The 57,671-nt window shown below is 37.0% G+C and carries 43 protein-coding genes and 3 pseudogenes (1 of these 46 running past the window's edge); 27 read left to right on the forward strand and 19 right to left on the reverse strand.

Annotated elements, in window-relative coordinates; genetic code table 11:
* The 6 genes and pseudogenes from IPL24_18220 to IPL24_18245 all read right to left on the reverse strand — a co-directional run bounded on the left by IPL24_18220 (position 1) and on the right by IPL24_18245 (position 4,259).
* Positions 1-591: pseudogene (locus IPL24_18220) on the reverse strand (SAM-dependent DNA methyltransferase).
* 602 nt (positions 592-1,193) lie between these two features.
* On the reverse strand, positions 1,194-1,418 hold the full coding sequence (locus IPL24_18225; GenBank protein ID MBK8365524.1) for a protein kinase: 225 nt from the start codon (positions 1,416-1,418) through the stop codon (positions 1,194-1,196).
* Between the two features lies 1 nt (position 1,419).
* Positions 1,420-1,812, reverse strand: coding sequence for a hypothetical protein (locus tag IPL24_18230; GenBank protein MBK8365525.1), 393 nt, complete (start codon positions 1,810-1,812; stop codon positions 1,420-1,422).
* A 450-nt stretch (positions 1,813-2,262) separates the two neighbouring features.
* Complete coding sequence (locus tag IPL24_18235; protein ID MBK8365526.1) at positions 2,263-2,637, reverse strand: restriction endonuclease subunit S; 375 nt, start codon at positions 2,635-2,637, stop codon at positions 2,263-2,265.
* A 26-nt stretch (positions 2,638-2,663) separates the two neighbouring features.
* Complete coding sequence (locus IPL24_18240; GenBank protein MBK8365527.1) at positions 2,664-2,813, reverse strand: hypothetical protein; 150 nt, start codon at positions 2,811-2,813, stop codon at positions 2,664-2,666.
* 954 nt (positions 2,814-3,767) lie between these two features.
* The gene (locus IPL24_18245) at positions 3,768-4,259 is read right to left on the reverse strand and encodes a hypothetical protein (protein ID MBK8365528.1); all 492 of its coding nucleotides are present in this window, start codon (positions 4,257-4,259) and stop codon (positions 3,768-3,770) included.
* Between the two features lie 845 nt (positions 4,260-5,104).
* Between IPL24_18245 and IPL24_18250 the strand changes: the two genes are divergently transcribed.
* From IPL24_18250 to IPL24_18260, 3 genes are all read left to right on the forward strand, one after another.
* Positions 5,105-6,631 carry a T9SS type A sorting domain-containing protein gene (locus IPL24_18250; GenBank protein MBK8365529.1) on the forward strand — a complete coding sequence of 509 codons (1,527 nt, stop codon included), beginning with the start codon at positions 5,105-5,107 and terminating at the stop codon, positions 6,629-6,631.
* Between the two features lie 89 nt (positions 6,632-6,720).
* A complete protein-coding gene (locus IPL24_18255; protein ID MBK8365530.1) occupies positions 6,721-7,278 on the forward strand; it encodes a hypothetical protein in 558 nt (185 codons plus the stop codon).
* 65 nt (positions 7,279-7,343) lie between these two features.
* Positions 7,344-7,856, forward strand: coding sequence for a hypothetical protein (locus IPL24_18260; protein MBK8365531.1), 513 nt, complete (start codon positions 7,344-7,346; stop codon positions 7,854-7,856).
* A gap of 146 nt (positions 7,857-8,002) precedes the next feature.
* Here the strand turns inward: IPL24_18260 and IPL24_18265 are convergent, their stop codons facing one another.
* Both IPL24_18265 and IPL24_18270 read right to left on the reverse strand, forming a co-directional pair.
* The gene (locus IPL24_18265; protein MBK8365532.1) at positions 8,003-9,262 is read right to left on the reverse strand and encodes an HAD hydrolase-like protein; all 1,260 of its coding nucleotides are present in this window, start codon (positions 9,260-9,262) and stop codon (positions 8,003-8,005) included.
* A 31-nt stretch (positions 9,263-9,293) separates the two neighbouring features.
* A complete protein-coding gene (locus IPL24_18270) occupies positions 9,294-10,682 on the reverse strand; it encodes a trypsin-like peptidase domain-containing protein (protein MBK8365533.1) in 1,389 nt (462 codons plus the stop codon).
* Between the two features lie 900 nt (positions 10,683-11,582).
* On the opposite strand from IPL24_18270, the gene IPL24_18275 reads away from it, so the two are divergent.
* Positions 11,583-12,032, forward strand: a complete 450-nt coding sequence (locus IPL24_18275; protein MBK8365534.1) for a hypothetical protein — start codon at positions 11,583-11,585, stop codon at positions 12,030-12,032.
* 94 nt (positions 12,033-12,126) lie between these two features.
* Here IPL24_18275 and IPL24_18280 read toward each other — a convergent pair whose 3' ends face one another.
* Positions 12,127-13,560 (reverse strand): OmpA family protein, encoded by a 1,434-nt coding sequence (locus IPL24_18280; GenBank protein ID MBK8365535.1) that lies wholly within the window; start codon positions 13,558-13,560, stop codon positions 12,127-12,129.
* A gap of 275 nt (positions 13,561-13,835) precedes the next feature.
* The gene (locus IPL24_18285; GenBank protein MBK8365536.1) at positions 13,836-15,467 is read right to left on the reverse strand and encodes an MFS transporter; all 1,632 of its coding nucleotides are present in this window, start codon (positions 15,465-15,467) and stop codon (positions 13,836-13,838) included.
* A gap of 135 nt (positions 15,468-15,602) precedes the next feature.
* Between IPL24_18285 and IPL24_18290 the strand changes: the two genes are divergently transcribed.
* The 5 genes from IPL24_18290 (at position 15,603) to IPL24_18310 (ending at position 22,048) form a co-directional block, all read left to right on the forward strand.
* Complete coding sequence (locus tag IPL24_18290; GenBank protein ID MBK8365537.1) at positions 15,603-16,376, forward strand: T9SS type A sorting domain-containing protein; 774 nt, start codon at positions 15,603-15,605, stop codon at positions 16,374-16,376.
* Positions 16,377-16,579: 203 nt separating this feature from the next.
* A complete protein-coding gene (locus IPL24_18295) occupies positions 16,580-18,208 on the forward strand; it encodes an NADP-dependent glyceraldehyde-3-phosphate dehydrogenase (protein ID MBK8365538.1) in 1,629 nt (542 codons plus the stop codon).
* A 22-nt stretch (positions 18,209-18,230) separates the two neighbouring features.
* On the forward strand, positions 18,231-19,079 hold the full coding sequence (locus IPL24_18300; GenBank protein MBK8365539.1) for an N-acetylglucosamine kinase: 849 nt from the start codon (positions 18,231-18,233) through the stop codon (positions 19,077-19,079).
* 159 nt (positions 19,080-19,238) lie between these two features.
* Positions 19,239-20,795 carry a DUF3459 domain-containing protein gene (locus tag IPL24_18305; protein ID MBK8365540.1) on the forward strand — a complete coding sequence of 519 codons (1,557 nt, stop codon included), beginning with the start codon at positions 19,239-19,241 and terminating at the stop codon, positions 20,793-20,795.
* A gap of 8 nt (positions 20,796-20,803) precedes the next feature.
* On the forward strand, positions 20,804-22,048 hold the full coding sequence (locus IPL24_18310) for a T9SS type A sorting domain-containing protein (GenBank protein ID MBK8365541.1): 1,245 nt from the start codon (positions 20,804-20,806) through the stop codon (positions 22,046-22,048).
* A gap of 10 nt (positions 22,049-22,058) precedes the next feature.
* On the opposite strand, the gene IPL24_18315 is transcribed toward IPL24_18310, so the two are convergent.
* Both IPL24_18315 and IPL24_18320 read right to left on the reverse strand, forming a co-directional pair.
* Positions 22,059-23,603 carry a VCBS repeat-containing protein gene (locus IPL24_18315; GenBank protein MBK8365542.1) on the reverse strand — a complete coding sequence of 515 codons (1,545 nt, stop codon included), beginning with the start codon at positions 23,601-23,603 and terminating at the stop codon, positions 22,059-22,061.
* A complete protein-coding gene (locus IPL24_18320; protein ID MBK8365543.1) occupies positions 23,557-23,820 on the reverse strand; it encodes a VCBS repeat-containing protein in 264 nt (87 codons plus the stop codon). The genes IPL24_18315 and IPL24_18320 overlap by 47 nt, the downstream gene beginning before the upstream one ends.
* Positions 23,821-24,032: 212 nt before the next feature.
* Here IPL24_18320 and IPL24_18325 point away from each other — a divergent pair, with 212 nt between their 5' ends.
* The 12 genes and pseudogenes from IPL24_18325 (at position 24,033) to IPL24_18380 (ending at position 39,991) form a co-directional block, all read left to right on the forward strand.
* Positions 24,033-25,079 (forward strand): histidine kinase, encoded by a 1,047-nt coding sequence (locus IPL24_18325; GenBank protein MBK8365544.1) that lies wholly within the window; start codon positions 24,033-24,035, stop codon positions 25,077-25,079.
* Positions 25,045-25,749 (forward strand): response regulator transcription factor, encoded by a 705-nt coding sequence (locus IPL24_18330; GenBank protein MBK8365545.1) that lies wholly within the window; start codon positions 25,045-25,047, stop codon positions 25,747-25,749. Before IPL24_18325 ends, IPL24_18330 begins: the two co-directional genes overlap by 35 nt.
* A gap of 202 nt (positions 25,750-25,951) precedes the next feature.
* Positions 25,952-27,052: a hypothetical protein gene (locus tag IPL24_18335; GenBank protein ID MBK8365546.1), complete on the forward strand. Its 1,101-nt coding sequence runs from the start codon at positions 25,952-25,954 to the stop codon at positions 27,050-27,052.
* Positions 27,053-27,073: 21 nt separating this feature from the next.
* Entirely contained in the window at positions 27,074-27,529 is a 456-nt protein-coding gene (locus IPL24_18340) for a hypothetical protein (GenBank protein ID MBK8365547.1), read from the forward strand.
* A gap of 1 nt (position 27,530) precedes the next feature.
* Entirely contained in the window at positions 27,531-27,827 is a 297-nt protein-coding gene (locus IPL24_18345) for a phosphoribosylpyrophosphate synthetase (GenBank protein MBK8365548.1), read from the forward strand.
* Positions 27,828-27,866: 39 nt separating this feature from the next.
* A complete protein-coding gene (locus IPL24_18350) occupies positions 27,867-30,053 on the forward strand; it encodes a T9SS type A sorting domain-containing protein (protein ID MBK8365549.1) in 2,187 nt (728 codons plus the stop codon).
* Positions 30,054-30,075: 22 nt separating this feature from the next.
* A pseudogene (locus IPL24_18355) lies at positions 30,076-32,582 on the forward strand (cation-translocating P-type ATPase).
* A gap of 130 nt (positions 32,583-32,712) precedes the next feature.
* Positions 32,713-33,072: a hypothetical protein gene (locus IPL24_18360; GenBank protein ID MBK8365550.1), complete on the forward strand. Its 360-nt coding sequence runs from the start codon at positions 32,713-32,715 to the stop codon at positions 33,070-33,072.
* Between the two features lie 92 nt (positions 33,073-33,164).
* Positions 33,165-37,393: pseudogene (locus IPL24_18365) on the forward strand (CusA/CzcA family heavy metal efflux RND transporter).
* On the forward strand, positions 37,390-38,532 hold the full coding sequence (locus IPL24_18370) for an efflux RND transporter periplasmic adaptor subunit (GenBank protein MBK8365551.1): 1,143 nt from the start codon (positions 37,390-37,392) through the stop codon (positions 38,530-38,532). The pseudogene IPL24_18365 and the gene IPL24_18370 overlap by 4 nt, the downstream one beginning before the upstream one ends.
* 771 nt (positions 38,533-39,303) lie before the next feature.
* Positions 39,304-39,741 (forward strand): OsmC family protein, encoded by a 438-nt coding sequence (locus IPL24_18375; GenBank protein ID MBK8365552.1) that lies wholly within the window; start codon positions 39,304-39,306, stop codon positions 39,739-39,741.
* Between the two features lie 61 nt (positions 39,742-39,802).
* Positions 39,803-39,991, forward strand: a complete 189-nt coding sequence (locus IPL24_18380; GenBank protein MBK8365553.1) for a hypothetical protein — start codon at positions 39,803-39,805, stop codon at positions 39,989-39,991.
* 328 nt (positions 39,992-40,319) lie between these two features.
* Here IPL24_18380 and IPL24_18385 read toward each other — a convergent pair whose 3' ends face one another.
* From IPL24_18385 to lpxK, 5 genes are all read right to left on the reverse strand, one after another.
* A complete protein-coding gene (locus IPL24_18385) occupies positions 40,320-41,063 on the reverse strand; it encodes a UDP-2,3-diacylglucosamine diphosphatase (GenBank protein MBK8365554.1) in 744 nt (247 codons plus the stop codon).
* On the reverse strand, positions 41,060-44,131 hold the full coding sequence (locus IPL24_18390) for a M1 family metallopeptidase (GenBank protein MBK8365555.1): 3,072 nt from the start codon (positions 44,129-44,131) through the stop codon (positions 41,060-41,062). Before IPL24_18390 ends, IPL24_18385 begins: the two co-directional genes overlap by 4 nt.
* 14 nt (positions 44,132-44,145) lie before the next feature.
* Complete coding sequence (locus IPL24_18395; GenBank protein ID MBK8365556.1) at positions 44,146-45,255, reverse strand: AhpC/TSA family protein; 1,110 nt, start codon at positions 45,253-45,255, stop codon at positions 44,146-44,148.
* Between the two features lie 21 nt (positions 45,256-45,276).
* Positions 45,277-46,674: a choice-of-anchor B family protein gene (locus IPL24_18400; GenBank protein ID MBK8365557.1), complete on the reverse strand. Its 1,398-nt coding sequence runs from the start codon at positions 46,672-46,674 to the stop codon at positions 45,277-45,279.
* A 115-nt stretch (positions 46,675-46,789) separates the two neighbouring features.
* Positions 46,790-47,836 (reverse strand): tetraacyldisaccharide 4'-kinase, encoded by a 1,047-nt coding sequence (gene lpxK, locus IPL24_18405; GenBank protein ID MBK8365558.1) that lies wholly within the window; start codon positions 47,834-47,836, stop codon positions 46,790-46,792.
* Positions 47,837-47,923: 87 nt separating this feature from the next.
* On the opposite strand from lpxK, the gene IPL24_18410 reads away from it, so the two are divergent.
* The 3 genes from IPL24_18410 to IPL24_18420 all read left to right on the forward strand — a co-directional run bounded on the left by IPL24_18410 (position 47,924) and on the right by IPL24_18420 (position 51,637).
* On the forward strand, positions 47,924-49,021 hold the full coding sequence (locus IPL24_18410; GenBank protein ID MBK8365559.1) for a Nif3-like dinuclear metal center hexameric protein: 1,098 nt from the start codon (positions 47,924-47,926) through the stop codon (positions 49,019-49,021).
* Positions 49,022-49,237: 216 nt separating this feature from the next.
* The gene (locus IPL24_18415) at positions 49,238-50,002 is read left to right on the forward strand and encodes a hypothetical protein (protein ID MBK8365560.1); all 765 of its coding nucleotides are present in this window, start codon (positions 49,238-49,240) and stop codon (positions 50,000-50,002) included.
* Between the two features lie 141 nt (positions 50,003-50,143).
* Positions 50,144-51,637, forward strand: coding sequence for a tetratricopeptide repeat protein (locus tag IPL24_18420; GenBank protein ID MBK8365561.1), 1,494 nt, complete (start codon positions 50,144-50,146; stop codon positions 51,635-51,637).
* A 94-nt stretch (positions 51,638-51,731) separates the two neighbouring features.
* Here the strand turns inward: IPL24_18420 and IPL24_18425 are convergent, their stop codons facing one another.
* The gene (locus IPL24_18425; protein MBK8365562.1) at positions 51,732-53,207 is read right to left on the reverse strand and encodes a hypothetical protein; all 1,476 of its coding nucleotides are present in this window, start codon (positions 53,205-53,207) and stop codon (positions 51,732-51,734) included.
* Positions 53,208-53,304: 97 nt separating this feature from the next.
* Entirely contained in the window at positions 53,305-55,098 is a 1,794-nt protein-coding gene (locus IPL24_18430) for a hypothetical protein (protein MBK8365563.1), read from the reverse strand.
* Between the two features lie 110 nt (positions 55,099-55,208).
* Here IPL24_18430 and IPL24_18435 point away from each other — a divergent pair, with 110 nt between their 5' ends.
* From IPL24_18435 to IPL24_18445, 3 genes are all read left to right on the forward strand, one after another.
* On the forward strand, positions 55,209-56,678 hold the full coding sequence (locus tag IPL24_18435; GenBank protein MBK8365564.1) for a proline--tRNA ligase: 1,470 nt from the start codon (positions 55,209-55,211) through the stop codon (positions 56,676-56,678).
* Positions 56,679-56,687: 9 nt separating this feature from the next.
* Complete coding sequence (locus IPL24_18440) at positions 56,688-57,371, forward strand: hypothetical protein (protein ID MBK8365565.1); 684 nt, start codon at positions 56,688-56,690, stop codon at positions 57,369-57,371.
* 234 nt (positions 57,372-57,605) lie between these two features.
* A protein-coding gene (locus IPL24_18445) for a glycosyltransferase family 39 protein (GenBank protein MBK8365566.1) crosses the window boundary here: on the forward strand, positions 57,606-57,671 show its beginning. The gene runs 1,419 nt beyond the window's last position; 66 of the gene's 1,485 nt are visible here — the first part of the coding sequence; its start codon is at positions 57,606-57,608; its stop codon lies beyond the right edge, outside the window.

Below are 57,671 nucleotides of genomic sequence, written 5' to 3' on the forward strand. Positions count from 1 at the left end.
CTGTCCGTACAATGAGAAGTTATTACTACCAACTTCTTTGGCGACCTTAATCAATAAAGGAACCGGAACCACAAGCTGGATCACAGATTCGGTTGCCCGGCTGAGGATCTACCAATTTGCTAACAAGGTTGACACTTCACCCCTGGAGTGTAAAATTCTCCGGCTTTCTTTCCTGCATCACTTGCGAACTGAGAGATCAAGAACTCATATGCGTCTCCAATAATATCATTGCCTTCTAAATGTGATGGCTGTATATTCAATCCTGAAAAATCAACTAATAGATTTTTTAATCGACGGTTACGATCTTTCGTTTGACCAAGATTTGCTTCACTATTGAAATCAATGTTGCGAAATACTCTTTCCAACTTACTCCGGTTTGCATCTTCTAACTTCTCCAAAGCGATATTGATCTGTTCGCCCAGGTTATTTTCGTTTCGTTGTTCAAACAGAAAATCAAAGTACACCTATTGGGTACTTGGAAGCGTTCGTTTCGTAGTGCCCTTTCGATACGGACTTCATCACCAATGTACTTCTCAGTATAAGCGACGCGTTTATCCTTCCATACATCAGTGATATACTTTAGAACAACATCGTTAAAATGTAATCCTTATATTGCGTTGCGTCAATTGTTCCCCGGAACGTGTCGCAGGCTTTCCAGACAATGTTGTTGATTTCTTTTTTGTGATTTTTTTTTCCATGCTGTTAAATTTTATTTAATTCGAGATTTTTGGAGAATGCCATTGTAGCTGCCATCGTGCTCATTGTCTCGCCTCCATGTTTTACCTGCAATCTTCTTTTTCCAAAAAGAGTCCCGTCCTGACCGCTGATAATTCTATATTCTTTTTGCCATTATTGTGATCGACATGTAAGTAGTTATCTACTTGCAAATATGATGGGTAATGATTGATCAGTTTGTGAACTTCCTTTAAAACTCGGAAGCATTTGGAATTCTCTGTTCAATATTCATATGAAGTGCTCCTATTCAACACCCTTTTAAAGGCAGGGTCTAAATATGCCGGCAAAGTATCGGTATTTGCAATTGTGCCTTTGCAAATTATATTGTCAATCATTTTTGAAAATTAAATTCTCTTTCAATCGAGTTTCGAATTCCATTTAACTTGTTTATCTGCTTTGCATTTAACCACTTATAAGGTTCATGTATTGGAAATTACCATTAAGTGGTTGGAACATTATTATCCTACTTGATATATATCAGATCTAAAGGTATAATGTTTAAGCAGAATAGATTCAGGTGGAAGATAAATTCTAGTGGCTTTTGATTCCGAAACGAAGCCATCTGCATTTTCAAGCTTCTTAACTGATCCTAAATCAGCAATGATAGGTCGAGATGTCGCCAAGTCAATGAGAATGTTACCCGGTTTTAAATCACGGTGAACCAAGGAGTGTGTTGAATGCAATTCAACAAGTCCGGTTAAGATGCCAACAATAATTCAAAGCATCGCTTGTTGAGATACCTCCTTTATCAATGTGACTTTGTAGATCTCCACCAGAAATTTTCGGTGTTAAAAAGTAAGCGTACTTATTGTCGACTAAGCCTAAGTGCCATATTTTAAAATATTTGGACTGATCAATTTTTCTCAATATTGCAGCTTCTTCAGATGCATCATAGTGCGGTTGTGCATTATAAAACTTAAGAACAACCTCGTCATCTAATTTCTTACGTCTTCCGAAATAGACTTCTCCATTGCAACCTCTTTGGATATAATCATAAACATCAATGTCAGGATTATTCCTAACAAAGTTGCATATTATATCGGGGCAACCACTTACTATATCGTCTTCTAAAGCCATCTTATTTATTTTAATTCTAATTTAATGTCATATGCAGCCACTAAAGCGTCTTGCTGGTATTTATGGAGAGCCTGTAACTGCACGTTATTTTTTAAATAAGCGGTAACCCTTGTGGCCAAATAAAATCAACTTTTTTCTTATCGTACAAATTGTATAATTCCCTCTAATTTAAATGAAATAGGCGAAGGCGTCATTTTACCTTTGCATTTGCATTCCTTGCAAGTACTACAATCTTATCCGGATTTATTGTATCAATAGCTGCATTGATCTGAACTCAGAATTGCTTAACCTGATCGGAGTTAGTATGATCTTCTAAAAAAAACTTCGTAGACTCATTAGTTTGCACGATACTCCATCTGCTTCTTTTTAAGAATGACAATGCAAGGTCTTAATGATTTGATTTGTATGCTTAATGTCTTCATTGAAATAGAATTATTCTTGTTTTATTTTTTAGAAATAATAGCAGTATATAAATTTTGCTTTTCTGCAATGAGTTTTTTGAGACAATTCAATTTGTTGTTGGTGCAATACAGCTAATGCAGCAATTCGTTTTTGCTGTTGCATAGGAGGTAAGGGAATTTCAAAGGCTCCAAGTTCTGATTTTCGAATGGAATAAATATTAGTCCCGCTACCCAATTGCTGAAAGGCTGCTTTGCTTTGAGGTGCATTTAATAAAGCGACGAGATAGTCCGGGCACAGAATATTTTTATCCGGTTGTAGCACGAAAAAAATGGAAGAAGCAACTGAAGTTCCAATATTTTGATAACGCCAAGAAAATAATCGATTGCCCTTGCCTACAAATAGCACATCACCATCAACAAGCAAATGAGGTTTAACTTTATCATCAATTTTCAGGAATTCGTCTGTTTCTCATTAGTAAGTATACCATGATCTGTAAACTGACGAACCTGCAGATATCCTGCTGTGCCCGTTGGAGACGGTTCGGCATATAATCCAAATCTAATATTGCAAACGGATGCTATAGTTGCTTTTTTTATCATTGTAGAACCTTTCGTTTACAAATATATGATTAAAAACAGAAAATATCCAAATTTATTTTTGTAGAGTTATTCAAAAATTGAACATGAAAATGTTAAATTACTGATTATAAGTATAAATTGGTTTTTTGAACTTCAGATTGAAGCTTTCCAACCATTTCTTGTTCAGCTTCATTTAAGATTTATAAATATCACTTTCATCCATCTGCAGATATTTCAAAGTCATTTTTTCTGAAGAATGGCCCATGTAAGTTTTTAATATTGAGATAGGGGTGGTAATCTCAATATATGATTCGTGGCAAAGGTTTTCCTCGCTGTTTTCGCTTTGATCATTTGCCATAATGGAAATAGGTGTCTTCAATTTTTCCTGCTTCTTCAGGTTCTTTTTACTGATAAGATAATCTTCGCTAAAACCAGCACGGAACGCCAGAACTTTTAATCGCCCGGTTATAATGACCGGATGTGAAGTTTACATTGAATTGATTGTTGTATTTTTTCTCACAGATTAACGACGAATTTGTCCAGACACGGTATTTTAGAAATCTTACTTTTTGTTTTCTGGTTTGTCCCGATAAAATAGTATTTGCCATTTTCATTTACCATCATCTTCAATCTTTTAAAATCGCTCCAGCGCAAACCGCAACTGCAATTCACAATAAAAAAATCTCTAACAATTTCCAACTCCTCTTCAGAAACATATTTTAATTCACCTTTATTAATGAGCTCAACTTCCTTCTTTGACTTTTTGCCAAATAGAAGACTACGTATTTTATCAAGCTTAGTAAAAGTTTAGGAACGGATCTGCCGCACGCCTTCCTTCTACTCAAAATTTCTTTGCAGACAATCCATTTCCGAGTGCAAAGGAATTTTATCTCCTTTTCTTTTTCGATTAATTGCCTGAATTCTTTTAATTTATCAAGATAAGTTCCTTCGTAATCGGTTCCATTTGGCTTTCCTTTATCGATCAACCATGAGAGAAACTTCCCTCAACGTTTTTAATGTAATTTCCGGAATGTTAAGGATGAATCTCTCTCTTTCTTCTTCTTGCGCCTTTTCGTAATCTGCAATTCGGTTTCTAAAGCGTTTGTAATTTTTAAGTGTCCCATCGCTTATGCCGGTGATATAATAGGGTTGACTGGCAATACTTTTAATTTTGTCATCGACATAATGGATTAAACGAGTATGATATCCATTTATCTCAGCGCCATGATAAACCGGAATTGCAATAACAGGTTCTGGATTCTTAATGCGCTTATCAATCTTCGTCCTGCCCTTTGCAATATCATTTATCTCTTTTAATTTACCGCTAATGTGAAGCTGTATTTGCTCTTTAAAACGGTTGAGAAAAGCTTCGTTAATGTTTTTTTGTCTCTCGATTAGCGTTTCAGTATCCTCGTATTCATAAACACTTGCTTTTATATCTTCAAGAAGGTTGAGTACCTTATACAATTTTTAGCGTATTCTTTAAACTGCACTACCTGTATGTTTACTAAATCATATTTGCCAAATGCAGTTTTCTTTTTTTTGTCCCAACATTCAAATGGCACTGACAAACCAGTTGATACGATAACAGGTTTATATTCATAATTGTCTTTTTTTGGATTGAACTGTTTCAAACCCATGTTTATCCAAGCCATCAGCAGAACCTGTTTGCCAGTTCGCTTGGGTTGAATACTGATTTTTAAAAGTGGATTTACTTTGGGAGTGAAGTCACTGCTAAGTGCCTCTAAATAACCATCATCTAAAGAGAAAACTTGTGTATCGATAAATTCTTCAAAGGGATATTCACACCTCTAATGGCTTGTAATTTTAACTTTAGGGTTGAATAACAAAAGAACAAAAATAGCCCCTAGAAAACAGGGGCTTATCTTCTTCTGCTTAAGGGGTCGGGACTCGAACCCGCGACCCCATGCGTGACAGGCATGTATTCTAACCAACTGAACTACCGAACCGTTTGGAGTTAAATGAACTCCGTTTCCTTTTTTACAAGGACTGCAAAAATAGAGAAATCCTTTAATACACGAAATTTTAAAGCTTCGATTTTTGAAATATTTGTGGTTCATTGTTAGGGTATTAGGTCGAATGTTGGTGATGATCAGAAATAGGAGATTTAAGAGCTGAAAATTGGCTTATTGGCTCCATCCCCTTGAATTAGGAGGATTGTGGAATCAGTCAATATTATTAGTTCTTTTAAGGATTCTAACTTGATTATGAAATCGGATATATAGGATTAAATTTTCTGAACTATGAATTTATTAAAGATCGCTTTAAGCTTCCTCCTTTGCATATATAATTTGAGCTTATTTTCTCAACCTTCAGTACAGTGGAGCAGATCGGTTACAAATTCCAGAGGGCAATTTTTACTTGTCGATTCTTCAGAGCAAATTTATACTGCCGGTGTGGAGAATGGTTTTTCAAATTCATTTTATGCTTTCATAAACAAATACGATTCTGCCGGAAATCAATTGTGGACTATCAATCCGCCATTTGGAAATACAGGTCTAGGAAATATGGTGCTTGACGATTCCGCTAATCTTTATCTGTGTAGTACTTCACATATTTATAGCGATCCGTCCACAATGAATTGCGCAGCAGCATGTGCAAAATTTGATTCAAGTGGTAATCTGGTCTGGTTAAATGAATACAGAAGAAATAACTCTGTAACATTTAATTCCGGTTATGATGTTTTACTTACCGGTTCCGGTGATGTCTGGTTAAAAGGTCTTACTGAAGATAGTGCAGACAGTTATAAATTTGATCTTCTCATTAAATATTCTGCATCCGGACAAATTCTCAATATTATAACTGACTCTCTGAATCCGAATGGAAGCGCTTTTAAGATCTGCAAGGATACAATTGATAATATATATTACGGAGGTTCTTATAGAACGGGATTCAATACTGTTGTAAAAATTTTCAAATACGATTTTAACGGCAATCGACTTTGGGAAGTAAATGATTCCGGAAGTTCAAATTATAACGAGGTGATCAACATTCAGTATTTTAATTCGTGCATTTATATTTTAAAACAAAATAAGAATATAAATACCGGTTTTGAGATTCAAAAGTATGATCTCTCAGGACAACTCCTGGATACTTTTGCATATGAAGATTCCCTTTCTGATATTGAGGTAAAAAATTTTCTTATTGCACCTTCAGGAAATATTTATTTTTATGGGAACAGGGAGGCGCTTTCTGATATTTTTGCATTAAAAATTAAAAGTGATTTCAGTCTTGAATATGTTGAGTATTTGGATTTCGGTAACGCAATGATCGATCTTGTCAACTTTGCAATCTTAAATGTTCATGAAGAATTTTACCTTACCGGAAGAAATAGTTGGGATATTCAGAATAATTATTCAGAATCGTTTATTTGCAAACTTGATACAAGTGGGATAGTTCAATGGATTGTCGCTGATCATGAACTAAATTCTACATGGAATGAAGGAAACCGCTTGATACTGGCAGGTGATAAACTGTATACTTTAGCAACTGCCTATTTACCGGGAATCGGTCCTCAAGAAATTATAAAAAAATATGTTGACATTATAATTTCCAATGATAACATTTCTATCAAGCAAGAAAGTATAAAAGTTTATCCAAATCCCTCAGCTAAAGATTTCCATTTTTCTTTACCCGAATTTATGCGAGATAAGCAAGTAGAGATCTCAATCTTTGATATTTTCGGAAGACAATGTTTGAATGGTATTTATTCCGGCAGAGAAATAGTAATTCCATCTGATGAATTTCATCCGGGTCTTTATCATTTCTATATCAATTTTCAAAGCCGGCGTTTTTCCGGTAAGATTGTAGTAGAGTAGGAGTGTTTCGGACCCGGAGTATTAATTTTCCCTATTTTGTTTTAAACAAGAAAACCAGTACTTTAACTCACTTTTATTAATTCGCTACCATGAATAAATTACTTCTTACTTTATCACTCGTCATTGTTCTTTTCACCAGTTGTGAAAAAGTACAGTTAGACCAACAAGCAACTTTTTCAACTCCTCAGCTCACAGGTTTCATTTGCAGAGATGAAGCAGCAACAAATTATTATACTATTGGCAATCCGAATATAAAATTGTTTGATGCGACAGGGAGTAATCAGGATGTAAAGTATTCTATACTTTTCTATCCAAATCCGAATTTATACTCTGATTTCAGTCAGGAACGTTTCCATAGTCTTATCTATTTTAGTTTTTTTATTGATGCTCCTGAAACTCAAATACATTTCTGGATCGAGAAAGGAAATTATCTGGAAGGCTCACAGAATTATTCAACTTATATGGGAGCAAATTATTATTTGCCAAATGAGCATCTCATCGATGCGAATTTTAATGTTCACAGAGGTGAAAATAATTACGCTTTCGATGTTTCCAAAGTTCAACCCGGTTACTATAGAGCATACATTGAAGTAAATGGTGTTCTTTTATGGGATAATCTTATTATCAATAAACAATTCCCGATCTAAAATTCATCCAAATAACTAATCTTCGATTTCACTTACGCTTACTCAAATCCCCAAACCTAAACCATATGTATCGACTAACCACAATTCTTATTTTATTTCTGACACTTATTTCAATGCAATCATTCTCTCAGGAATCATATAAACGAACTGCAGGGCTTACTACCAGTTTTACTCAGGGGGATCTTGGTATACAAGTGCCGATATTTGTTACACAATCTATTTCACTTGCTCCATATGTTTCAATCAAAACAATTTCTGATGCAGGTTCAGATTTTGGTGTCGGACTGATCCCCAAATTCTATATCAACAATAGTAAATTATCGCCTTATTTTGGATTGAAGTTCGCTCTTGCATTTTATTCTCCACCTTCCGGATCATTGGCAAAAAACACTACAGACATATTAGGCGGAATGGCTTTCGGCGGTGATTACTTTTTTGATCCACGGTTTGCTATTGGAGTGGAAGGGCAGATAAACGTAGCTGTGTCCGATGAATATTCATCACGCTTTAATAATCCCGGTGGATCAAATCTGAATACTGCTATGGCAATTAATGTGAGTATATTTTTTGGAAAGTAAAAATAACTTGAGCATTAATTAGGGTCGAATCCTGAAAAACATTTTACTGAAATTTCCTTACAATGGTTCTGAACTGATTAGTGTGGATCTTTCGGAACCGATGTAAGGAATTTTTCATGTTAATTAGCGCAGGAAAAAATTTCACTTCATTCCAGGAATCCTTGTGGATCAGGTTTTTCAAAGCCACTTTCTTTGGTGAAATGGATGGCGTCGAAAAAAGTTTCCAGTCCTGTTGATTGAAGTTTTTGTTTTTGTGAATTCGGTGGATTGTCTGTCAACAGGCCGATCAGATATCCTTGTGCTTTCAGTTCTGTGAGCACAGGTTTTACATCGGCATATTCTTTAGTGTCGGGAACAAGCGACCGATACTTCTGGATCATATCGTAAGCAGGAAGGTGGAAAATTTCAGATAAACGATCCAGCAGATCACCACGGTTTCCTTCTTCAAGCAAACGTAAACCGGTGTCGACGAATTTTTCTTTGCTGACCTTGTCAAACTTTAATTCATCGTGCAACATTTTTAGCTTGGCAACGATCCATGGCTTTTGCGGAAAAATTGTTTCGTCTAAGTCAAAGATCACGGCCTTTAATTCAGGGCGCTTTGGAAGTGTACGGTCTTTGAGATAGGTAAATGAACGCACAGGTTTTGGTGTACTGCTTTTTGTCTCATCGTTTTTTCCGAATAATAACTGTCTGCAGAAATTATTTGCAATCTCATTCAGCGAACCGGTTGTAGCATTGATATGATTGTGGACACTGTTGATCAGGAAATCATCCTTGTATTCAATCAGGTGAATATGAAAAATTCCACAACCTTTATTGGCTTTCAGTAATTCAATAAAGTCAGAGATCTTTTTATGTAGCTTTTCATTGATGATGATCTCACTTACAGTTACGATCGATTCTTCAATCGTTATGATCTTCCTTAAACTGATCTCACTTTCTGTTCCTGAAAAGTCAATTGCAAATTCAGCAAGGAAATGCTTTAAGCTAGGAAGTCCGGAGGCAAAAATTTCATCCATCGTTGTCTGAGAATTTCTCGCAAAATTATTTTTTGCCATGAACTCTTCAAAGTTCTCATGATAGATCAGATTTTCAATAAGTGCCGGATCTGAAATTGCAATTTTAAATTTCGAATCTGCTTTTAGCTCTGCAAGAATTGTGAAATCGTCTTCGGCAGATGGAATGATGATGTCGATCTTGTTTTTCTCACAAGCATCTATAAGAGATTTTTTATAATTACCTTCTTTCGGTCCGGGTAATCGTATGAATGAATGAGCAAGAAATTTCGCAGTGGTCTCGCTGTATTCATCCGAAATATAAATATGTACTCCATGTATTGTTTCAAGTTCTCTAATCAATGCAATGGCATTGAAGTTATTCGCAGACGTTATCAGAACATTCATATTCAGAAATTATATGCTATAAATTTACTTTTTATTTATATACGATATTCAGCTTTTTAATAATATCATTGGACGGGATGCAGAAGCCGATTCCTTCAACCCCTTTGGCTTTTATTTTCATGGTCGACATTCCAACGACTTCACCTTTTTCATTGATCAACGGACCGCCACTATTTCCGGAATTGATCTTTACATCCGTTTGAATCATGTGAATGCCGTCAAAGTCACGGATACCGCTTACAATTCCTTTCGTCAGGGTAGAAGTCAGCATTTTATCCAGTGGTGTACCAATTGCAACTACGGGATCGCCATAGTCTATAGAGTCGCTGTCTGCGAGCCAGAGCCCGGGAAGACTGTCGTATTCGATTTTTAGTAATGCAAGGTCGAAATCCGGATTTGTCTTTATTACTTTAGCTTCGTGTTTCGAATTTTTATTGATCACAATAGTGATTTTCTCTTCGCCGTCAATGACGTGATAATTTGTGACGAGGTATCCGTTTCCCGAAATAAAAAACCCGCTTCCAAAAGTTGATTTTCCTTCAACAATAATTACATTCGGACTAGAATGACGGTTGATCTCTTTGAGATTTGCAAAAGTGAGATGCGGAGGCCGACTGAGTGTGATCTCTTTTCCTACTCCAAGAATATTTATCAAATAGTCTTGTTTGGTGAGGAATTCGTAAAGAGTATCGATTGCAAGCAATTGTAATTCTGAATCATATATCAGTGAACCCAACGCATTTGTTTTCTTAGTCTTTGTCCTGTAAACAGAAGAGTGAAAATTGTATTTTGCAATGGGAGTAACAGAGTCGATTTTATTATAGATCTCCCATTCAGAATCCATCGAACTATTTCCACGCATTTGGTAATCTTTTAAATCTGAAAAATTGAACTTTAAGTTTTTAAATTTTACTTTTATCCTGAAGCGGTACGGATATTTTTTGATGTTCTTATCTCTATTTACAATTGTTTTAAAGTAAGAGGCACTTAATCCACGTAAATCCGGTTCATATTCCTGGTATTTTCTTTCGACCAGATCAGCGATCTTTTTATCGCCCCATTTCATATTTTTCCCATCGATTTTCCCAATTGTTGTTGTGTCTGAAAAATCGAATCTGAAGGTATCAACAAGTGTCAGGAATGATTTATTGTCATCTCCTTTGGGAAGAACACTGCTTTTTCTTAAGACAAGAATACCGGAAGGTTCTTCTTTGCCTTCTGCAGGAATCATCTCTATCCTGCATGGTTCACATAAAAAAGACGATGCGGGAAATTGTTTGTTAGCAGAATAATGAATAAAAGCTACTTCCGAAGTATCATGATCTTTTAGTGCAATTAAAATAGTGTCTTTGTTAAATGTTGCCTTCGTAATATCAAAAAGGAGTCTTTCCGATAACCTCTTTAGCTGTATTGAGTACATTAGCACCACTGGGTTTTGTTTCTAGAAAATACTGCTTTACCTGCCCATTTGCAGAAGTATAAAAACCAAGAAGAAGCGAAGCAAAAAAAATCACTCCTTTCATTTTCGACAAAAACATATTGATTAAAATTATTCCATGAAAGTAACGAAATTCTCCTAAATAAACCCGCTTTCTGCTCTTCATTTTCACCTGGTAGATATCGATAGGCGTTAACTTAGATAAAAACAAATGAATAATATTTCGTTATGTTGACTTGAGATTATTTATAAAAAATATTTTTTCAAATTAGTTTTTATTTCCGTCAGCTAAAGTTTATGTAATTTGAATACGGTGAATGAAATATTCGTTGTTAATTTATAGATTTTCAGGCCCGTTAGGGCCATACTTTTGGTAACTTTTGGACCATACAAGACAGCTAAGCCCTTTAGGGGCGTACTCTTTAAACACACAGCTTTTTTCTACAAAGAAAACACAATTGTACATCAGGAATAAGCCGAATGCAATCAATATAAATTGGAACTTTTACGCAGGTAAATGAATGGACATATGAATTGTGTTCAAGAGTGCGCCCCTAAAGGGGCTTGACTTTCTCATATAGTCTGGTATTACCAAAAGTTTGGCCCTAACGGGCCTGTCACTTCTAAAGCATGTCCTTATTGTAGATTCTTGAGTTTAACTTAATGAATTTGAGCTAAAGCTGACGGAAATATAGTAGACGACATCACACTTTATTTCAATGGATAAAAAAATAATTAAGCTGACACCTATACGATAGCTATCAGAATTCATTTTTCATTTCCCCCAATATATGCTGTTTATTCAATTACGAGTAATGCTCTCAGCTATTTCACCAACCATAATGTGACTATACATTTGTCTGAACATTAAAACTAATCACAATGAAAAAATCAAGCAGACCTTCAAGAGAAGAAGTAAAAGTTGGAAATGAAATTTTGAAAATGCAATTGAATGCAGAATTTGGAATGAACTTTCCTGAAGAATCTACAGATGCAATGCCTCCGGAACTGGAGCGTGCATGGTTGAAATCAATACAACGTTTTGAAAAAGCGTATGCAGAGAACAAGACAATTCTTTGCTATGATCTTATCGGCAGACCTGACTATACCAATGGAGAATCATTGAGTGAAAAGGCATTAAAGACAGAGTTAAAAAAATTACTTGATCTGCTGGAAGAAAATCAGATCGTTGTGGATTGCATCAGTGATATATCAGATCTGGAAGTTTATAAATTTATCACAGAGAAATTATTCACTGAAGAAATTCTCCACATACCCGGAAGTAATATGATCTGCCATTTTACTTTTTCGGAATTTTATCCGGAGGAATGAAAGAACGAAATTCGAGATTCGGGATTCGTAATTCGAAACCCACCATGTAGGATGGGTCGAATTACGAATCCCGAATTACGAATTACAAAAAAATCTATTCATTCAACTTGATCTCAACCCGACGATTGGTCGCCTTCCCCGCAGCAGTTTTATTATCCGCCGCCGGTTTAGTGTCACCAAATCCTTCAGATTGCAAACGAGCTTCGCTGATTCCTTTATTTGTAAAATAAGTTTTCACTGCAGCGGCACGACGTTTCGATAGATCAAGATTTTTGTCGGCTTTACCAACGTTATCTGTATGTCCTTCGATTGACCAGTTTGTGTATTCGTATTCTTTCATGATGCTCACAACTGTATCAAGCCTTGCATAAGAAACTTTTTTGATAACATCTTTTCCTGTTTCAAACTGAATTGATTTTGCAGCGAATGAAATTTTTGCTAAAACTTCTTTTTTCTTTGCTTCATCGATTGAAGGACAGCCATTGTTTGTTTTCAATCCTTTTACGTCAGGACATTTATCGTCTTTATCTGCAACTTTATCGCCATCACGATCAGGACAACCTGCCATTTCAGATGTTCCTTTTTGATCCGGACACTGATCTTCTGCATCTGCCATTCCATCGCCATCTTTATCAGGGCAACCTGCTAAAGTTGTAAGTCCTGCTACATCCGGACATTTATCGTCTTTGTCTGCAATACCATCTCCATCTTTATCAGGGCAACCATTTAATTCTGATTTTCCTGCAGTAGTCGGACAAGCATCATCTTTATCAGCGATACCATCACCATCAGAATCAGGACAACCTTTGAAACTAGCAAGGCCTTTGATATCAGGACAAGCATCTTCATTATCAGCTATACCATCACCATCTTTATCAGGACAACCCATTAATGCATCAAGACCTGCTACTGTTGGGCACTTATCATCTTTATCTGCTACACCATCTTTATCAGAATCTTTACCGCTTCCGAAACGAACTACTAATCCAAGCGTGTGGTGGAAATAATCACCCACTTTATCTTCAGATGAACCATTGTATAAAGTCTGCAGACGAATTCCGACAGTTTCCGACAACCATAAATTAGTTCCGATACCTGCATTGATAGCAAAACCACTATTGCCACCAAGTTTACTGAAGCCCGGACCAACTGCGATATATGGATCAAAGCCGCATGATGATTTTAATAAATAATCATTAGCAAGTAAATATTTTACAAGAAAATCTGCATCAGCAAAAAATTGATTTCCGTTAGCACTTGTACCATATCTATTAATAGATGCAGCAGCAACAGATAATTCCAGAGCAAATGATTTATTCAGATTTCTTGCAATGTCTAACTTTGAAAAAGCAGGAACACTCTTGAAATCGTTGAAGTCATAAATGCCTTTAAACATCGGATCGACAGAAGAATAGTCGACAAAATGGATTCCAAATCCAAGTAGCCATGGATGGTCTACGTTTTGGGAGTTTGCTTTTCCGGCAAATAGAAATGCCGAGCAAAAAATCAGAGTAATCAGTTTTTTCATATTTGTGTTTTTTTGAATTCCTTAAATTGGGGCAACAAAAAAACAATAAATATGAGTTTGCAACAAATATGTGAGGTCAATTTTATGCGAAAGCGAGAGTAATGTGATTTTTGTCAGCAAAGTGGGAAAGAATGATATGCAGGTTTACAGGTTTACAAGTTTCAGGTTTGTGACCTGCAATGTCATTACCTGGTGTATAGTATTTCGTTGATAGCGAGAATCGAGGTTTCAGATTGCGAACTTGTAAACCTGTAAACCTGCAAACTTCCAACAAATCAATGCCCTGAAACCTGCTTATCAAAATCCAGCCCTTGTGATTTAAGAACCCCTTTGGTTTTGAGTGAATGCCATACCATGTAAGCAAAGCAGAGTAGTGGAACGATGTATGAGAAATGTGTAAAGCTCATTCCGGCAATTCCTCCTGATGATAATTTATCGAAATCACAAATGACACCTTGAGTTGGAGGGATGATAGCGCCGCCTAAGATCATCATGATCAGAAATGCAGAACCTTGACTTGTGTATTTTCCTAAACCGGAAATTGCAAGAGCAAATATACATGGCCACATAACTGAACATGCCAGTCCGCCACTGATAAAAGCAAACGTACTGATCTGTCCTGTCGTAAGAAGTCCAATCAACATAGCGGCAAGACCGAAACAAGAAACGGTGAAGAGCATTTTTGCCGGTTGTTCGTTAGCATAAAAGAATGCACCGATAAGAACAAAGATACAGATCACATAGACATATAAATTTTCGATTTCATTTCCGCGAAGATGGTTTACAAGAAGTATCACTGCAAAAGCAACAAGTGGTACGATAACAGTGAGAAGCTGCTTAGAACTTTTCTTCAGATTAAAAACAGCAATTGCGCCTGTCCATCTGCCAACCATTAAACTTCCCCAGTATAATGAGATGAACTGTGAAATATATTTTTCATCGAGTCCGCCGAATTCAGGTTGACGAAGCAGTGCACCCATATTGCTTTGAACAGTAACTTCCATTCCTACATAAATAAAGATAGCGATCATTCCCAATACTAATTGCGGATATTGCATCGCTCCCCATCCTGCTTTGTTTTTTTGCGCTGCGAATAGTGCATAAAAAAGTAATCCTAAAATTACGATCAGTGAACCAAGCACCAGATAAACTTTTTGGTGTTCGTCAAACATTGTATTGAAAAATAAAAGAACGATGGTAGGAATAGCAATCAGGAATAATACGCTCATTGCTTTCCCGCTGTTTTCAACATGTTCTTCCATTCTGATAGTCGGTAGTCTTTTACTTACCAGAAAAAAGAATGCAACTAAAAAGAATAGTCCGCCGAGAATAAGATACAAGGTACGTATCGACGAAATGGTCGCAGCTGCAGTATTTGTCAGAGCGCCGAAGAGTATTATGTGAACTACAATCGGTCCAAGTAAAGTTCCGAATGAATTGATACTTCCCGCAAGATTAAGTCGATGTGCTCCGGTTGCCTGATCTCCAAGTGCAATTACGAATGGTTGTGCGGCGGTTTGCTGCAATGAGAAGCCAAGTGCGATGATGAAGAAACAAGCCAGCACCATTCCGAACGTTGCAGTGGTTCCCGATGCAATGAATGCAAGTGAAAATGCTCCGACCACCGACATAGAGAGTCCGATAATAATTCCGTTTTTATATCCGATACGATTCAGAATGTCTACACCGGAAAGAGCAGACATCAGATAAAGGATCAAAGAGCCGAAAAAATATGCACCATAAAAAGATGTATCGAGTAATTGCGATTGAAACTGGTCAAGATTGAAATGTGTTTTGCAGAAAGGAATAAAAATTCCATTCGAGGCAGCAACAAATCCCCAAAAGAAGAAGACAGTGACTAAAGTCGGCAAGGCTCCTTTACTGATAGCTTGTGTAGTTTTTTCCATGGCGGAAGGTATTTCTTATGGATGAATATAAACGTGTACATGAAAATTGATTTCAACAGTAACAATGTTGATATGGAAAATAATCTTCATGTTAACAGATAGGAATTGTCAGCTTTTATTATAATATTTGTATTAATGAAAAAATCTCTACTTCTCTCAGCTTTCTCTTTATGCTTGTCGGCAGCATTTGCGCAGTACGACCTGACAATTACCTACAATTCAAATTCAGGAGTGTCGAATTTGCAGACTGCAACAAAGTTATACATGCATTCAGGCGGTAATGATATGGCAGGCCCATTAGATACGACATGTTGGAATTACACAGTAGGAAATTGGGGTGTAGATGATGGAATCGGGGAAATGGTAAGTTTAGCGGGAACAACCTGGACGATTACTATTGATCCTGTTCCATACTATAGTACTGCACCAAACGGACCGGTTACAGGTCCGGAAATTCAAAGAATGGCTTTAATTTTCAGAGATGAAACAGGCACATTGACAGGGTTTGGGGATGACGGAAATACGATTTACCTGGATCTTTCTACCGGTGTAGCTGAGCCCTATAATTCTGACGGATCACCGTTCTTTGGGATTACAACAGGAATTTCCGCAGGTGTTAATTCGTTGTCTGACAATAAATTAGGAGTAATTAATTCACCAAATCCACTCTTAACAAATACTGTATTTACGTATAAAGTTGTTGGGAATTCTAATATAAATCTTTCTATCTTTGACAACGCGGGTCGTTTAGTGAACACATTGATCAATGAAGAACAGACGATAGGTACGCACTACTATAATTGGGTAGGCGACGACAAAAATGGTAATTTATTGAGTAGCGGAATATATTTCTATTCCTTATCTTCGAATACTGAAAATATTAAAGGCAAACTTATTATTGTACGTTAATTAGGGTTAGGGTCAATAATAAGAGGGGATCACGTTTGTGATCCCTTTTTTTTTGTTCAGAGTTCCGAGTTCCGAGTTCAAGGTTCAAAGTTCAATGTTCAAAGTTGGCTTCGTAGGTGGCAGCCAATTCTTGACCTTGAACTTTGAACTTTGAACCTTGAACATCAAGCTTTGAACTTAAAAAAAACCCGTACTTTCACCATATGCCAACACTCAAAAAAAATTTCGAAACTCTTTTTCCAACCGCTACTAATATTCCTGCGAAATTTCAGTTAGCAGGCACTGTTGAACAAAAGGAATATTTACTCAATGGTGAAATTTTAAATTGGGACGGACCAGTTGCTGATGTTTATTCACCGGTTTTTATAAATGAAAATGGTGAGTTGAAGCGGGTGCGTTTAGGGTCGCAACCTGTTATGGATAGAGTTGCTGCATCAAAAGCTCTTGATGCTGCATTGCAATCATACAATAATGGTCGTGGTGAGTGGGCAACGATGAGTATAAAGAAGCGTATTGAGCACATGGTAAATTTTACTCGTCGGATGATTGAAAAAAGAGATGACGTTGTAAAAATGCTGATGTGGGAGATAGGAAAAAGTTTTACTGACTCACAAAAAGAATTTGACCGGACGATTGATTACATCAATGATACAATTGAATCGTTGAAATCACTTGACCGCGATAGTTCACGGTTACAAAAAGTACAAGGCGTATATGCTCAGATCCGTCGTGGTCCTCTTGGAGTTGTGTTGTGCATGGGGCCATATAATTATCCGCTGAATGAAACGTATTGTAATCTGATCCCTGCTTTGATCATGGGAAATTCTGTGATCTTTAAGCCGGCAAAATATGGAGTGCTTTTGCACCGGCCTTTACTGGAGATCTTTCGTGATTCATTTCCAAAAGGCGTGATCAATTTTATCTATGGTGAAGGAGCAGAGACCAGTGGAACTTTAATGGCTACAGGTAAGATCGATTGTCTGGCATTCATAGGTACCAGTCGTGTTGCAAATATTTTGAAGAAGCAACATCCTTTTCCAAATCGTTTACGGGGAGCATTAGGACTTGAAGCAAAAAATCCTGCAATAATTCTTGCTGATGCTGATATTGATATGACGGTCAGTGAAGTTATCACCGGTTCACTTTCATTCAATGGTCAAAGATGCACTGCATTGAAAATGATCTTTGTTCATGAATCTGTTTCTGAGAAATTCCTCGAGAAATTCTGTAATAAGATATCACAATTAAAAGCAGGAATGCCATGGGAAGAAAATGTGTTGTTAACTCCCTTGCCTGAAAAAAATAAAACAACTTATCTGAAAGAATTAATTGATGATGCAGTTGCAAAAGGAGCAATGATTGCCAATGAAAATGGCGGAAGCGTTGCAGAGAGTTTTATGTTCCCGGCTGTATTGACAGGCGTAACTTCTGATATGAGAATTTACAATGAAGAACAATTTGGTCCTGTTATTCCTGTCATCAAATTCAAAAACATCAGCGAACCGATTGAATACATGGTTAAGTCCAACTACGGACAGCAGGTAAGTATTTTCGGAAGTGATTCAGATGAAATTGCACACATGATCGACCCGCTGGTGAATCAGGTATGCAGAGTGAATATAAATAGTCAGTGTCAGCGTGGTCCCGATGTTTTTCCTTTCAATGGAAGAAAGGATTCAGCGGAAGGTACATTGAGTGTCAGTGATGCTTTGCGTGTTTTCAGTATCCGGACATTGGTAGCTGCAAAAGAAAATGAATTGAATAAGAATATCATTTCAGAAATTTTAGATGAAAGAAAATCTGCTTTTCTGAGTACTGATTTTATTCTGTAATATTTTGTAATCTCAAAAAATTATGATTCTTGTTGCCGATAGTGGTTCAACGAAAGCCGATTGGGTAATAGTAGATAAAACAGCATCTATGCAGAAATTCAGTTCTGCAGGATTCAATCCTTATTTTCATGATCATGCATACATCCTGAAAGAACTTCATGCGAATTCAGGATTGCAAACCATAGCTTCTCAGATCAAAGAAGTTTATTTTTTCGGAGCAGGATGTTCATCAGCAGAAAGAAATTTCGTCATTGAAAAAGCCCTGATGGACTTTTTTGAAAATGCAAAAGTCTTCGTAGATTCAGATATGATTGCAGCTGTAAGAGCAACATGCGGAAGTGATGCCGGAATTGTTGGTATTCTGGGAACCGGAAGTAATTCATGTTACTTCGATGGTGAAATGATACTTCCGAATAATTTTGGTCTGGGATTTATCATGGCAGATGAAGGTGGTGGAAGTTATTTCGGAAGAAAACTTATTGCTGATTATCTGTATGGATTGTTACCTGAACATTTAAATAAAAAGTTCGCAGACAAATATGAAATGAGTAAAGCCATCATGCTTGAAAACGTTTATAATAAACCGCGTCCTAATGTATGGCTTGCATCGTTTGCGAATTTTCTGACTGATAACAGGGAGGATGAATTTGTAAAAGCATTCATTAAGCAAGGAATAGAGGAATTTTTCCGGTTATATATTTGCAGTTATAAGGATTTCAAAAATACGCCGGTTCATTTTGTCGGAACGATTGCATATTATTTTGATGAGGTCATCCGTGCTGTAGGTAAAGAGAAAGAAGTAAATGTGAAAAAAATTATCAGGCACCCGATTAATCATCTTGCAGAGTATTATCTGGAAAAGATGGAGTGAAGAAGAGGTTGCAGGTTTCAGGTTTGCAGGTTTCAGGTTAGCTCCGTAGCTGACTATGAAGGTAACTTGAAACCTGCAAACCTGAAACCTGCAACCATTTAAAAATTTCCCTCCTAACTTATTATTTGCCATATTTGCAGAATACAATTCAACCTGATTATGAGAAAAGGAGTTATTATCGTCGGATTACTACTGACAGCATTTATTAGCAATGGTCAAAGTTTTGAAAGGAGTTCAAGGCCAACAGCAGATTCACTTCCTGTAAATGACCGTGATCATAAAAACCGGATAGTGTACGATGTTTTTGTCCGTTCTTATTTCGATTCTAATCGTGATGGCAATGGCGATCTGAATGGATTAACTTCTAAGTTGGCAAATATTCGCGGAATGGGTGCGGAGGGAGTTTGCCTTTCTCCAATCAATCCGTCACCTTCATACGATAATTTTGATGTAACGAATTTCTATAAAGTCGACAGTGTTTATGGAGACACAGCAAGTTTAAAGAAACTGGTTTCTACTGCACATCAGCTCAAGTTGAAAGTGTTTTTGAACCTTCCAGTCAATCATTGTAGTACAAAGCATCCTTGGTTTGTATCTGCTGTTTCCGGTAAGTCATCGCAGTATTCTGATTATTTTATCTGGAAGGATGAAAAATCAATTTCAGGAAATAAAGACAACTGGCATTCTCCGGTAGATAAAAATGGCAAAAAAATTCCGGGAAAAAAGTTTTATGGAAGTAATGGTAGTAAAGCGCCGGATTTTAATTTCAGTAATGCTGAATTAAGAGCGGAGGTGATGAAGATCGGAACCTTCTGGCTTAAAGAGTTTGATCTGGATGGTTTCAAGATAGATGGAGTAGAATTATATTTTGATGCTGAATCTGTTTCAGAAACAAATAAATGGTGGAAGGAGTTTCATTCAGAGATGAAAAAAACCAAAGCAGGTTTTTATCTGGCAGGAAATGTAATTTCAGGTGACAATAAATCTTTCGTTGGAAATGGTTTTGATGCCTTGGTCAATCATGATATTTCTTCGGCAATTATTAATGTAGTTAAGAATGAAGTGGATTCCGGATTGGTAATTGATCTCCTGAAAGTTCGAAGTACTTATTCTGCCAATGCAACTGATTTTATTGACATCATCAGTATCAATAATGAAAAGCATGATCGTAGTATGACATTGTTGAATGGCGATCAGGAAAAATCAAAACTTGCTGCAACATTATTATTTACTTTGCCCGGATCACCTTATTTGTATTATGGTGAAGAAGTAGGGATGTTTGGCAAATTGCCAAAGGAATATATCCGTGAGCCTTACTTGTGGTCAACTGCAAAAAACGCAGGTGGCAAAACGAAGTGGGAGGCCAGCAAATACAATACGCAAGATGTAAAATCTTTCAATGTAAGTTCCAGAGATTCTTCTTCGGTATTTTCACACTATAAAAAATTAATGGCACTTCGTCGGACAACACCTGCGTTAAATGGAAATGGATTTGAAAATGTAAAAGTTTCAGATAACCGGGTAATCTCTTTCCTTCGCTATTCAGATAAACAAAAGGTTTTGATTGTAATGAACCTGACCAATAAAGATCTTGATACAAAGATTGACTTTCGGGGAGTAATCGGTTCAGCGATATTTGAAAATGGAAAAGTTGTGATCGACGGCGAAAAAATGATCTGTTCTCCGCATGGCGTTTCAGTATTTCTTGTAAACTGATTTCGGAGATGAGGATTGTAATTGTTTGTATTCTTGCGAACCTGCTTTTCGGCACTCATCAGTTGTTTGCTCAAGTGTATGGATGTACTGACCATCTCGCAAATAACTACAACAATCTGGCTACTGATAACGATGGTACTTGCCTCTATAGTCCTGCATCAGTAACTGCTGTTACAAGTGTTGCTTTGAATTCTACTATCTCAGAAACATCGGGCTTAATTCTGTGGAATGGTAGTTTACTGACGCTTAATGATAATACAGATACGCTATTGTATTCTTTGGATACATTGTCGGGGAACATTGTGCAGCAATTCAATTTAACCGGAGTAGAAAATTATGACTGGGAAGAAATTTCAAGCGATTCCCTATACATTTATGTCGGTGATTTCGGAAATAATGTAAATGGAAACAGAACTGATCTGCACATTCTGAGAATTGAAAAGAATTCTCTCCTTATCAATTCTCCTGTGATCGATACGATCAGTTTTACTTATTCAGATCAGACTGATTTTACTCCAACAGGATCTAACAATACCGATTTTGATTGCGAAGCCTTTATTGTTTCTCAAGACAGTATTTTTCTTTTTAGCAAACAGTGGGTAAGCAATCAGACTGCACTATATTCTTTACCGAAGGTTCCTGGAAATCACATTGCTCAGCTTCATTCGCCGTTGGATGTTCAGGGTATGATAACAGGTGCTACCTATCTTGAATCGAAGCGAATGGTCGTACTGTGCGCGTATACAAATTTACTACAGCCGTTTGTTTACTTGCTTTACGATTTTGATGATCATAATTTTTTCAGTGGAAACAAACGAAGCTTGTCTTTGTCGTTACCATTTCATCAGGTTGAAGGTATTGCAACTTCTGATGGATTAAAATATTATTGTTCAAATGAGGCTTTCTCTCAGCCACCTGTGATTAACACCCCTCAAAAACTTCATACTTTTGATCTGACTTCCTACCTGGGAAATTATCTGGATGATCTCATTCTGGGTGAACCAAAATTGACTTCCATGGTTTTCGAAATTTTCCCGGTTCCGGTTACAGGTACACTGACGATCGTAAATAAATATGAAGTTGTGAATTCGGAATATAAACTTACAGATCAATATGGAAAATCAGTTGCTCTCGGAGAAATAAATTCCGGGCGAAATGAGATCGATCTTTCAAAGCTTTCTTCCGGAATTTATTTTATGTCAATAACCAATAGTTTTTCGCCGGTATTGTTTTACAAAATTGTTAAGCAATAGTTTAATTTTATTACAACTTAACTAATCTTTGCATAGTCACTCCCTTTTTATTTGAAAGCGTAACATAAAACAGACCTGTACTTTTTTGTCTGATGAAAGAGAGATCAATATTGAGCTGTGAAGAATAGTCTTCCAGCAATTTTGTGTAAATAATGTTTCCTTCCGAATCCAGTATTGTAAGATGATTTTCGCCTGTCAATGCCAGATTAGAAAAATCGATTTTTAAATTACCTGTTGTCGGATTTGGATAGAGTAAAAATTTATTTGACTCATCGATGTAATTCATTCCTGTTAATCCTTGTCCCTCTGTGATAGTGAAGAATTCATCCGGTGCAACATTTGTAAAGTATTCAATTGTGCCTGAAAGCCATTCAACTTTTATGGAATCGATTACTGTTGCATCGCCCAGACCGAAATGTGCTCGCAGATCATTTTGTCCACAGTAGGAGCTTTGAGCGGAAATTTCACGCATCTGCCAGACCGGATTTCCTGAAATAATAGCTTTCATTCTGATCTTAGTTCCGATTGCACTTTTATTTGTGGTGGTTCCGACAAGTTTTATTGTACTCCAGTGATTTCCATTTCCATCGTTGTGATAGAGGAAATCCGATGGATCAGTATTGTTGAATCTTACTGTAGCGACAGCCAGGTCTTCAAAGCCATCATTGTCATAGTCGCCAAAAGCGCATCCATAAGACCAGGAAGAATCCGTAGCTAATGGCGAGGATCCGATTCTTTCAAACGAACCATCGCCATTATTCAGATAAAAAAAGTTTAGTTGCTTTAAAGCGGAATTGTATGTGTTAGTTACAAAAAGGTCGAGGTCGCCATCATTATCAACATCACTCCATGCTGAACTGAATGAGTGATCGTTTGTATTTGTAATAGTATCGCCCGTGATTTTTGTAAAGGTGAAATTCCCTTCATTTCTGAATAAGGCATTGCTCGATTGATCGTTTGCAAGGAATACATCGAGATCGCCATCGTTATCATAATCACCCCAACTACTGCTCATCGTTAAACCACCATTGCTTACTAAAGGACCGGTAGTAATTCTTGTGAATGTGCCGCTATCGTTTCTGTAAATGTTTTCATCGTTGTCTGTTAAACCTTCGTTGGAAACAAATAGATCAAGATCTCCATCACTGTCCATGTCTGTCCAGTTCACGCTTCTTGAAGTATAAAGATCAGTGACCGGACTGCCACTTGTAATTTCAGTGAATGTATTGTTTCCATCATTATGGTAAAGTCTGTTGCGGTCAGTACTTGCACTGCCGCCACTTCGTGTAGTATAAAGATCAACAAGTCCATCATTATCATAATCCCCCCATGAAGCAGTTTCGCAATATCCATTTGTATTTACAACGGCCGTTCCCAGTATCTCAGTAAAGTTTGCAATGCCATCGTTTATGTAGTATAGATTATCGAAGTTGTACCAATTCACTACATAAGCATCAGCATCGCCATCATTATCTGAGTCAGCAAAGGTTGCACCGTCACTGGGTTTATTATCCAGAAACGATCGGATCTCCTGTTCTTGCAAGAAAAGAACCATTTCCAAGATTCATGTACAGCATGTTATTCTGACCTCCGGCTCTGCCGTTAGAGATAAAAAGATCAATCAGGCCATCGTTATTCATATCGATCCAGTTTACACTTCGTGAATCTCCGGGAGTGGAAACTACAGGGCCGGTTGTAATTTTTGTGAATGTCTGGCTCATTGAATTCAGACTTAATGCCAGAATAAAGCAGATGAAGAATGATTTTTTCATGTGTGGTAAATTATTTACGGTTAGTCTTGTAATTTTATGTATATATTTATTTCTTTAAACAATTATTATTCTAATGACTGTTTTCTACCAACAAATTGTTTTCAAAAAAGAATGAAAGAATTTCAGATGATCAATTATGCTGTTCATATGTTGAAACATGTTGTTCGGCTTAATGCAGATGTAATTCTCCTGAAATTTCTCAAATTAGCGGTATGAATAAAAGAATTGCGCTTCATGTTCTTTTCTGGCTGACTTATTTATTATGGGGCGGTTACATTCTTGGTTCTTACGATGGAAATTTTACGCGTTCATTCCTGAACGATATTGCACACCTTCCGCTGAAGATCACAGTTACATACATTATCATGTATTACCTGCTTCCGAATTTTGTAAATAAAAGAAAATACGTTCAGCTTATTCTTTTTATTGTCGTTCTTTTAATATTGTCGGCATTCATTCAACGTTTTACAATTTACCGGATTACTCAACCATTCTTTTATCCTGAGAGTACATTCTATTTCTGGAATTTTCCAAAACTTTTGTGGGGAGCATTTGATGTGTTTTCAATTGCTGCAATTGCACTGAGCATTAAACTATTTAAGAACCGCTATGAAAGTCAACAACGGGAGGAAGAACTGAAACGCGAAAAGGTTGAAACCGAACTTCGGTTTCTGAAAGCTCAGATCAATCCGCATTTTTTATTCAATACTTTAAACAGTATTTATGCGTTGACAAGAATTCAGTCTGAAGCCGCACCGGATGCAGTTATGCGATTGTCTAAAATTTTGCGATATATGCTTTATGAAACCGATAAGTCCACAACAATAGAAAAAGAGTTGCGGATCGTTGACGATTACATTGAACTTCAGAAACTACGATTCGGAAAAAAGATCAATGTGACTTTGATAAGAAATATCGATGATCCGCAAAGAGAAATTGCACAGCTTATTATTCTTCCGCTTGTTGAGAATGCATTCAAGCACGGCATATCCGGAAATATGGATTCTTCACAGATTCTTATCAAAGTGGAATTGCAAAAAACTGATTTTAATGTCCACATCATAAATCCCGTTTCTGAGATTTCTGTAAAGGATGATGTTCAGGAAGGAATAGGTTTAGTCAATATTTCGCGGCAGTTGCAACTCTTGTACAAATCATATAGTTTTTCTCATGAGCAAAGGGATGGGAATTTCTTTGTAAATTTACATATCGACTTAACCAGCTATACTGACTATGAATTGTCTGATCGTAGAAGATGAGCATCTTGCTTCAGAAGTACTGCGGGATTACATCCAGCAAATGCCGGGTTTAAAACTCATGGGTGTTTGTGAAAATGTATTCACTGCCAATGAAGAGCTGCATCGGTCGAAGATAGATCTGATTTTTCTGGATATTAATCTTCCACGTATCAGTGGACTTGATTTTTTAAAGACGATCGGCTACAAATATCATGTCATTCTTACAACTGCTTATCATCAGTATGCTCTTGATGCCTTTGATCTGAATGTTGTAGACTATCTGCTCAAGCCTATTGAGTTCAATCGATTTCTACAGGCGGTAAATAAAGTGTATGAAAAGACAAGATCAGTTGATCCTGTTCACAGGCCAGATTCAAATGAACGCAGATTCTATTTTTTTAATACAGATAAAAAAAATATTAAAGTTTATTCAGATGAAATTGTTTTTATTGAAAGCCTGAAAGACTATGTGCGCATACATACCGGCGATAAACAAATAGTTACAAAATTTCAGATCGGGGAATTGGAAAAATATCTGGCCGACGATAAATTTGTCAGGATCCATAAATCATTTATTGTAAATGCCGATAAGGTGACAGCATTCAATGCAATTCAGATTGAAGTAGGGAGGAATACTTTGCCTTTAGGAAGAACATATAAGGAGCTCGTTGAAAAGAAGCTCACTTCTTGAAATTTAAACATGGAGGAAAAGGAGAAAAAAAGGGAGAAAAGAGAGAAGACTCCTTTTCCTCACTTTTTTTCTCCTTTTTCTCTGTGTTTAAAAAATGCTGGCATTTCCTTTAACCCCTTGTCAATACTACAAATGATTTTTATGTTTCGAAGCAAAGACATTTATCACTTTTACATAGGTTTTTAATGGCTAACTTCATTCGATGAAAGTAATCTTGTATGTAGTTCTGGTGTTTCATGCACTTTTCCATTTATTGGGTTTCCTGAAAGCATATAAATTAGCACCATTAGCTGAGATATCTGTATCCATTTCAAAAATTAGTGGAATCGTTTGGCTCATTGCCTCTTGTCTGTTTGTCGCAACAATTGCATTGATGATTTTCAACATAAATGCTTGGGTTTATCTTGCCTTTCTGTCCATTATGCTTTCGCAATACCTGATAATTACAACATGGCATGATTCAAAGTATGGAACTATAATCAATGTGATCCTGCTTGTGTTTCTGATATTAAGCTGGTATAAAATTAAGTTTGAGGACAAATACAAAGTTGAAGTTCATGAACAGTTAGCAAAAGTTCAGGCTGGTGATACAGCAATATTAAAAGACATTGACCTTGTAAAATTACCCGAACGTGTTCAGAAATATCTGGTATATACGGGAGCCTTGAACAAGCCTAAAGTTCATAATTTCAGAATCAGGTTTTCCGGAAACATACGTAAAAATAATGATGCTCCATGGATGCCTTTCACTTCTGAGCAGTTTAATTTTTTACCAACTTCAGTAAGACTATTTTTTATGAAAGCGGAAATGAAAAAACTTCCTATAGCCGGATTTCATAGTTTTAAAAATGGGACAGCGTTTATGGATATCAGGTTACTTTCACTGTTTACAGTACAGTATGAATCAGGACAGGATATGGGGATAGCAGAAACAGTTACTTTTTTTAACGACATGTGTTGTATGGCGCCGGCAACATTGATAGATGAACGGATTCAATGGACAGGTAATAATGGTGATAGTGTTTTTGCTAAGTTCATAAATAATAATATTGAAATTAATGCAACTCTTGTCTTTAACAATAAGAATGAATTGGTAAATTTTATTTCAGATGATCGTTATACAATTACAGAAAGTGGTTCAATGAAAAAGATCCGATGGTCGACGCCTTTGAAAAATTATCAGGTATTCAATGGCTGCAAATTAGCTTCATCGGCGGAAACAATTTATTCTTATCCCGATAAAGATCTTATTTATGGAACATTTCAATTAAGGAGTATTGAATATAATGTAACTTCAAATTAATTTTGTAAGCCGTGTTTTTTTATGAGAAATTCAATTATTAAAATCGTAGCAATATTGCTTCTTCTTTTTAATGGAATCGGAGCAGTTTATGGTGGTGGTAATCTGATTCTTCATCCGGATGGAAGCAGTCTGGGTATAACAGTTGAATGGTTGAAATATTCTCCATTCACAAACTTCCTCATTCCCGGTATTATTCTCTTTCTGGTTAATGGCGTCTTCAGTTTTGTAGTGATTATTTTTATATTGATGAAATGGCCGTACTATAAAACGATGATCCTGACCGTGGGGCTTATGTTAAGTGGATGGATTTTGATCCAGATGATATTTTTAAGAACAGTCAATAATTTACACATAATAATGGGGACGACTGGAGTTTTGCTTATGATAATTGGACTTTTATTGATGGAAAAAGAAGAAGAAGTTAATTTTCTTATTTTAGACAAACTTTTCCAAGTGTTCATTCTTAAAACTAATTAAAATGGAAGCATACGATACAGTAGTGGAAGCAATCAATGGATTGAAAAAGCAAGGCTACATTGAAGATCTGAACTTGCGTCAGAATTGTCTGGAATGCAGTGGTCGTGAAATTAAATTATTTCACGATGAATTTCACATCGACAAGTTCTTTCGTTTTGAGGGCAATTCAGATCCGGCAGATGAGAGCATTGTATATGCAATATCATCTCCCAAACATAATTTGAAAGGTGTTATGGTGAACGGATATGGGATCAGTTCTGAGCCACTCACCAATGAAATGCTTGAAAAACTTAAATAGAAAAAATTTGTTTAAAAAATGAACTGATCATCAAACCACATGAAAAAACTTCTGCTTCTGCTATCATTATCTTTTACTTTGCAATCATTTGCTCAAATGAATATTGTAAGTTATGCGGGCAGTAACGGCAAAGAAACATTTTATGATGTTATGCAGATCACAGATGGAACATTTCTGATTTGTGGTTATGCTGATGACTTAAACTGGATCGATGCAGGAGTGCAGCGGATTCAATTAAATTATCCGGGAATAATTCCTAATTCACTTGGATCAAATCGATATGGATTTATTCTCCATTTGAGTTCTGATCTTCAAACCATTTTACAGGTTGTCCATTTTCCTCAGGGTGTGGTGGAAGATATTCGATTCATTAAAACAAATACACTTCCTTATACTGCTACGGGAGATCTTTACATCAGTGCAAATACTGCTGATTCAGATGCTAATAATGGTGGATACATTATAGGTAAGTTGGATAATAATTTTGTAAACGGGCTTCCGACTGCCTTGGAATGGTTAGAAGTTGTTTGGGCGAAATCAGGCCCGAAAGATTATCACCCATGGGATGTAACAAATGATGGTCGTGTATTTTATATTTCCGGCGAAGCGTTTGGCTATGACTGGAGTGCTGTTTATTGTCTCAATCAAAACGGACAACGTGCTATTGTAGAGAACTGGAGAACTCATTGGTTGAAAAACGGATTTGAATTTAAAGGCACACCGGCTTCTTCTAATCCTCAGGGTGGAATAGATTCCGTAGACTACAGCGGAATTGTTCTGAAGATCTGGGGCCGATGCGATCTCAGGTCGTGGACACAAAACGAATATGACTACATTCAACCCGATGGGAATGGTGGAACTAAGAAAGGTTCATGGCCTGCAGATCTTCTTTTCAATGGACCATGTGATCCTGCGAGTCCTACTGCTACCGGTCCCGGTTATACGGGATATTCTGCTGCCGCAGGAAGTCCTGTTTATGGTGGTACGAATATTTGTATTGATAAACGTAATAACAATCTTTACCTGGGAGTGAATTTTAAAAGTGTTACCTCAGGTGGTAGTCCTGATTTTGAACCTGCAGTTATTGCAATGAACGAATCCGGTACGATGCTATGGTGGTCGCGCTTGTATCATGAGATCACTCCTGCAGGCGATACGATGGAATCGGTTCCTGATCAATACGTAGATGCATTGGCAATTGATTATTCAAACAACAAACTTGTTGTTGGTGCAAGATGCCATGGTAATAACATTGAAAATTTTTGGGAAGGCAATCAGATTGCAAGCGACCCCGCAGCTTATGGTTTTCAGAATCAGTTTACAGGTACAAATGGAAATATCCATCTATCTTGGCTTGGAAAATTTTTGTTGAATGATGGCACATTGACCAATTCTACTTTCATGGGCGAGTATGCTGAAGGAACAGGTTCGCTTGGCACACCTCACGCTGATCCTAATCTTGATGGCTGGGCAGACCCTAATACCGGTTGGCCTGATGTAAATACTACCAGGATCGCACGTAACAATATGAAAGTTTCAAGTTCCGGTGATGTGTGTGTCATAGCAGTAGGACGACGAACAACTACTACTTCAAATGCTTTCCAGAAAATGGTGAAACCTGATTTCGGCGGATTAAGCGCATGGAATAGTTTTGTCAGGGTTTATGATTCACAATTTCATGTTCCAAAATATTCCTCACTTGTAGTAGGAGTGTGGGACACATTAACTCAAGCCGGAGGAGGAAATACTGAATTGTTTGGAATTTACAAAACAAGTCTCGGTGTAATCTGTGTTGGCCGACAGACAGCTGATACAAACGGAATAGCAAATGGAAATAATATACCACTTGCAAATGTACTACCATGGGGAAGCAGTTCCCCTTTGAATGAAAGTGCAATATTGGTTTATTATCAGGCAGGTAATCTTGTAAACATTGATGATAGTATTCTGACAGAGATAACTACTCCTTTATCTCATTTGAAGAATGAAGAAATTGTATCTTATCCTAATCCCTCTGGTGGTAGGATCTTTATATCATTCACTGATAAAAATATTAATTCAAATGAATGGCAATATAGAATGATTGATGGATTCGGAAGAATGATCAGTTCAGGAGTGCTTAAGAATAATTTATTGGATCTGTCAGATATTTCCAATGGAATTTATCAATTACAATTAAGTAACAATGATAAAAATTACTTATCAAAGGTTATCATTGTAAGATAGAACCTTTAAAGACAAATTGTAAATGGCCTCAAACAATATTAATTTTTCCGGTTTAACAGATGCAGAAGTATTGGCATCACGTGAAAAATCAGGGGCGAATAAATTAGTCTATAAAAAAGAAAATAGTTTTCTCGATGCAGTGAAAAGTATTGTGAAAGAGCCGATGATCATTTTGCTCTTTGTCGCTGCAATAATTTATTTTATTAGTGGCAAACCTGAAGATGCCATATTCCTTTCTGTCGCCATTGTTCTGGTCGCAGCAATTTCCCTTTATCAGGATTCACGAAGCAGGAATGCGCTGGAAAAATTAAAAACGTTCATCAAGCCTGCAAGTAAAGTAATTCGAAATAATCAGGAACAGGAAATTGATAGTCAGGAAATCGTGGTTGGTGATTATCTTATTGTTGAAGAAGGAACCGTAATTGCTGCTGATGCTGTCATCGTTCAGTCAAACGATTTTTCTGTTAACGAATCTATACTTACAGGAGAATCAATGCCGGTATCGAAGGATAAATCAAGTGAAGATAATAAGATCTATCTCGGGTGTACAGTTGCCGGTGGACTTGCGATTGCCAAAGTAACAGCTGTCGGCAATGAAACAAAACTTGGCAAGATCGGAAAGAGTATTGAAAGTATCGACGAAGAAAAGACTCCGCTTGAAATGCAGATCCGGAACTTTGTTCGTAAAATGGTTATCGTCGGTGCTGTAGTATTTATTATTGTATGGGGAATAAATTATTTCCTGATCCATGATGTAATCGATAGTCTGTTGAAAGCCCTGACGCTTGCAATGAGTATTTTGCCGGAAGAGATTCCTGTTGCTTTCTCAACGTTTATGGCATTGGGCGCATGGCGATTAATGAAAATGGGAATCGTTGTGAAACAAATGAAGACTGTAGAAACTCTTGGTAGTGCGACAGTTATTTGTGTCGATAAAACAGGAACAATCACAGAAAACAAAATGAGTCTGGCCAGGGTTTATGATTTCACTACTGATAAAATCACTGATGCAAAGGAAACGCTGAGCGATTCTGAAAAACAATTGATCAGGATCTCAATGTTTGCAAGTGAACCGATTCCGTTTGATGCAATGGAAATTGCACTGCATGAAGCATATCAGAATTCTGCATCAGTAGATGAACGACAAGAATATAAAATGAGTCATGAGTACCCTCTTAGCGGCAAGCCCCCGATGATGACTCATGTGTTTGAGAATAATTCAGGCAAAAGAATTGTAGCTGCTAAAGGTGCACCGGAAGCAATCATGAATGTATGCGTTATGACTGTGGAACAAAAAGAGAAAGTTGGTCGTGCATTAACTGTACTGGGTAGATCCGGATACCGTTTGCTGGGTGTAGGACAATCTGAGTTGACTGGTATTAATTTTCCTGAAACACAGCAAGAGATCAGTTTTACTTTCAAAGGAATAGTAGCGTTTTATGACCCTCCGAAAGAAAACATTTCTGAAGTCCTGAAGAATTTCTACAAAGCAGGAATCGGAGTTAAGATAATCACCGGAGATAATGCTGAAACTACAGCCGCTATTGCCGGACAGATCGGTTTTGTTGGTGCTGAAAATTTTCTTTCAGGTGATGAATTACTGACATTGTCGGAAACAGAATTGAAACAAAAAGTTTCCGGCATCAATATGTTCACAAGGATGTTTCCTGAAGCTAAACTCAGAGTGATAAATGCATTGAAGTCGAATAATGAAATTGTTGCCATGACCGGTGATGGTGTAAACGATGGACCTGCATTAAAAGCAGCTCACATAGGAATTGCCATGGGAAAAAAAGGAACAGAAATTGCCAAACAAGCAGCTTCATTGATACTGGTTGAAGACGACCTTTCCAAGATGGTTGATGCTGTTGCAATGGGGAGAAAGATCTATGCCAATCTGAAAAAAGCAATTCAATATATTATTTCTATTCATATTCCAATTATTTTAATTGTGTTTATTCCATTGGCTTTAGGTTGGATCTATCCGAATATTTTTACGCCGGTTCATATTATTTTCTTGAAATTATAATGGGTCCAACTTGTTCGATAATTTATGAGAATGAACCGATGGAAAAAAATACTATGTCACAAAAACCCAGGCCATTCAGTAATACATTTTTTAACCTGAAAGAACTTGCAACAAGTATTGTACAAGGACTTGCAATCACTGTAGGAACTTTATTCATTTATCGTTTTGGAGCAGGGAATAGTTATGATGAAAATAGCATCCGGACCATGGTCTTTATTGTCCTGATCTCAGCAAATATTTTTCTGACCTTGATCAACAGATCATTCTATTACTCTGTATTGACAACCCTCAGGTATAAAAATAATCTGGTGCCTGTAATTATATTTATAACAGTTTTGATTACCTGTCTGCTTTTATACATCCCTGCCTTAGCTACATTTTTTGATTTTCAAAAATTGAATTTATTTCAAACCGGTATAAGTATTTTAGCAGGTTTTCTATCCGTAATCTGGTATGAACTTGTAAAATGGAGAAGCAGGGCTGCGACAATTCAAAATTAATTTTAGTGATTAAATGAAGAATTATATTATTTTATGTCAATCGGCAGTATGAAATAATCCGGGACTATTGGTTCTTGAATATTTAAAACTTACTTTTGGCCCAGTGAGGCATTTTATCGCCATATCATTATTGTTTGTCCACCTGTTTACTGCAACTGAAATTTATCAGTTACTGAGATTTCCATTGCTTTTGGAACACTTCAGAGAGCATAAAGATCAGGATGCAGATCTTTCATTTTATTCCTTTCTGAAAATTCATTACGCAGACAAAACGATCATTGATGAAGATCATGATCAGGATATGAAACTACCTTTCAAAACTGATGATGGATGTATTAATACATCAATTACAGCTCTTGTTTCTTGTCCGCTTTCTGAAATGCAATTGAAACCTTTCAATAGTCCCACTAAGATATTTTTCTCTTATAATGAATCCCTTTTACCTTCCTCTTTTTTGTCGAGTATCTGGCAGCCGCCAAAAGTTTCCTGATTATATTTGTTTTGTTGAAGGATGTTTCTGTGCGGTATTGAATACTACAGATCATTTATTCATATTTTATAATTCATGAAATCAATCAGATTATGCTTAATAGAATTATTGAGTTTTCAATCCGGAATAAACTCATTATAGGACTTTTTGTATTTGTCCTGATAGGCTATGGTTCTTACCAGGCCACACAATTACCAATTGATGCTGTTCCTGATATAACGGATAATCAGGTTCAGGTTATAACAATTGCTCCATCTTTTGGTGCAACAGACATTGAACGTCTTGTTACGTTTCCGATAGAGCAGGTAAACAGTAATATAAATGGTCTGAAAGAAATTCGGAGTTTTTCAAGGTTCGGATTATCTCTGGTTACAATCGTTTTTAATGATGGAATTGATATTTACTGGGCAAGGCAGCAAGTCTCTGAACGATTACAGCAAGTTCAGAGTCAAATTCCAAAAGGAATAGGAACACCGGAACTCGGACCGATTACAACCGGGCTTGGAGAGATCTATCAATATGTGATCAAGACAAAGCCTGGCTTCAAAGAGAAGTACGATGAGATTGAGTTACGTACGATTCAGGACTGGATCGTACGCCGTCAGCTTCTGGGCGTAAAAGGCGTTGCTGAAGTCAGCAGCTTCGGCGGTAAACTGAAGCAGTATGAAATTTCCGTCGACCCGAATAAATTACAGTCGTTCAACCTGTCTGTCAATGATGTTTTCTCTGCACTGGAAAAGAACAATCAGAATACCGGTGGTGCTTATATTGAAAAAGGTGCAACGGTTTTATTCATTCGCAGTGAAGGATTAATAGGTTCTAAAGAAGACATCAGGAATATTTCTGTGATGGAAACAAAAGATGGTACCCCTGTATTCATTAAAGACATTGCTGACATTAATATTGGTTATGCCACACGTTACGGTGCGATGACATACAATGACGAAGGAGAAGTTTCCGGAGCAGTTGTAATGATGCTAAAAGGAGCTAATAGCAGTGAAGTAATTAAAAATGTAAAAGAAAGAATTGAGCAGATAAGCAAAACGCTTCCAGAAGGAGTAATCATTGAACCGTTTCTGGATAGAACAAAAATGGTGAACAATGCAATTAGTACTGTAGAGAAAAATTTATTTGAGGGTGCTTTAATCGTTGTCTTCATCCTGGTTTTGTTTCTGGGAAATTTCCGCGCGGGATTTCTTGTTGCTTCGGTAATTCCTTTGTCAATGTTGTTTGCAATAATACTGATGAATGCCTTTGGTGTGAGCGGAAATTTAATGAGCCTGGGGGCACTTGATTTTGGGTTGATTGTCGATGGAGCTGTGATTATCGTTGAAGCAGTGATGCATCAGCTTTCGCACAGCAAGAAACTTGATGGCTTCAATACATTAACTCAAAAACAAATGGATCAACAGGTTAGTCAGTCTGCATCCAGAATGATGAATAGTGCTGTATTCGGACAAATAATTATCCTCATTGTATATTTGCCCATCTTTACTCTGCAAGGTATCGAAGGGAAAATGTTCAAGCCAATGGCACAGACAGTTGCATTTGCGCTCATCGGTGCATTTGTTTTATCGATTACGTATGTGCCAATGATGAGTGCTTTCTTTCTAAGCAAAAAGATAAAACATCAACCGGGATTTTCTGACAGGTTCATGTTTAAAATTGAAAGAAGATATCAGCATTTACTGGAGAAAGTTATCGGTTTCCCAAAAACTGTTATAGCAACAGTAATTGTACTATTTATATCCTCACTTCTTATTCTGACAAGTTTAGGTGGGGAGTTTATTCCTGCTTTAGAAGAAGGTGATTTTGCTGTTGATACAAGAGTATTAACAGGAAGTAATCTTGAGACGACAATCGTCAATGTTCAGAAAGCTGCAGGTGTATTGAAAGCTCGCTTCCCTGAAGTTGAAAAAGTCGTGACCAAGATCGGGAGTGGAGAAGTTCCTACTGATCCAATGCCAATTGAAGCCAGTGATATGATGGTAATTCTCAAGCCAAAGAAAGAATGGACTTCAGCGAAAACATTTGATGAGCTTGCTGAAAAAATGGGTAAGGCTCTTGAAGATATTCCCGGAATAACAGCAGGATTTCAATATCCAGTTCAAATGCGTTTCAATGAATTGATGACAGGGGCAAGACAGGATGTGGTCTGCAAAATTTTCGGCGAAGACCTTGATACACTTTCTCATTACGCAACTAAACTCGGCGAACTTGTGAATGAAGTAGAAGGAAGCCAGGCGTTGTTTGTTGAACCTGTCAATGGATTACCACAGATCATCATCGAATACAATCGCGCAATGATCGCTCAATACAATATGAATATTGAGGATATAAATAGAGTAGTTAATATCGCTTTCGCCGGACAAAGCACTGGATTGATCTTCGAAGGAGAAAAACGTTTTGATCTGGTTGTAAAACTGAATAATGCACGACGCGAATCACTTGAAGATGTGCGGAATTTACTTGTGCCTACTCCAAACGGAAATCAGGTTCCATTGTATCAGCTTGCAGATGTAAACATAAAGAACGGACCTAATCAGATCCAGCGTGAAGATGCTAAACGACGAATTGTTGTCGGCTTTAATGTCAGAGGCCGCGATGTGCAGTCTATCGTAACAGAACTTCAATCGAAAGTAGATGCAAAAATTGATCTGCCGGATGGATATTATATTACCTATGGCGGAGCATTCGAAAATTTGCTTGCTGCAAAAAACAGATTGATGATAGCAGTTCCTGTTTCTTTATTTCTGATATTCATACTTCTTTATTTCACGTTCAATTCTGTTAAACATGGCTTATTGATATACACTGCAATTCCATTATCTGCTATTGGAGGAATTTATTTTCTCGCTCTGCGTGGAATGTCGTTCAGTATAAGCGCAGGTGTTGGATTTATTGCCTTGTTTGGCGTAGCTGTTTTAAATGGAATCGTATTGATAGCAGAATTTAATAAGTTGAAAAAGGAAGGAATGCACGATCTGAAGAGAATAGTATTAATGGGAACAAAAGTTCGTTTACGGCCTGTTCTGATGACAGCCTTTGTTGCATCACTCGGTTTTCTGCCAATGGCATTAAGCAATGGTTCAGGAGCAGAAGTACAACGACCGCTGGCAACTGTTGTAATTGGCGGTTTGCTTATTGCGACCTTTCTGACATTATTTCTATTGCCGATTCTGTATATCATGTTTGAAGGGGTAGTGAAACCAATTAAAATTACAGGGGCGTCAATAAAAATAGTACTTGTGTTTGTGTTGTCAGGCATAGCTGCTGATTCTTTCGGTCAGGAAAGAATTACACTTGAAAAAGCAATTGACTTGGCATTAAAGAATAATACCTCAATAAAAAATGAACGTTTATTGAATGAGTACAGGAACAAAATTTCCGGTTCCGGTTTTGATATTCCAAAAACAAATGTTGCATTGGAATATGGACAATTCAATAGTGTTTATAATGATAAAAAATTCTCAATTGCACAATCAATAAATTTCCCTACTGTTTATGCACGACAAAGAAAGGTGTTGAAAGAGAATTATCAATCCGGTTTGCTTGAACTTAATTTAAGGGAAGCCGAATTAAAGAAGCAGGTAAGTGAAACATTTTTTCTTCTGGTCAATATGAACGAGAAACAATTCATATTGACAGAAATGGATAGTATCTATTCAGGATTTCTTTCGAGAGCTGAGTTTCGGTATAGCAAAGGCGAAACAAATGCTTTGGAAATGATCACCGCATCAAGTCAGAAAGCGCAGATAAGAATGCAGTTAAGTCAATTGTTGCTTGATAAAGAAAATGAATTGATGAAATTTCAATTACTTCTGAATTCAAATGATAAATTGATTCCTGAACCTTCAAACCAATTGCTTGAAGCTCCGGTTAGCCGCGATACAACAGTAGCTCCTTCACATCCTTTGGTCAAAATTCTTGAAAAGCAAAAGCAGATCTCGCTTGCCTCTGAAAAACTTGAGCGCTCGCGACTGATGCCTGATCTGGTAGTTGGTTACAATCTTATGAGCATAAAAGGAACAGGTCCTGATAATATTTATTATGATGATGATATTTCAAGAACCAACTTGAATCAGCTTATCGTCAACTTGATGTTTCCAGAGAAAGACTCAGTTACTATCAAAATGATGGTTTCAAAAATGCAGGCAGAGTTGTAGAGATCGCCAATGCACAATTTACAAATGGTGAGATCAATTATCTTGAATGGACCATGCTTATGAATAATGCAACTGTTCTCAGAACCGGATATGCAGATGCTGTATATGAATTGAATTCAGCGATCATAGAAATTAATTATTTAACTACAAAATGAAATTCCCAATGAAAATATATATAATAATTACCTCAGTGATTTTCTTGCTTGCATGTGGCAGGAGTGAAGAAAAATCCCAGACGGAAAACGTGAATGATTCTGTTCCGGAGATGATAAAATTAACGGATGCACAATTAAAGTCATCAGATATTAAAATCGGTACTATTCAACAAAGTAACATAGCTTCAATTATAAAAGTGAATGGAAAAATTGATGTGCCACCGCAGAATATGGTTTCTGTCAGTATGCCTTTAGGCGGATATCTTAAATCCACAAAATTACTCCCTGGTATGCATTTGAACAAAGGCGAAGTGATAGCTACAATGGAAGATCAGCGTTACATTGAATTGCAACAGGAGTTTCTTACAACTCAGTCGGAATTGACTTTTGCAGAAGCAGAATTCAACAGACAGCGTGAGTTAAACCAAAACAAATCTACAAGCGATAAACTTTTTCAAAGATCGGAAATGGAATATCAGACGAAAAAGATTTCATTGAATGCTCTATCGGAAAAGTTGAAGTTGATCGGACTTAATCCTGAAACTCTGGGAAAGAACGGCATTTCAAAAACGATCAATATTTATTCGCCTATCGATGGCTTTGTTTCAAAAGTCAATGTCAATATAGGAAAGTTTGTAAGTCCGACTGACATTTTATTTGAATTGGTAAATCCGACCGACATTCACCTCAATCTATTTGTTTTCGAAAAAGATCTCGAGAAAATTTCAATCGGTCAAAAACTTGTTGCTTTTACCAACAACAAACCAAATGAGAAACATCCGTGCGAGATTATTTTGATCAGCAAAGATCTTTCTGCCGACCGGACAGCGGAAGTTCATTGTCATTTTGAAGATTACGACAAAACACTTTTACCTGGAATGTATATGAATGCAGAGATTGAAGTAAAGAGTCACAAAACATATGTGGTAAGTGAAGATGCTGTTGTGAATTTCGAAGGGAAGAACTATGTATTCATTGCACTATCACCTTCAGAATTCAAAATGACAGAAGTTGAATTGGGCGTTCAGGAAAGAAATATGCTGGAAATCATCAATGGTGAAAGTTTGAAAGATGCACAGATCGTTTTGCAAAATGCATATACGTTACTGATGGTAGCAAAGAATAAATCGGAGGATTAGAATTTCTGCGGTTTTTCTGCGTATTCTGCGTAAGTCTGCGGGAAATAAATACATTAATTTCCCGCAGCTGCAGCTTAATATTTCCCGCAGATTTGCGCAGAATCCGCAGAGATCTCTTCGAGATAAATTATTAATTTCTCCTTTATTCCGTAGGAATTTCTGCGGTTTTTCTGCGTATTCTGCGCAAGTCTGCGGGAAATAAATACTGCTTAATATTTCCCGCAGACTTACGCAGAAAACGCACAGAATCCGCAGAGATCTCTTCGAGATAAATAATTTATTTCTCCTTCATTCCGTAGGAATTTCTGCGGTTTTTCTGCGTATTCTGCGCAAGTCTGCGGGAAATAAATACTGCTTAATATTTCCCGCAGACTTGCGCAGAATACGCAGAGAATCCGCAGAGATCTCTTCGAGATAAATAATTTATTTCTCCTTCATTCCGTAGGAATTTCTGCGGTTTTTCTGCGTATTCTGCGCAAGTCTGCGGGAAATAAATACTGCTTAATATTTCCCGCAGATTTGCGCAGAATCCGCAGAGAATCCGCAGAGAATCCGCTGAGATCTCTTCGAGATAAATAATTTATTTCTCCTTCATTCCGTAAAAATTTCTGCGGTTTTTCTGCGTATTCTGCGCAACTCTGCGGGAAATAAATTTTGTGGTATATTCTGCTGAAAAACTAACAATTATCACATGTCTTTTCTTTCCACTGTGACTTTTGTTACCGTTCCTGACATTCATAAAGCTGACCTTTACATTCAAATCTTAATATTATGAACGAACATTTGTATAATGTCGATTTAAAATGGGTGTCAGACAGAAATGGAATCATTTCATCTCCTGAACTTGATCTTGCATTCAATGTAGCGACCCCGCCACAATTTCCAAAAGGGATTCCTGGCATCTGGTCGCCGGAACATTTACTGACTGCTGCTGTCGTGAGTTGTTTTATGACAACATTTTTGGCGATCGCTGAAAATTCGAAGCTTGAGTATTCAGCGTTCTCATGCACTTCTTCCGGAAAGTTAGAACAAATCGAAGGTAAGTTTCTGATGACGGAAATTACTCTGAATCCTGTTTTGACTTTAAACAACTCAGCAGATACTGAAAGAGCAGAACGAATACTCGTTAAATCTGAAGCTGCTTGCCTTATTTCAAATTCGATAAAGTCGAAAATTATCCTGAATACTTCGATTTTGGCAGCCGTTTAAGTATTGCAGATTTTCTAGTCTGACAAAACTTGACTAACTTGGTCTTTATAATTAAAAAATTATGAAACAGAGACCAAGAAGAATAATGCTTGCTATACTTCTCATTGTTACGATTGGTAATTATACCAGAATTATCGGTGATAAGGATGTGCGCGCAGTTGAAGTACTTTCAATTTTTATTATGGGTGTGCTTTCTGCGATTTTATTCGTAGATATTCTGAGGACCAGAAAACAAAAAGAGAAAGAATGATAAAAATTAGAAAAGCAATTGTTTGAATTTCTACTTTTTTCTCTGTGTATTTTCTGTGGATTCTGCGCAAAATGAGGTAAATAAATTCTGCTTAATATTTCCCGCAGACTTGCGCAGAATCCGCAAAAAATCCGCAGAGATCTCTTCGAGATAATATGTTTGATTAATTTAATTTCTACAAACAAACTTCTCAAGTCTAACAATAAATTTATTCTATTTAATTCCGTAGGAATTTCTGCGAATTTTCTGCGTATTCTGCGCAAGTCTGCGGGAAACAAATACTGCTTACTATTTCCTGCAGTATTGCACTGTATTTCAGTAGAGAATACTACAATTTCTTCAACTCAAATTCCGCCCCATCAAAAACCCCATAAGTAAAATACTGAATCCAGTCTCCTAAATTTATATATCTGCTACTATCAATTTTAATATCCAAAGGCAGATGTCGGTGTCCGAAGATCAGGTAATCAAAATGTTTTTTTGCAAGAATTTCTTTTGAATAGATAACAAGCCATTCTTTTTCTTCGCCTAAAAATTTCTCATCAGTAGTACCGGTTGCAATTCTGCTCTTCTTTGAAAAGTAATTTGCTATTCCAATTCCGAAATTCGGATGCAATCTTGCGAAGAGCCATTGACAAACTTTACTTGCAAAAACCTTTTTAATGAATTTGTATCCATGATCACCCGGACCAAGTCCGTCGCCGTGGCCAATGTAAAACGCTTTACCGTTGTAAGAAATTTCAATTGGAGCGCGGTAAATGATGACGTTAAGTTCTTTCTCCAGATAATCAAACGTCCACATATCATGATTGCCGGTGAAGTAGTGGATCTTAATTCCTGAGTCACTCAGTTCAGCGAGTTTTCCTAACAATCGTACATATCCGCGGGGAACTACAGTTCGGTACTCAAACCAGAAATCAAATACATCGCCAAGCAGATATAATTCTTCAGCATCAGCTTTGATGCTATCAAGCCACTTTACGATCTTGTGTTCACGCTCAAGACTCTTCTCATACGTTGGAACGCCTAGATGGAAGTCTGATGCAAAATATATTTTTTTACCCGGTTTCACTGTTTGAATGTGGTGCGAATATACTTTAAAGGATTGAGATTTTGTAAATGCAATTCAAACCTTATCAGATCCGAAGTATTATAATTTCTCTGGTCAACAACGTATTTTATATCACGCGAATAAGCAAATGGAAGGTAGACGCTTAAAACATCTTTCATGACCGTTAATTCAACACCAAGTTCCCATGATATTCCGTAATTTTCATCTCCACCGATTTTATTTGCATCATTAAAGGTTCCGATATTTGCATAAAGACGGAAAGGAATCAGGCCAGGTAGAGTAGTAGAGGCATTCAAACCAACCATCCATTGATCAGCTTTTCTGTAAAATTGAGTTGGCGCTGTAAAGCCTGCTCCATTCCTGATAAACTGATGCGAAAAAAGTCCTGTTGTTTCAGTTCGACCTAAGAAGATATCATTATACAAATAATCTCCGGAACCGGCTGTGCCGCTAAGATTGTATCTGTAATCAACATCAGGTTTATTATTTACATCGTTAAGAGAAATATATCCGCCGAAAAATCGCGTAAAAATTCCTTTCCCCTTTTTACCGTATGAGTAAAATTGCTTTAACTCAACATAAGCTTTGAAAAAATCTTCATTGTATTCCGCAGCTATTCTCTGACTCCCGGCATCTAATTCATTTGAATTTATCCTTCGGTACTCTCCTTTGAGATAATTGTAATCAAACTCTTTTGGAGCATAAGTATATACATACCCGGGACCTTGTGGAATATTTTCTTCAGCTACATCTCTTCTTACAAAGACATTTCGGAGTTCAAATTCTTTAGTAATATTTTTCTGTGGGTGAGGTCTTTGAAATGAAAAAATTATTCTTGTATCGGACTTAGTAAAATTCAGGAAGTAAGTATTTTCTGCACCGGTCACTTGATTGAGTATCACATCTTTTTCGTAAGCGTAATGTCCGATCGTTTCCTGGATTGTTATTTTTTGAATCTGTTTATTTTTTCTGTAAATATGATATCTGAAGTCTGCTCCACCGGTCAGATCTTTTGTTCCGGCTGCATACATTGGCATTACTGCAAATTCAAATGGCTTTTCATGAAAAGTTACGTTATGTAAAACTATACCACCCATGACTGAATTGTAATTATTAAAACCTATAACAGGTGCATAAAACAATTGAGTTCTTTCCGGGTCTTCAACTGCTGTCAGAAACTTTAGACTTAACTTTTCTGATTTTTTAAACAGACCGCAACTCTTAATGGTATTATTTTTTCTGTCAAGTTCCGGAATGATCTTATTTGCATCAATTCGAAAAACATCGCCTGTACTGAATGGAACATCAATAATTTTTCTGCCGGAAAATCCTTCAACAAGAACTGAATTTTTTATTTCACCGTTTTGAATTGTGTTTATCCATATCGGACTTTCAACTTCACCTTGATTTGATAATGTAAGTGTTGCAGTGTCACTACGTGTTTTGACCGAGCAAATTGAATAGTCGATTGCTTTGTTTGACCGCATCAGATCGTCAAAGAACCATTTCAGATCTTTTCCCGTTTCTGTTTCAAATGTATTTTTCAGATCGCCCGGATCCGGATGTTTGAATTTCCAGTCTGTATAAAAGCGTTGCATTGATCTGTCAAAAGTTTCATCGCCAAGATATACTTTCAGATAATCGAAGCTTAATGTTGTTTTGTAGTAAACTATATTGCCATAATTAGATCTTGAAAAATTTTGCGCGTATTGGTCCGGTGCAACGTCGGTATGGCGTCTTATAGCAGATAAATACCTTTCGTATTGAATTTGTTTGTGATTTACTTTCTCAAGATTCAGGATCTTTCTGAATTTGCCATAAGTGTATACCGGCTCTTGTTGCTTTTCTTTGTCGTTTGCAAATTTTGTGTAAATATATCTGGTCTCGTAAAAGTTTGTAATTCCTTCATCCATCCAGGGATGTTTCCTTTCGTTGATTCCAAAAAGTCCATAGAACCAATTGTGAAATATTTCATGTGCTATCGTTACGTCAAGTTCAAATGCAGAACCATAATTTCCAATCGCTGTGATCATCGGATATTCCATTCCACTTCCTGATGCATCGGTAACATCCACAGCTGTAAAGGAGGAGTACGGATATTCGCCAACCCAATCTGACATATATTTTATAGAACTCGAAATATATTCAGGTGCTTTTTTCCAGAAAGCTGCTTCAGCATTTGTGAAGAAAGACCATGTAGTTATTTTTCGTTTACTGCCTGATAATTCCACTTCACCTTTAATAACATGCCAGCGTTTATCTGCAAACCATGCGAAGTCATGGATATTGTTTTGCTTATAGTGCAACGTCTTCATTTCTTTCGAAGAAACAGGAAAAGACATGTCTGTGGGAAAATCTGAAAGAGCCATTGTTTGCTTAGACTTTTCTTCAAGCCATGTATTTTCTGATTCACCATTAATCAGCTCGCCCGTTGCACCAACAACATAATTAGCCGGTAAAGTAATGGTGACATCGAACGATCCGAATTCGGAATAATATTCACCTTTATCAAGATAACTGAAGTAGTTCCAGCCGTTTTTGTCATACACAGCCGGTTTCGGATACCATTGTGTTATAAAATACGCCTGTTCATTATGTCCAAGCCTTGATAAAACAGCAGAAGGAATTTTTACTTTGAACGGAGTAGAAATTGTAATACTCGCACCGGGCAAAAGTGGTTCCGCTAATTTTATTTTGCAGATGTCAATTGTGTCCTGAAGCAACTGCCACTCAAGTTTTATTGTTCCGGTTTTGAAATCCAGTGAATCGATAGATCCAAGATCTTTTTCCTCTGCTTCAAGCATATATTCGGCTCCGACATTGTAAAGCTCCTTTGCAAGAGTTGTAGAAGTATTTTTGTATGCATTTGGATAAAGATGAAAATACAATTCCTGAAGCGGCACTGGTGAATTGTTGGTGTAAGTTATTTCCTCAAACCCACGTAATTCATGAGTAACATCATTTAGGGTGACTTGAATTTTATAATCAACTTTTTGCTGGAAATAATTGCTGGAGTGTAACTGATTGATGAAAAGAAATAAAAATAAATGAGTTAAAATTAATTTCATCTAATCAGAATATATTATTTACTTGAATTGATCGCCAGACTTACTTTGTCATACAGGTCATGACCTTTTATTCCTTTTGCTATGATCTTTCCTTCACGGTCAATCAGAATGTTGAATGGAATTGCCTGAACCTGGTATTGCTTAACGACAGGACTTTCCCAACGTAAAAGGTCGCTTACCTGGATCCATTTTATTTTATCACGAATGACAGCTTCATTCCAGGCTTCAATATTGTTGTCAAGTGAGATTCCATATATCTCAAAATCCTTTCCTTTTAATTTTTCATAAGCAGCAACAATATCGGGATTTTCAATTCTGCAAGGCGCACACCAGCTGGCCCAGAAATCGATCAACACAACTTTGCCTTTCAGTGAAGAAAGACTAACAGGTTTGCCTTCGAAATTATTTAAAGTAATTTCAGGCGCCATGCTTCCTGCAGGAAGTACATTCAATTCGCCAATTAGCGTTGTGAAATCTGCTACGTATTTATTTTTCGGATAGATTGAAATTAATTTTGCCTGTAATTCCTGCAAAAGACCAAGCTCTGATTGCTGGTTCACAAATTTTGTTGCAGAAAGTGAAACAATGGAATTCAGATTTTGCCGGATAAAGTTTTTTGCAAATTCTTCCATTGTCATTGCATAATATTCCTGAAGATAGGAGCCAATTGAATCGGCAACAACTGGATTTTGATTTCTGATCTCTACATATAATGTATTCAAAGAATCGCTTAGAGTTTTATCGTAGCTTCTCAAAATACGAAGCAAGTCCGAATCTTTAGAACCTTTTACCTTGTAACTTGCCTCAAGATTTTTTGCATCAGCATCAACCGTCACACTTTCGCCTGCTTTCAGTACAAGAAAAATAATGTTGACACTATCAGTCCGGAGAATATAATAATCAGTCTCACCGGCAGGATTTTTCAGAGTAAAGTTACCTCTCTTGTCAACCTTACTTGAATCCAGATTCTGATCTCCGGTTTCAGTGATCTGTTGTAAAAAAACATATTCACCATTGAAGTTATTTAATTTGCCCGAAATTGTTCCGTTCTTGTTACTGTTCGAACAACCAATAGCAAATACAATTATCGCACATAGGTGCAACTGTGTGAATATATTTTTCATATCCTGACTTTGAACTTTAATTTACTTATTTCCGATTGTCACAACCTTTGCACCACTGCTTTTCTGACCTTTTACAGAAACCGTATATACGCCTGCTGCGATATTGTCAAGAGCAACTTTGTTTACAGAATTTTTCTCTGCGATCTTTGTTGTTACAATTTTTCCGTTTGCATCGATAAGTGAAATGATTTGATCAGAGTCATTACCGGAAATAGATATGTTCAATTCGTTTATTGCGGGATTCGGGTACACAGTAAATCCTGCATCGGAACTAATTTCATTTATATTAGTTGGTAATCCTGAAACATCCAGAATAAATAATCCGAGTTGCATATCACTGGCTAAAATATTTCCACTTGGCAATTTTGTGTAAGCAGCCCAACATCCCTGATAAGCCGGTTGCGGATACGTTCCGGCCGCATTCTGTGGATGGGTATCGAAGTATCCTACTTCAACTGGTGTCTCTGGAATTGTAATATCATAAACATATAATCCGTCCTGATATGCTGCCATGTAAAGCAGATTGCCTTCTACATACGGATTGTGTGGAGTGCAACCCGGATTTGAATTCATTGTACTCAGAACTGTGGGGTTGCTGATATCACTTACGTCTACAATACTCCATGGCATACCATCAGGTACTTCATCGCACATATATAAGTACTGATGATCAGGAGAAAGCTCGCTGCTGTGATTGTATCTTTGTGTCGGAAAATTTGTTAATGAACCCAAATTGACAAATTGATTCAGCAATTCGTCAAATTTGAAAATATACAAGCCCTGATAACCACAGCTTGCATATACTGTATCATTGGAAACGAACATATCGTGAACATGATTCACTGATGGGAAGTCATCTGACAGACGTCTTATCAATGTCGGTAATTCCGGATTTGAAAGAGAATAGACATTCATACTTGAAAAACCACCCGGTCCGCCGGTAACTGATGCAACATAAAGTTTATTGCCTTCAATGAATAATGTATGTGCATTATTGAAAATAGAATCGCTGTCATAAAAAACATGTGCTGAGTCAGGCAATGTAGAAAGGTCAGCGATCTGTAAGCTGTTATTTCCACCATCATCACTGATTATGTAAAGATAATTTCCGAATGTTTTGTATTCATGCCAGATCGCATCCGTTTGACGATGTGGAATATAATCTGTTTGGATCGGATTCGTTGGATCAGTAACATCTAATATATATGTTCCCGCTGTCGATCCGATCACACCGTACTCATGAAGTGTAGTTGGATGTACCCATCCCCAGCAAGCCTGGTACCGGATTCCATATACAGGTTCAGCAGCAACAGTGGTGTCATCGAAATGTCCAAGTAAACCGATATTCTGAAATGTAAATTGTGCGTTTGATGCAAGACTGAACAGTAATGCAATTGTAAACAGAGGAATTTTTTTCATTTAATCTAAGGATGTAAGGATTTTATAATTATTGATTGTACGAAGATAACGATACTCGGCGAGAGTTTCAAATCGCTTGCAAAGTGCGATCTGAACTACAAATAACTTTTTCGATTTAATTCTTTTTAACATAGTCGTTGATCATTTTGTTGAATTTCTCTTCTTCCTGATGAATAAAAACTTCTATAGGAAGATAGAAAAAAGGAAGTTTCTGAATGGCAGGATCAATCTCCGGATCGCGTAAACGCATTGCATCTTTTTCAGTTGTTACTATGATCTTACTTTGATTAGCAATGTTATTAAATGTTTCAGTGATCTTCTCCAGATCCTTAGAATCAAATTCATGATGATCCGGAAAAATTAAAGTCTCCAGCTTATCTGTATGTCTGCGCAGATATTCAATCAATCCTGAAGGATTTGCAATTCCCGTAACCATCAGAATTGTGAATCGTTTTTCCATGTAATAACTTGCGCCCATGTGCATAGGGCTCTGCTGACCGAAAACTTTATTGAACTCACCATACTTCAGGTAAGAAAAAAACACTTGTTGATTTTCAGTTGGCTTAATTATTTCAAGAATATTTTTCTTTTCTATCGGAACAAGTATCGATGGCGACTTTGAAACAATGATTACATCCGCTCTGTTTCTCGATGAAAATTGTTCACGCAAATTTCCGGCAGGTAATAAATAATCTTCTTTGAAAATAAATTCATATTCAAGAAGCAGAATATTTAATCCCGGTTTGACAGAACGATGTTGAAAGGCATCATCCATCAATATCACTTGCGGTTTTTGAATGGAATGGATGAGGTTTTCTATAGCTTCGGTTCTTTTTTCAGCAACATTCACAGAAATTTCCGGGAACTTGGTGAAGTACTGCATTGGTTCGTCACCGATTTCCTTTGTATTGCAATTGCCTTTAGCGTGAATATAACCTTTAGTATTCCTGCCATAACCTCTGCTTATTGTAGCAACTTTATAGCTTTTTCTCAAAAGTCGGATGAGGTATTCGATATGAGGCGTCTTTCCTGTCCCACCGGTGGTCAGATTTCCGACTGCAATTATTGGCGTAGAATAGGCAGTTGATTTCAAAATGCCCTTGTCAAACATGAAATTACGCACTCTTATGATAAAACCATAGAGTGGCGAAAAGGGTAACAATAGCTTTCTCCAATTTTGCACAGCGGCAAATTACAAAAATTCGAATGATTGCAATTTTTTGTAGTATTGAGGATTGAAATAAAAAGCATGACTACAATTAAAGAAATTACCAATTACCTGGAAACCATTGCGCCATTAGCGTTTCAGGAGTCTTATGACAATTGCGGACTGATTGTTGGCGATCCGGCGATGGAAGTTACAGGGATTACAATCTGCCTGGATAGTACGGAAGAGGTAATTCTGGATGCAAAAAAGAATGGATGTAATCTGGTTATAGCGCATCATCCAATTGTTTTTTCAGGGCTTAAAAAGTTGAATGGGAAAAATTATATTGAAAGAACAGTCATTTCTGCTATAAAGAATGACGTTGCAATTTATGCAGCCCATACCAATATGGACAATATTATGGGCGGCGTAAATCAGATGATCGCTGATAAAATTGGTTTGAAAAATGTTAAGATTCTGGCTCCAAAACAAGAAATTTTGAAGAAATTAGTTGTTTTTGTTCCGGTTGAACATGCTGAAAAACTCAGGAGATCACTCTTTGAAGCCGGTGCCGGAACGATTGGAAATTATGATCAATGCAGTTTTAACCTCGAAGGAACCGGTACTTTTCGGCCCGGTCCGGAGGCAAGTCCTTTTGAAGGGAAAATAGGAGAAAGATCTGATGTCACAGAAGTTCGTATAGAGGTCATTTTTGAAGCTCAAAAGGAAAAGTCAATGATATCTGCCATAAGAAGTGCACATCCTTATGAAGAAGTTGCATTCGACATTTACGCATTAAGCAATGAATATCAAAACGTTGGAAGTGGAATCATAGGAGAACTTCCGCAAAGTATGGATGAAATGTCGTTTCTTAAACATGTAAAAACGACTATGAAAGCAGGAATTGTAAAATATACGGCACTAACCGGAAAGGCTGTAAACAGGGTTGCAATTTGCGGCGGGTCAGGAAGCTTCTTGTTAAATGATGCGTTATACGCTGATGCTCAAGTATTTATAACGTCAGATTACAAATATCATCAGTTTTTTGATGCAGAAGGAAAAATAGTAATTGCCGACATCGGGCATTTTGAAAGTGAACAGTACACAATGGACCTTTTTAAGTCGTTAATTCTGAAAAAATTTCTTAAATTTGCCGTCCGTTTAACGGAGGTTAAAACGAATCCGGTCAATTACCTTTAAAAGTAGTGATTAAATTCGAATCAAAATCCGTGAAGCAGGAAAATTTTTCAGAAGATGGACTTCTGAATTTGACAAACTAAAAACAATTATCACAACGTGAGCCTATCAAAAATAGCTAAAGCGAAGATCAAACAAAAAGAGCAGGTAGCATTCAAGCCTCGTAAAATTGAAAAGATCATCGATGTAAACCGTCTTGAAAAAAAGCTGGAAGAAATTATGGCATTGGATCATAATGAATTTTCAGTTGAGGAACGTTTGAAAGCTTTGTATGTGTTACAGGAAATTGATTCCAACATCGACAAGATCCGTACTATCCGTGGTGAATTACCAATGGAGGTTGCTGACTTAGAAGATGAAATCGTTGGATTGAACACTCGTATCTCAAACATTAACGAAGAGATTACAAATCTTACTGATCAGGTAAATAAGAAGAAACAATCTGCTAAAGATTCTAAGGAGCAGATCAAAAAATACGAAGCTCAGCAGGATAAAGTAAAAAATAACCGTGAGTTTGATTCATTGAATAAAGAGATCGAATTTCAGAATCTTGAAATTCAGTTATCAGAAAAACGTTCGAAGGAATTTGCAATTGAAGTTAGCAATAAGAATTTAATTCTAGAAGAAACTCAAAGTATCCTTAACGACCGTGAGTCAGTATTGAAGTTAAAGCAAACTGAATTGGCGAGTATCGTTGAAGAGACAAAGAAAGAAGAAGATCAGTTAGTGAAAATTGCGGCTAAAGCGCGTACAATCATCGATGAGCGTTTACTTGCGGCCTACACTCGTGTTCGCACAAATGCAAGAAACGGTCTGGGTGTTGTTGCTATCCAGCGTGATGCATGTGGTGGATGTTTCAACAAGATCCCGCCTCAGCGCCAATTGGATATTCGTCAGCATAAAAAAGTGATCGTTTGCGAACATTGCGGACGTATCCTTGTTGATCCAAAGATCGCTGATGAAGAAGCAGTAGTTGCTGAATAATTTTCACAATAAAATACAGAAAAAGGATTTCATTTTAATGAAGTCCTTTTTTTTTGAGTAATGTTTTTTACTTTGTGATGAATTCCACATTCAGGAATTGCAACGATAGATTTGTACAATTAAATTCATTACATAATGAGAGTGTGGATTATCCTGGTATTTTTAATTCTGGCATCAAAATTAAGTAGTGCTTACTATGAATTCGACGATAATCTAAAGTCCGCATATACTTCGATCATTTCTCTTGATTTCGAAAAGTCGAATTTGCTACTTATTCAGGAGAAAAAAGAAAAACCGGGAAATGATCTGGTCGTCCTTTATTCCAATTACATCGACTTTCTGAAAGCATTTATTTCAGAGGAAGAAATATATTTTAATTCTTTCAAAAAGAGATCCGGGGAAAACCTGAAGGTACTTGAAAAAAAAGAAGAGAATCTCACATCACCTTTTCACCAGTATGCAAAAGCGGAGATCCTTATTCAACAAGCATTGGTGAAAGTAAAATTCCGTGAATACGTTTCAGCTGCTACAGATATAAGAAAAGCGTATCGCCTGATTGAAAAAAATAAGATCTCGCATCCATCATTTCTTCTGAACAGTAAACTGTCAGGATTTCTGGATGTAGTCATTGGTGCAGTCCCACGTGAGTATCATTGGCTTGTTGAGATAGCAGGAATGGAAGGTTCCGTTGCGCAAGGTACCGGTGATCTGAAATCGCTTTTCAAGGCACTGGAAAAAACAGAGTATAGTTGCTACAGAGAAGAGTTGCTTTTTTATCTGAGTAATTTATATACAACTTTTAATTCTGGTGAAGGTGACCTGATAGAATGTATGCTCTATATCAGACCTTATTCTGAAAATAGCACACTGATGCGTTTTTGTACTGCAACAATACTTATGAAGCTTGGTCGTAATGACGATGCATATTCATTTCTCAAAGACCCTCAGAATTACATGCATGGATTTCCAATTGATTTCATGTACTACAAACTTGGCATGAGCAAACTCCGGATGCTCGACCTTTCCGCTTCAAGAGATTTCGAGGAATTTATCAAACGTTTCAAAGGCCAGAATTATCTTAAGTCTTCATATCAGAAACTTGCATGGATAGAATCACTGAATAATAATTCCCAGGGTTATTACAGCTATATGGCAAAGTGCAGAACGCTCGGAACAGCATTCATCGATGAAGACAAGGCAGCACAGAGTGAATCTGCTGAAGTGGAGATGGGTAACCGGATTTTATTGCGTTCAAGATTATTGTTTGATGGTGGTTACTATATTAAAGCGCAACAGGAACTTGCCGGTGTTTCTGTCGACAGCTTTCCAAAATATAAAGATCAGTTGGAAGTTACTTACCGGCTGGCAAGAATTTATCAGAAGACAGGGCAGGAGGAGAAAGCGATCGATCTTTATCAGAAGACTATTGACAATGGGTCAGCGGCAACTTTTTATTTTGCAGCCAACAGTGCATTGATGATGGGAATTTTATATGAAGAAAGAAAAGACCTTGATAAAGCAGAAAGTTATTTTAAAAAATGTTTATCAATGGAACGTCACCAATATCAAAACAGCATTGATCAAAAAGCGCAAGCGGGGTTGGATAGGATTAAGTTACTTCGTAATCCTGAATAGCCAGAGGGATTCAAAGTTCAAGGTTCAAAGTTCAAAGTTCAAAGTTGGCTTCGTAGTATGACTACGGAGCCAACTTTGAACTTTGAACTTTGAACTAAAATTTAAACCCACAAGTAATCACAAAATTATGTGTAGTCACATCATTCGTAACACCGGGTACGCTTTCTAAGGCCAGAGAATAGGGTTGAAAATATTGATTGCTTTGTGAATATAAATATCCAAGATCAAGGAAGAAGTTTTTCTCTTTCATTCCAATACCTGCAGAGTAACCGATTTTACTGTAATCACTTCCACTGAAAGTGTATGTCGACTTAATCGGTGATGTTGTATAGTTCACACCACCGCGAAAACTTAGGTTCAGATATTTCCATTCAGTGCCCACACGGAAAGTATGAGTCACATCGTATTTCGCCTGAACTAATTTATTTTCGTCGAAGAAACCATAATTTGTAGAATTGAAACGCGTAGAGCTATAGTCATTCATTTCATAATCGATACCAAGTATTCCCATATTTTCGAATATAAATCCGAAACTTCCGATTGCCTTAAATGGAGTTGTCATTTCATAATCGAAAGAACCATCTTCTGATTCTGCAGTATAGGTTTGTCCGTCTATGAATCTGCTGGTCATGAAATTTTTATAATCATCATGCATCGCATACCAGGTTGGAGTATGAATAGCCAGACCGAATCTGAAAAAATCTGCAGGGCGGTAGATCAAACCGAATTTAAAGTTTATGCCGGATCCTTCTGTCGTTAAGTTTTGTTTAAAGTCGTAACTTTTAAGTGAATCAATCACATTTGAATTAGTGATCTCTTCGTAAGTTGATTCTTCTGAATAACGGATAGAATTAATACCAAGTGTAGCACCTATATAAAGTTTGTTGTTGTAATTCCCGCCGAAAGTAAATACTGTTTCACCTTTCGAACCACGACCTTCCTTCGAATAACGTTGTGTCTGACCGTACTCTGTTATTGCCGGAGAGTATTGCGTTGTTGCAGTGTCGTTATCCGGGTTAATCAGATAAGTGTAATATGCAAGATATTCATAGAAACTATTCAGTGAACTATAATCCTGACTTCCTGCTGTTTCAGCAAAGTAATCAAGCATAGAGTTATCAGGGTTTTTTCCTTCAAAATTTACTCTCGTATGAAAGTTATCCTGGCGGTTATAACCAAAGCCAAAGTTCCAGCTTTTCCAGCCTTCGCTTCCTTCATCTTTTCTTAGTTTATTAGTAAGAACCAAACCGGCATTACCGAAATTAAAATTGAATTTATTTTCACTTGTTTGATTACCGAGAAAAGTTGATTTCGTATTGGCTGCATATATTGAAGGGGTGAAAGTAACTTCTGAACCTCTATAGATTCCTATCCCTGCTGGATTAGTCGATAGTCCTGAAAAATCTCCACCTAATGCACCGAAAGCACCTGACATCGAAGTATAACGTGCAGTTCCGGTGATAGAAGTTCCTGAATATCTGAATGCATCAGCATCAGTTTGCGCATTTGATTTAGTATGCGAAAATATAACTGCTGAAAGTATAATTATTGTCTGAAATATTTTTTTCATAATCTGATTCTTAAGCTTGAATAAAAAAAGCCCGCATGTAGTATAGTTCTCTCTCTTTTTCCATGCGGGCTGAACACTTTGGGATTAATAAATATTATTATCGTCTTTTATTGCCACCACTATTGTTGTTATTATTATTCCCACGTGATGGAGCAGGACTTGATGGAGCAGAATTTGAAGGTGATGAACGCTGAAAGTCATTTGATTTTTCCTGCTTGTACTGTTTAGGTTCATTACGAGGCTGGAAGATCGGTGTTCTTGACTCATTACGCGGAGTAGTGTTCATTTCCTGTTGAGGTTGTTTAATACTCTCACGTGATGGCTCCTGATTTGGCGTGAAGCTATTACGGGAATTATCTTTATTCTGGTCTGAATTGTTTTTTGGTTGAACATAATCAGGACGAGAATTGATATTATTATTTCTTGGATCACCATTTTGATTATTATTTTGAAAGTTATTCTGACGTGGATTAGTTTCCGGACGAGAATTATTATTCTGATTTTGCTGTATACTGTTCTGACGTGGATTAGACGGCTGAACATTATTCTGACGCGGTGTCGTTTGCTGATTGTATTGACGTGGCGGTGTAGTATTTTTTATTTCACCATTGTTATTACGTGGAGTAGTGGGCTGCGTTCCTGGACGAACATTCTGATTTTTACTGTCGTTGTTAGCAGGCTTTTCTCCGGTATTTGGTTTACTTAATCCACCGCGATCATTTGTGTTTTTAATGTCGTCATTCTTTGCAGGATTACTTAATGAACCACGGTCATCATTTTTTACATCACCTGAATTTCCGGGTTTGCTTAAGCTACCTCTGTCGTCAGAATTTTGAACACCTGGTTTAGATGGTCTTGTCTGAGCCGGATTGTTATCACGTGATGGAGTAGAAGTAGCATTATCGCCTTTTCCAATTTGTGGATTACTAAGTTCGCCTCTAGGTTGTGTAGTTTTTCCGGGACGATCAAGAGAAGTTCCACGAACATCCGGTTCTTTAGTTCCAGTTCTTGGAATTTTTCCCTGAGCTACTGCAGTTTCGAATTTCTGACCTATAGAACCAACTGCACGACCGGAACCACCACGAGGCGTATTTCCACCTACAGAACCACGTGGACCATAGTAATGACTATTGTCATCAAAAGAGTTGTAATAGTATGGGTTTGTATTTCCGGCATAGTAGCCATTCCAATAGCCATCATTATAACCATTGTAGTAGCCGTTGTTATATCCATGATGATAACCTCCATATCCACCACCATACCAACCGGAATTCCAGTATGGATTATATCCGTAGTAAGAAGAATATCCATAACCGAAACCTCCGCCATAGCAGAAAGGTTGTGAGTAATAGTAAGTTGGAGCCCACCAGTTATAACCAAGATATATACTTACGCCCCATGAATTTGGAGAATAGTCATACCAGTATGAATTTGTATAGAATGGATCGTAATATCCATAACCAACTGCGGGAGTGTAGTAACGACGGATTCGTGAAGAATATTCGTAATCGTAATAATCGTCGTAATAGTTATTGGTAACATAAGTGTTACCTTGTCCGTCAGTACTCTGTGTAGAATTCGAGTATTGATCTGAAGGAGCGCTATATTCATTCGATGAATTATAGCTATCATTAGAATTCTGATTTGAACCTTGGTTCTGATCAGTATTCTGGTTCGATTGATTATCCTGATTGTAATTACTGTTGTTGCTGCTATAATCATTAGCAGGGGCAGCAGGAGTTGCAGGATAAGTTTGCTGAGCCGGAGCCGGATTGTTTTTAGATGAATAATAAACATCATCCTGAGCTGTAGAACCTGCCTGATAAGTTGATGTACATGCAGAAGCCGATAAGATGATGGCAATTCCGATTAGTGATTTGAGATTTTTCATTTGGGGTTCCCCTTTCGCTCTTTAGACTATTATTATTAGAGTAATTTTAATGCAAATTTTAATTATTACTTTTGTTACCCACGATTTACAAACACCGTACCAAAAACTATATGAGTAAAGCACTTCCAACCCGAGCAGACAATTATTCCCAATGGTATCAAGACCTTGTAGTTAAAGCAGATCTGGCAGAAAATTCTGCTGTTCGGGGTTGTATGGTCATTAAGCCATATGGTTACGCTATCTGGGAAAAGATGCAGGCGATTCTGGATAAAATGTTCAAGGATACAGGCCATTCTAACGCATATTTCCCGCTTTTTATTCCAAAATCATTCTTTGCCAAGGAAGCTTCTCACGTTGATGGCTTTGCCAAAGAATGTGCCGTAGTTACCCATTATCGGTTAAAAAATGATGGAAAAGGCGGAATTATGGTCGATCCGGATGCCAAACTGGAGGAGGAGCTGATCGTCAGACCGACTTCCGAAACGATTATCTGGAATACTTATCGTGGCTGGATCGAATCGTACCGTGATTTACCTATTCTGGTTAATCAATGGGCAAATGTTGTCCGTTGGGAAATGAGAACGCGGTTGTTTTTAAGAACTACTGAATTTCTTTGGCAGGAAGGGCATACAGCTCATGCAACTGCTGAAGAAGCGGTGGAAGAAACTCGGAAAATGCTTGAAGTATACGCAGATTTTGCTGAGAACACCCTGGCAATACCTGTTTTGAAAGGAGTAAAAACAGCGAATGAAAGATTTGCAGGTGCACTCGATACATATTGTATAGAAGCAATGATGCAGGATGGAAAAGCACTGCAGGCCGGGACCTCGCATTTCCTTGGACAGAATTTTGCAAAAGCATTTGATGTGCAGTTTACAAATCGCGAAGGTAAAAAGGAATTTGTATGGGCAACTTCATGGGGTGTTTCTACCCGTTTGATGGGTGCTTTGATAATGGCGCATAGTGATGATGAAGGATTAGTACTTCCACCAAAACTGGCGCCGATTCAGGTTGTAATCGTTCCGATCTATAAAGGCGAAGAACAACTTAAACTGATCACAGAGAAAGTTGATAAGATCATTGCTGAATTAAAAGCAAAAAATATTTCTGTTAAATACGATGACAGAGATACACATAAGCCGGGTTGGAAATTTTCTGAATATGAATTGAAAGGAATTCCGGTTCGGATCGCAATTGGGCCGCGTGATCTTGAAAATGGAACTGCTGAAGTTGCCCGTCGTGATACGAAGGAAAAATCTGTAATGCAGATTACCGATCTTGCAATAAAGATCGAACATTTGCTTGAACAGATCCAGGATAATATATATCGTCGTGCTTCCGATTTCAGAGAAAGTCATACATACAAAGCGGATTCATACGATGAGTTCAAATCAAGACTGGATGATGGTGGATTCGTACTTGCACATTGGGATGGAACATCTGAAACAGAAGAAAAAATAAAGGAAGAGACGAAAGCAACGATCCGTTGTATTCCGATCGATAACAAACTGGAAGCCGGTAAGTGTATCTTTTCCGGAAATCCTTCGACGCAAAGAGTAGTCTTCGCAAGGTCTTACTAAAATATTGAAATGGCAGAAGGTAAGTATGATAAAATTGTTGAGTTACTGAAAAAAAAGGTAACACTGAAGCAAGAAGTTTATTCGAAGACAAGAGATGTATTTGAAGAACTTCGCACTATGCTTATGGAAATCAGCAGTGATCTTACTAATCGTGTCAAAAATTTTGGTGGCGATCTGACGGTCACATTCAAAGACGCCAGTGAGTTTGAAGTTGAATTCACTCTTGCAGATGAGACATTATTATTTGTTATGCACACCAATATTTTTACTTTCGACAGTACGCATGAAGTATGGAAGTCGCAGTATGTCCAGCAGAATAAGGATAATGCCTATTGCGGAAAAATATTTATATACAATTTTTTAAGTGATAGCTTTAAATATAACAGGACAAATGATGTAGGATATCTTGTCGGTAGAATTTTCATTAATAAAGACAAACATTTTTTTGTAGAAGGAAAAAAACAATTAAGCTACCTCTATAATGATTTCTCAACTTCGGTAATAGACTCAGAATGTCTGATGAAAATAATTGAATCAGCAATTCTATACAGTCTCGATTTTGATCCATTTACTCCGCCATTTGAACAACAGGGGCAGATCAGTGTAGGCGAAGTGATAAATGCAAATTTACAATCCAGGATCACGACAGGAAAACGGTTGGGATTTAAGTTTCAGTCGGATAGTAATTTTTGAATCTCTTTGCTATGCAATAGTAACGAAAGCCAAGTTTACCGACTAAAGTTTAATCTGAAATAAAAATTTAATATATTGTTTAACTTTTAAGAGGTTGAATTCTGAATTTAGTATAAACGATAAATTCATGACAAATTTCAGCTACAATTAATATCTATTTTTAAATTTGACCCTGAGTTTCAAATTCATTAAGTGAATAATTTATATGAATAACAAATTAAATTGTATGTGCAAATGACTGAATTTTTCAAAAAGAACTTCAAGTATATTTTCTTCGCTGGTCTTGTTTGTATTCCGCTC

The sequence above is a fragment of the Bacteroidota bacterium genome (assembly GCA_016711505.1).
GTDB lineage: Bacteria > Bacteroidota > Bacteroidia > AKYH767-A > 2013-40CM-41-45 > JADKIH01.

What these genes read in the sequence shown, in the direction of transcription:
- IPL24_18260 (MBK8365531.1), top strand. Translation starts at nt 7,344, where the DNA reads ATGTATCGACTAACCACAATTCTTATTTTATTTCTGACACTTATTTCA.
- IPL24_18440 (MBK8365565.1), top strand. Translation starts at nt 56,688, where the DNA reads ATGGCAGAAGGTAAGTATGATAAAATTGTTGAGTTACTGAAAAAAAAG.
- IPL24_18395 (MBK8365556.1), bottom strand. Translation starts at nt 45,255, where the DNA reads ATGAAAAATATATTCACACAGTTGCACCTATGTGCGATAATTGTATTT.
- IPL24_18295 (MBK8365538.1), top strand. Translation starts at nt 16,580, where the DNA reads ATGCCAACACTCAAAAAAAATTTCGAAACTCTTTTTCCAACCGCTACT.
- IPL24_18370 (MBK8365551.1), top strand. Translation starts at nt 37,390, where the DNA reads ATGAAATTCCCAATGAAAATATATATAATAATTACCTCAGTGATTTTC.
- IPL24_18340 (MBK8365547.1), top strand. Translation starts at nt 27,074, where the DNA reads ATGAGAAATTCAATTATTAAAATCGTAGCAATATTGCTTCTTCTTTTT.
- IPL24_18400 (MBK8365557.1), bottom strand. Translation starts at nt 46,674, where the DNA reads ATGAAAAAAATTCCTCTGTTTACAATTGCATTACTGTTCAGTCTTGCA.
- IPL24_18255 (MBK8365530.1), top strand. Translation starts at nt 6,721, where the DNA reads ATGAATAAATTACTTCTTACTTTATCACTCGTCATTGTTCTTTTCACC.
- IPL24_18325 (MBK8365544.1), top strand. Translation starts at nt 24,033, where the DNA reads ATGAATAAAAGAATTGCGCTTCATGTTCTTTTCTGGCTGACTTATTTA.
- IPL24_18290 (MBK8365537.1), top strand. Translation starts at nt 15,603, where the DNA reads ATGAAAAAATCTCTACTTCTCTCAGCTTTCTCTTTATGCTTGTCGGCA.
- IPL24_18430 (MBK8365563.1), bottom strand. Translation starts at nt 55,098, where the DNA reads ATGAAAAATCTCAAATCACTAATCGGAATTGCCATCATCTTATCGGCT.
- IPL24_18345 (MBK8365548.1), top strand. Translation starts at nt 27,531, where the DNA reads ATGGAAGCATACGATACAGTAGTGGAAGCAATCAATGGATTGAAAAAG.
- IPL24_18300 (MBK8365539.1), top strand. Translation starts at nt 18,231, where the DNA reads ATGATTCTTGTTGCCGATAGTGGTTCAACGAAAGCCGATTGGGTAATA.
- IPL24_18410 (MBK8365559.1), top strand. Translation starts at nt 47,924, where the DNA reads ATGACTACAATTAAAGAAATTACCAATTACCTGGAAACCATTGCGCCA.
- IPL24_18285 (MBK8365536.1), bottom strand. Translation starts at nt 15,467, where the DNA reads ATGGAAAAAACTACACAAGCTATCAGTAAAGGAGCCTTGCCGACTTTA.
- IPL24_18435 (MBK8365564.1), top strand. Translation starts at nt 55,209, where the DNA reads ATGAGTAAAGCACTTCCAACCCGAGCAGACAATTATTCCCAATGGTAT.
- IPL24_18390 (MBK8365555.1), bottom strand. Translation starts at nt 44,131, where the DNA reads ATGAAATTAATTTTAACTCATTTATTTTTATTTCTTTTCATCAATCAG.
- IPL24_18265 (MBK8365532.1), bottom strand. Translation starts at nt 9,262, where the DNA reads ATGAATGTTCTGATAACGTCTGCGAATAACTTCAATGCCATTGCATTG.
- IPL24_18315 (MBK8365542.1), bottom strand. Translation starts at nt 23,603, where the DNA reads ATGGTTCTTTTCTTGCAAGAACAGGAGATCCGATCGTTTCTGGATAAT.
- IPL24_18335 (MBK8365546.1), top strand. Translation starts at nt 25,952, where the DNA reads ATGAAAGTAATCTTGTATGTAGTTCTGGTGTTTCATGCACTTTTCCAT.
- IPL24_18305 (MBK8365540.1), top strand. Translation starts at nt 19,239, where the DNA reads ATGAGAAAAGGAGTTATTATCGTCGGATTACTACTGACAGCATTTATT.
- IPL24_18310 (MBK8365541.1), top strand. Translation starts at nt 20,804, where the DNA reads ATGAGGATTGTAATTGTTTGTATTCTTGCGAACCTGCTTTTCGGCACT.
- IPL24_18275 (MBK8365534.1), top strand. Translation starts at nt 11,583, where the DNA reads ATGAAAAAATCAAGCAGACCTTCAAGAGAAGAAGTAAAAGTTGGAAAT.
- IPL24_18350 (MBK8365549.1), top strand. Translation starts at nt 27,867, where the DNA reads ATGAAAAAACTTCTGCTTCTGCTATCATTATCTTTTACTTTGCAATCA.
- IPL24_18230 (MBK8365525.1), bottom strand. Translation starts at nt 1,812, where the DNA reads ATGGCTTTAGAAGACGATATAGTAAGTGGTTGCCCCGATATAATATGC.
- IPL24_18240 (MBK8365527.1), bottom strand. Translation starts at nt 2,813, where the DNA reads ATGATAAAAAAAGCAACTATAGCATCCGTTTGCAATATTAGATTTGGA.
- IPL24_18270 (MBK8365533.1), bottom strand. Translation starts at nt 10,682, where the DNA reads ATGTACTCAATACAGCTAAAGAGGTTATCGGAAAGACTCCTTTTTGAT.
- IPL24_18380 (MBK8365553.1), top strand. Translation starts at nt 39,803, where the DNA reads ATGAAACAGAGACCAAGAAGAATAATGCTTGCTATACTTCTCATTGTT.
- IPL24_18415 (MBK8365560.1), top strand. Translation starts at nt 49,238, where the DNA reads ATGGCATTGGATCATAATGAATTTTCAGTTGAGGAACGTTTGAAAGCT.
- IPL24_18425 (MBK8365562.1), bottom strand. Translation starts at nt 53,207, where the DNA reads ATGAAAAAAATATTTCAGACAATAATTATACTTTCAGCAGTTATATTT.
- IPL24_18280 (MBK8365535.1), bottom strand. Translation starts at nt 13,560, where the DNA reads ATGAAAAAACTGATTACTCTGATTTTTTGCTCGGCATTTCTATTTGCC.
- IPL24_18375 (MBK8365552.1), top strand. Translation starts at nt 39,304, where the DNA reads ATGAACGAACATTTGTATAATGTCGATTTAAAATGGGTGTCAGACAGA.
- IPL24_18320 (MBK8365543.1), bottom strand. Translation starts at nt 23,820, where the DNA reads ATGAAAAAATCATTCTTCATCTGCTTTATTCTGGCATTAAGTCTGAAT.